The following is a 57,671-nucleotide window of genomic DNA, read 5'->3' on the forward strand; positions in this document are numbered from 1 at the left end:
AGCCCAGCGCGCCGAGGACGACCACCCACCAGCCGAGCGGGTCGTCGAGGAACGAGGCGGGCACCACGAACAGCGACAGCAGCGGCAGGCCGGCCAGCGCGGCCCGCCGGAGCCGGACCGCGAGGAAGTCGACGCAGATCGCGACCAGCCCGACGCCGCTGCAGGTGAGCAGGGTGATCCCGGAAGTGGAGGGGACCGGGACGGCGAACCGCTGGATGTCGGTGAACCCGTCGGCCGCCAGCTCCGCCAGCCGGAGGACCGAGTCCTTGGTGGGCACCACCAGGGCCCACGCCTGCGAGCCGGCGAACACCGCCGTCAGGTAGATCCAGACGGCCGTCAGCTGTGCCGGTGGGACCAGCCAGTACGGCAGCGTGTAGCGGGTGGCCAGCACGCCGATCCCGGTGACCACGAGGATGATCCCGAGGCTGGTCCAGAACCAGGCGCCCCCCTGGAAGAGGGAATGGAGCGCGATCGCCACCGCTCCGGTGGCCACGCCGGACATGACGGGAAGTCTCATGAGTCGCCTCCGGTGAGTGCGAACCGCCCGCGCTGCGCCGCGTCCGGCCAGACGTCCGCGAGCGGGACGCCCGCGGGCAGTCGTACGATGCGCCAGCCCGCTCCGGCGAGCACCGCCTGCGCGGCCCTGTACTCCCGGCCGTCGCCGAGCTCGGGCCGCTCCCAGCCCGCCACGTCCAGCAGCACGGCGACGCCGGTGACGTTGCCGTGCCTGAGCCGGGCCAGGGACTGCGCCTCCTCCAGGGTGACGCCGCCGAGCACGGCCACGATCAGCCCGTCTCCGCCGCCCTGCCGCAGCGCGGTGACGCCGTACTCCAGCGACCGCGCCGAGCTGGTCCGGGCCACGGCGAGGGTGTCCAGCAGCGACCAGCTCTGCCCCGCGCCGGTGAGGTGCCCAGTGCCCTGCGCCGTGTCCTGCGCGATGCCCTGGTCGGTGACCAGGCGCAGGCCCAGCCCTTCGTGGGCCAGGTGGACGCCGATGGAGGCCGCGGCCGAGACCGCCACCTCGAAGGAGGAGCGGGGTCCCTCGCCGCGGTGCGCGTGCCTGCGGGTGTCCAGCAGCAGCGCGCCCCGGCTCTGCCACTGCTGCTCCTCGCGCCGGACCATCAGCTCGCCGTACCGGGCGGTCGAGCGCCAGTGCACCCGCCGCAGGTCGTCGCCCTGCCGGTACTCGCGCGGCGCGATGTCGTCGTCGCCCGCCGCCGCGACGCTCCTGGTACGGCTGTCGCCCCCGCCCGTCCACTCGCCGGACAGGCGGACGTGGGAGAGGGCCACCACCTGGGGGGTCACCACCAGCGTGTCGCTGACGGTGAACGACCGGGTCAGTTCGACCAGGCCGAAGGGGTCGCTGATCCGGATCGAGAGGGGACCGATGGGGAAGCGGCCGCGCAGGTCGGAACGGACCCGGTACTCGATCTCCCGGACGCCCCGCGGTTCCACCCGGTCCAGGACGAACCTGGGCCGGGCGCCGAGCGCGTAGGGGACGGTGTCCTCGATCAGCAGCAGACCGGTGGGCAGCCGGGTGACGTTCTCCAGCCGGAGGGTCACGGAGGCCTCGCTGCCGACCTCGGCCCGGGGCGGGTCGAGGCGCCGCGCGCAGCTCAGCCGGTAGCGGGTGCGCGCCACCACCACGGCCGCGATCAGCGGGAGGGAGAGGACGAGCACCCCGACGCGGAGCAGGTCGTGCTCCCCGATGAAGAAGGCGCAGGCCAGCGCCGCGAGCCCGGAGGCCAGGAAGGACCGGCCACGCGTGGTGAGCGCCCTGAGCCCGGTCATCACGTCACCGTCCGGCACGGCGGGACGGCCGGAGGCGCCCAGCCGCGTCCGCCGCGCCGACCGCGGAGCTCGCCGCGGGAGTCGGCCCGCCCGTCCCGCGGGCTCATCGGGCCTGCGCCTCGGGTACGGGGACCCGGCGGACCAGGTCGGCTATCACCTGCTCGGGCAGGCGGCGCTGGCCCTGGGCCTCGACGCTGGGCAGCAGGCGGTGGGCCAGCACGGGCAGGCACAGCTCCTGCAGGTCGTCGGGGATGACGTAGTCGCGCCCGGCGAGCGCGGCGTGCGCCCGGGCCGCGCGGACCAGCTGCAGGGTGGAGCGCGGGGAGGCGCCGAGCCGCAGGTCGGGGGAGTGGCGGGTGGCGGTGACCAGGTCGATCGCGTACTTCTTGATCGGCTGGGAGACGTAGACCGCGCGCACCGCCTCGATCAGGGCGCGGACCTCGGCGGTGGTTGCCACCGGCTCCAGCTTGTCGATCGGGGAGGTGGCGCCGTGCACGTCGAGCATCTCCAGCTCGGCGGCGGGCTCCGGGTAGCCCATCGCGATCCGCGCGGTGAAGCGGTCGCGCTGCGCCTCGGGGAGGGGGTAGGTGCCCTCCATCTCGATCGGGTTCTGGGTCGCGATCACCATGAAGGGCGCGTCGAGCGCGTAGGTCGTGCCGTCGACGGTGACCTGGTGCTCCTCCATGCACTCCAGCAGGGCCGACTGCGTCTTGGGCGAGGCGCGGTTGATCTCGTCGCCGACCACGATGTTGGCGAACACCGGCCCCGGCTTGAACTCGAACTCCCGGGTCTGCTGGTTGTAGGCGCTGACCCCGGTGATGTCGCTGGGCAGCAGGTCGGGGGTGAACTGGACGCGGCGCACCGGGCAGTCGATGGACCGCGCCAGAGCCTTGGCGAGCATGGTCTTGCCGACGCCGGGCACATCCTCGATGAGCAGGTGGCCCTCTGCCAGCAGGACGGTCAAGGTCAGGCGGATGACGTCGCTCTTGCCCTCGATGACCGATTCGATCGCCTCGCGGATCCGGTGCGCGGTGGCCACCAGGTCGTCGAGCCGAGGTGAGACGTCATGGGTTACTGCCACCAGGCCTCCATGAGGGTGCGGCGGTTGCGCGCCGGGGGTACGTGTTGCGAGGGCCGGCGTGGCCCCTCTCCCATTGTGAGTGCCGACCCTATGTCTCCGCGGGTTCCTCAGCGACTTTATGCGGTCATTGAGGTCTATTTCGGGTGAATGGCCCACAGTGTGCGCGATGAATGTTCGATTCACGGGGATCCCGGGTGCGGATCCCGTGCCGATCCGCGACCTCTCCGGTACACGCTCCGCCCCTGCCCGCCCGCTGCTCCGTTCGGCGGGTGCGGGGGCGCCGCGGGCGCCCCCGCACCCGCCGACACGCCCGTGGCGATCGAGGGCCCGCCCGCCCGCTCCACTCGGCCCCACCCCGGCTGACCTGGGGAAATATCGACCAATTCGGGCACGATCCGGGTCGGAATCAGTTGACGGTGGGGAGAAGTGGAGTATGGTGGTGCGCAGTGGAGGGCTGAGCTGTGGAGTGAGTGCAGCGCTGAGCGTTCCGCTGGGCACGGGAGGTGAGGGCCGATGTTCCTCGGCACTCATCATCCGCGCCTCGACGACAAGGGACGGCTGTTCCTGCCGGCGAAGTACCGCGAAGAGCTGGCGGAGGGTCTGGTGATCACCAAAGGCCAGGAGCGCTGCCTCTACGTATTCCCCGTAGAGGAGTTCCAGCGCATCACCGAGGCTCTGCGAACCGCGCCGGTGACCGCGAAGGCGGTCCGTGACTACAGCCGCGTCCTCTTCGCCAGCGCGTCCGACGAGTTCGCTGACAAGCAAGGCCGTGTCACCATCCCGCAGGCTCTGCGTGAATACGCCCGCCTGCAGCGTGACTGCGTGGTCATCGGGGCCAACACCCGGTTGGAGATCTGGGACGCGCAGGCCTGGGACGCCTATCTGGCCGACCAAGAGCAGGCTTTCGCCGACCTGTCGGAGGAGGTGCTGCCAGGGATTCTGTGATTCCGCGGTCGACTCACGGTGAACACGTCGTTCGGCGAGGTCTCCACCCGCAACCAGTCGCGCACCAGCTGATGCACCTTCCCCGGTGTCAGGTGGTGCGGGGACACGCGGGTGCGGATGGGGACCTGGCCGGGCGGCCCCGGGGTGGGGGCCTGTCAGAGCCCGCTTCGTGAACCCCGTACTCTGCGGTGGCGGCGCCGGGACGGCGTCTCCCCGCGTTGCCACCTCGCTCCACCAGAAGCCTCGCCCGGTCCGCGCCCGTCGCGGGCCGGGCGAGGCTGGTCGGCGTCCGGACCGGGGCGCCTCGCCGCCGTGTGACGGGCCCGTCCGGGGACTCCGCCCGCGGCGGGGGAGGCCCGCGAAGCAGCTTCCACGACACCGATGAGCGTCCGCCGCGTATCCGCGAGCGAGGCGGCGAAGGGGGGGTGTGCCCGATGCACGCCGAGAACGACAGGAACGATCCTCAGGGGCCGGGCGGGCACGTGCCCGTGATGCTCGACCGCGTGCTGGAACTGCTGGCTCCCGCGCTGGACCGGCCCGAGCCCGTCGTCGTCGACGCGAATCTCGGCCTCGGGGGGCACGCCGAGGCCCTGCTCGCCGCGCACCCCTCGCTCCACCTCGTCGGGATCGACCGCGACCCCACCGCGATCGAGCGCTCCACGGTCAGGCTCGCGCCGTACGCCGGCCGGACCACGCTGGTCCGCGCGGTCTCGGACGAGCTCGCCGACGTGCTGGCCGGGATCGGCCGCCGGAGGATCGACGGTGCCCTGTTCGACCTGGGCGTCTCCTCGCCCCAGCTGGACGAGGCCGAGCGGGGCTTCGCCTACTCCTACGACGCGCCGCTGGACATGCGGATGGACCGGGAGGAGGAGCTGACGGCCGAGAGCGTCGTCAACACCTATCCCGTCGCCGACCTGATCCGGATCCTCCGTGATTACGGTGAGGAGAGATTCGCCCCGCGTGTCGCGCACCTAATTGCCAAGGAAAGGGCCAGGGAAGCCATAACGTCTACCAAGCGGCTTGCAGAGATCGTCCGCACGGCGATCCCCGCAGCCACGCGGAGAACCGGGGGAAACCCCGCAAAAAGGACGTTTCAGGCGTTGCGGATCGAGGTGAACGCGGAGTTGACGGCACTGGAGAGGGCGCTGCCCGCGGCACTCGACGCGCTGACGCTGGGCGGGCGCGTCGTCGTGCTCGCCTACCACTCTCTCGAGGATCGGCTGACCAAGCAGATCCTCACCGCGCGAACCCGGGACACCAGCCCTCCGGGGCTGCCCGTCCCGCTCCCGGCTCACCAGCCGAGGTTCGCCCTGCTGACGAAGGGGGCCGAGCTCCCGAGCGAAGAGGAGGTGGCCCGCAACCCGCGGGCGGCTTCTGCCCGGTGCCGGGCGGCAGAAAGGATCCGTGAGGCAGTTGACGAGAGCTGAGCCAGACGTCCGCCGCGCCGCGCCCGGCCGTGACAGGCGGGCCCCGCGCGCCCCTCGCGTGACGCCGTCCGGCCGCAGGCCCAGGCCCGCCAAGGCGGCGCCCGCCGTCGCGCCGGCGGCCCAGGGGGCTCCGGCTCAGGCGGCCGCGGTCCAGGCGGGATCCCCGTCGGGCCGCGCGCCGAGGGCTCCCTTCGTGCTGCTCGTGGTCGGGCTGCTCTGCGGAGGCCTGGTCACTCTGCTGCTGCTGAACACCGTCCTGGCCCAGAACGCCATCCGGGAGAGCGACCTGCGCAGGGAGCTCCATCAGCTCAGCCTCCAGAAGCAGAAGCAGAAGAGCGAGAACATGCAGCTGGAGATGCCCCGCCAGGTGGCCGACGCGGCCGACCGGCAGGGGATGGTCCCCGACGATTCCGCCCGCGTGATCGACTCCGACGGCCTCCCCGGCGGCCGGGTCGCCAGCGAGAGCCAGACGCCCGTCGGGCAGGAGCGAGTGCCGGGCACGGGTCGATGAACGACAGCGGTGGTCGCGGTCCCGGTGCCGGCCGCGGTGGCTCCGGCCGCCGCGGCCCTCGCCGTCCCGGCCGTCCTGAGGGTCCGGGCCGTCCTGAGGGTCCGGGCCGTCCTGAGGGTCCCGGCCGTCCTGAGGGGCAGGGCGGCGCGGAGGGTGTCGGCAGGCCCGGATCCCGGGGAGGGGCGGGCCGGCCCGTGCCCCCCGGCGGGCGCGGAGGGACGGACGGACGGGGAAGGCCGGCCCGCCCCGACGGCCCGGGGCGCTCCGACGGTCCTGGCAGGACGGGCAGGAGCGGCGGCTCCACGCGGTCCGGAGGAGCCGGGGAGGCGGACGCGACCGGCCGCCCGGCACGGGACCGGCGGCAGACCGGAGCCGACGGACGGAACAGGTCGGAAGGGCGGAGCGGAGCCGCAGGGCGCGGGTCCGGGGCGCAGGGCCGGGCCGCAGGGCGCGGGTCCGGGGCGCAGGGCGCAGCCGGAGGGCGCGGATCCGAGGGACCGGCCGGAGGCGGCAGGCAGAGCCGGACGGGCAAGCCGGACGGGCCGGGCAGGCCGCCGCGCCCCGCGGCGCCCGGCAGGCCCGCCCGCCCGGAGGGGGCCCGCCCCGCGCCCGGACGGCCGGGTCCGCGTCCTGTGCGCGGGCGTGACGACGGGCCGGCCGATCCCGGGCGTACCACCCGCAAGCGGCCCGCGGGGCCCGCCGGGCCCCGCGGGCCCGTGCGGCGGACGGGGGAGGGCGCACCGCCCCGCCCGCCGGCGCGCGCGCCGATGGTGCTGCACCTCGGCAACCCCGGCAGGCGGATCAGCATCGGCCTGATCGCGATGACCTTCGTGCTCTCCGTCTTCGCCGGCCGCCTGGTCCAGCTGCAGGGCCTGGACTCCAAGGTGTACATGGCCGAGGCGGCCAGGCAGCGCGTCCAGGAGGAGCGGATCCCCGCCCGGCGCGGTTCGATCACCGACGTCAACGGGCACGAGCTCGCGCTGACGGTCGAGGTGCGCGAGATCTTCGTGGACCCGCTGGAGGTGACGCCCGCCAAGCGCGCCCAGGTGGCGGCGATGCTGGCCGCGGAGCTCGGCAAGCCGAAGGAGTGGATCGCGGCGGAGATCGCCGACACCGGCAAGCGCTACGTCCCCATCGGGACCGTCGACCCGATCCACGCCCAGAAGGTGCTCGCGCACGGCTTCAAGGGGGTCGGGAGCAGGCACGAGTACCGCCGGGACTACCCCGGCGGCGACCTGGCGGGCACCCTGATCGGCTTCGTCGGGGACGACGGCGGCGGGCTCAGCGGTCTGGAGCTCGTGCACGACAAGCTGCTGGCCGGGCGTGACGGCCAGCAGAGCATCGAGACCGGCCGCGACGGGCAGCGGATCCCGATGACCCGCAGCACCCGGCGGCAGCCGGTGGAGGGCCGGGACGTGCGGCTCACCATCGACCGGGACGTCCAGTGGGCCGCGCAGCAGGCGATCGCCGAGCAGGTCGCGGACACCGGGGCCCGCACCGGCAGCGTCATCGTGATGGACGTGCAGACCGGCCAGGTGGTGGCGATCGCGAACGCCCCCGAGCTGAACCTGAAGGACTGGGCGAAGACCTCCGCGGAGAGCTGGGTAAACCGCGCCGTGGCCGACGTGTTCGAACCGGGCAGCACGAACAAGGTGATCACCGCGGCGGCCGCGCTGGAGTCGGGGGCCGTGCGCCCCGAGACCGTGTTCACCGTCGCGGACGACATCAGGTGCGCCGACAAGGTGCTGCGCGACTCCCACCCGCACCCCACCGAGCGCCTGACCTTCTCCGGGGTGGTCGCCACCTCCAGCAACGTGGGCACGATCCTCGCCGCGCAGAAGGTGGGGGACGAGAAGCTCCACGAGATGCTGCGGCGCTTCGGGTTCGGCGCCAAGCCCGGTGCGGGCCTCTACCGGGAGGAGGCCGGCCTGCTGCCCCCGTGGAAGGAGTGGTCGGGCAGCCAGCGCTGCACGATCGCCTACGGCCAGGGCGTCTCGGTCACCGCGCTGCAGACCGCCAGCGTCTACCAGACCATCGCCAACGGCGGCGTGCGGATCGCCCCGTCGGTCGTGGCCGGCACCACCGGCGCCGACGGCTCGCTCGTGCCGGCCGCCCCGGCGAAGCGCACCCGGGTGGTCGGCGAGCGCACGGCCCGCGAGGTCTCGCTGATGCTGGAGGCCGCCGTGAGCGCGGAGGGCACCGGCAACCTGGCCTCGATCGAGGGCTACCGGGTGGCGGGCAAGACCGGCACCGCGATGCGTTACGACGCCGCCTGCCAGGGCTACTGCGGCTACACCGCGACCTTCGCGGGTTTCGCCCCCGCCGACAAGCCGCGGCTGGTCGTCCTGGCGGTCATCCAGGACCCCAGGAAAGGCCACTACGGAGGCGAGATCGCGGCCCCGGTCTTCAAGAAGGTGATGACGTTCGCGCTGAAGAGCAGGAAGATCCCGCCCACCGGTACCGAGCCGCCGACGGTGCGGATCCGCGCCGGGGAATGAGCGAGGACGGTACGCTCTCGCCGTGCGTCCCCCGTCGTCCATGCGACCTTCAACCAGTTCACCCCGGCCGCTCTCCGGGCTGGCGAGCCTGCTCGGCGCCCCCTCGGGCACGTCGCGCGCGCCGCTGGCCGCGGTCTCCGGGGTCACGATCGACTCCCGCCAGGTCCGGCGCGGCGACCTCTACGTCGCGCTGCCCGGAGCCGTCTCCCACGGTGCGGACTTCGCCGCGCAGGCGCTGGCCGCGGGAGCGGCCGCGATCCTGACCGATCCGGCGGGCCGCCGGGCCGCCGTCGCGACCGGCCTGCCGGTCCTCGTCGTCCCGGACCCGCGGGCCGTGCTGGGGCAGGCCGCCGCCTGGGTGTACGGCCGGCCCGCGGACGGCATGACGGTCGTCGGAGTCACCGGCACCAGCGGCAAGACCACCACCACCTTCATGCTGGAGGCCGGGCTGCGCGCCGCGGGCCACACGGCCGGCCTGGTCGGCGGGGTGGAGATCCGGGCCGGGGAGCTGCGCTTCACGCCCAGGCTGACCACCCCCGAGGCGAGCGAGCTGCAGGGACTGTTCGCCCTCATGCGCGAGCAGGGCGTCACCGCCGCCGCCATGGAGGTCTCCAGCCACGCCCTGGCCCTGGGCCGGGTCGACGCGGTCTTCTACGACGTCGCGCTGTTCACCAACCTCTCCCAGGACCACCTGGACTTCCACCGCGACCTCGACGACTACTTCTCGGCCAAGGCCCGGCTGTTCACCCCCGAGATGAGCCGGGTGGGCGTCGTCAACCTCGACGACGCCCACGGCCGCGAGCTCCTGGGCCGGGCGAAGATCCCGACGGTCTCCTTCTCCGCCCTGGGCGCCCCGCAGGCCGAGTGGAGGGCCCTGGACGTGCGGCTGGGCTCCGACGGGAGCGCCTTCCGCGTCGTCGGCCCGGGCGGGGTCGAGGAGGACGCCGCGGTGGCCCTGCCCGGCCCCTTCAACGTGGCCAACGCGCTGGGCGCGATCGTGGCCCTGGTCGAGGCGGGGGTGCCGCTGCGCGCCGCGGTGACGGGCGTGGGCACGCTGGCCGGGGTGCCCGGCCGGATGGAGCGCGTCCCCGGCGCCGACGGCTTCGAGGCGATCGTCGACTACTCGCACAAGCCGGGCGCGGTGGAGTCGGTGCTGCGCTCGCTGCGCGAGGTGACCTCCGGCGCGCTGACCGTGGTGCTCGGCTGCGGGGGCGACCGGGACCGGGGCAAACGCCCGATGATGGGGGAAGCCGCCGCACGCCTGGCGGATGTGGCTATTCTCACCAGCGACAACCCTCGCTCGGAGGACCCCCTGCGGATCCTGGCCGAGATGATGGACGGAGTCCTCGGCGTGCCCGAGGAGGAGCGCGCGCATGTGATCATTGAGCCGGACCGGGCCGCGGCCATCGGGCTGGCGATCGGCCGGGCGGGCTCCGGCGACGTCGTCGTCGTGGCGGGCAAAGGCCACGAGCAGGGTCAGTACGTCGGAGACCGGGTCCTCCCGTTCGACGACAGGCAGGTGGTGGCCGACGCGATCGCCGGACGGCGGAGCCGTACCGGGCGCCGAAGCACGGACGAGAGTAGGGAAGACGCATCATGATCCCGTTGCCGCTGGCGAGGATCGCCGAGATCACCTCGGGCGCCCTCGCGGGCATGGCCGATCCCCGCGCGGTGGTGCGCGGCCCGGTCGTCATCGACTCCCGGGCGGCCGAACCGGGGTCGCTGTTCGTCGCCATCAAGGGCGACCGGGCCGACGGCCACGACTTCGCGGCGCAGGCCGCGGCGGCCGGGGCGGCCGCGGTGCTCGCGGAGCGGCCCGTCGAGGCCCCCGCGGTGATCGTCGACGACGTCTTGGCCGCGCTGGCCGCCCTCGCCACCGCCGCCTGCGCGGAGCTGCCCGACTGCACGGTCGTCGGCGTCACCGGCTCGGCGGGCAAGACCAGCACCAAGGACCTGCTGGCCCGCCTCGCCGCCAGGATCGGCCCGACGGTCGCCCCGCCCGGATCCTTCAACAACGAGATCGGCCACCCGTTGACCGTGCTGCGGGCGGACGAGACCACCCGCTGCCTGGTGCTGGAGCTCAGCGCCAGGAACGTCGGGCACATCGACTACCTGGCGCGCATCGCCCCGCCGAAGATCGGCGTGGTCCTCAACGTCGGCACCGCGCACCTCGGCGTCTTCGGCAGCCGCGAGGCCATCGCCCAGGCCAAGGGAGAGCTGGTGGAGGCGCTGCCGGCCGACGGCGTGGCCGTGCTGAACGCCGACGACCCGCTGGTCGCCGCGATGGCCGCCCGCACCCGCGCCCGCGTCACCTGGTACGGCCGCGCCGAGAGCGCCGACGTGCGGGCCGAGGACGTGACCGTGGACGAGCGGGGCCGCGCGTCCTTCACGCTGCGCACCCCGTCGGGCTCCGCGCCGGTCGGGCTCCGCCTGTACGGCGAGCACGCGGTGGAGAACGCCCTGGCCGCGGCGGCGGCCGCCTACGAGCTCGGCCTGCCGGTCGCCGTCATCGCCCAGGAGCTGTCGGAGGCCGAGCCCCGCAGCCGCTGGCGGATGGAGGTCACCGACCGGGCGGACGGCGTCACCGTGATCAACGACGCCTACAACGCCAACCCCGACTCCATGCGCGCCGCCTTCCGGGCCCTGGACGCGCTCGCGGGCCCGCGCCGCCGCTTCGCCGTCGTCGCCTCCCTGGCCGAGCTGGGCGAGCACAGCGACGCGCTGAACGAGGGCGTCGGCCGGATGGCCGGCGAGGCGGGACTGGCCGGCCTGGTCGTCGTCGGCCGGGACGCCGAGCCGATCCTGGCCGGCGCGCGCACGGCGGTGGAGGAGGCCGCGTCCGGCGCGCCGCCGGGGCCGCAGCCGCGTCCGGCCACCCGCGTGGTGCACGCGGCCGACACGGTGGAGGCCGCGGCCCTCCTGGAGGGCATGCTCGCCCCCGGCGACGTGGTGCTGGTCAAGGGCTCGCGCGCCGCCGGGCTGGAGCGCGTGGCCCACGCCCTGGTCGGGGGTGACGGCCAGTGAGGGACATCCTCATCGCGGCGGCCGTGTCCCTGCTGCTGTCGATGTTCGGCACGCCCCTGGCGATCCGGCTGTTCTCCCGCCGCGGTTACGGCCAGAGCATCCGCGAGGAGGGCCCCTCCGGCCACCACGACAAGCGCGGCACCCCCACCATGGGCGGCACGGTGATCGTGATCGCCGCGCTGATCGGGTACGCCTGCGCCCACCTGATGTCGTGGACCACGCCCACGGTCTCCGCGGTGCTGGTGCTGTTCCTGATGACGGGCCTGGGCGCGGTCGGCTTCCTCGACGACTTCATCAAGATCTACAAGCAGCGCAGCCTCGGCCTGCGCAGCGGCGCCAAGGCGCTGGGCCAGCTCATCGTCGGCGCGGTCTTCGCCGTGCTGGTGGTGCGCTTTCCCAACGCCTACGACATCACCCCGGCCGAGACCCGGCTGTCGTTCCTGCGGGACTTCGGCCCGTCGATCACCATCGTCGGGTTCACGGTCTGGGTGCTCATCATGATCGTGGGCTTCTCCAACGCGGTGAACCTCACCGACGGCCTCGACGGCCTGGCCAGCGGCGCCACCGGCGCGGTGCTGGCCTCCTACATCCTGATCGGCAACTGGCAGCTCCGCAACAGCTGCACCACCCAGCTCGGCCCCAACTGCTACTGGGTGCGCGACCCGCTGGACCTGGCCGTGGTCGCGGCCGCCGTGCTCGGCGCGCTGATCGGCTTCCTGTGGTGGAACGCCCCGCCCGCGAAGATCTTCATGGGCGACACCGGCTCGCTCGCCCTGGGCGGCGTCATCGCCGGACTGGCCATCACCACCCGCACCCAGCTGCTGCTGATCATCCTGGCGGGACTGTGCGTGATCATCACGCTCTCGGTCATCATCCAGGTCGGGTCCTTCAAGCTGACGGGCAAACGGGTGTTCCGGATGGCGCCGCTGCAGCACCACTTCGAGCTGGCGGGCTGGGCCGAGACCACCATCGTGGTCCGGTTCTGGATCATCGCGGGCCTGTGCGCCGCGGCCGGTCTCGGGCTGTTCTACATCGAGTGGATGCCCAAGTCCTGAGCAGGACTCCGCGCCACTCCGCCGTCCCTGGAAGGACTCGCTGGTTCCAATGATCTGTGTGCTGGGCGCCGGGCTCTCCGGCGCCGCCGCCGCCCGCCTGCTGGCCGCTCGCGGCGAGAGGGCGGTCGTCCTGGAGGGCCGCGACGGCGAGCGCCAGCGCGCCGTCGCCGCCGAGCTGGCCGGGGCGGGCGTGGAGGTGCGCTTCGGCGAGCCCGCCGGGCTGCCCGAGGGCACGACCCAGGTCGTCGCCACCGGCTGGCCGCCGCACCACCCGCTGCTCGCCGCGGCGGAGCGGGCCGGGATCGAGGTGATCGGCGAGGTCGAGCTGGCCTGGCGGCTGCGTCCCGAGGGCGCGGCGCCGTGGCTGGCGCTGACCGGGACGAACGGCAAGACCACCGCGGTGCGGATGCTCACCTCGATGCTGCTCGCCGCCGGGCACCGGGCGCTGGCGGTCGGCAACGTGGGCGTCCCGGTGGCGGAGGCGGTCGCGGAGCCGTACGACGTGCTGGCGGTGGAGCTGTCCAGCTTCCAGCTGCACCGGGCGCCGAGCATCGCCCCGCTCGCGGCGGCCGTGCTCAACGTCGCGCCGGACCACCTCGACTGGCACGGCTCCATGGAGGAGTACGCGCGCGCCAAGGGGGAGATCTTCGCCCGGGCCGGGACGGTCGTCTACAACGCCGACGACGAGTGGTCCGCCCGGCTGGCCGCGCCGTACGGCGGCGCGGTCGGCTTCACGCTGCAGGTGCCCCGGCCGGGGCAGGTCGGCGTGGTCGAGGACCTGCTGGTGGACCGGGCGTTCACCGCCGACCCCGTCCGGGAGGCCGCCGAGCTGGCCTCGCTCGGCGACGTCCGGCCCCTCGCGCCGCACAACGTGGCCAACGCGCTCGCCGCCGCCGCGCTCGCCCGGGCCTACGGGGTGCCGGAGGAGGCCGTACGGCAGGGACTGCGGGACTTCGTCCCCGACCCGCACCGGATCGCGCACGTCGCCCGGGTGGGCGGGGTCGACTACGTCGACGACTCCAAGGCCACCAACCCGCACGCCGCCGCCGCCTCGCTCGCCGCCTACCCCTCGATCGTCTGGGTGGCCGGCGGGCAGCTGAAGGGCGCCGACGTCGACGACCTGGTACGGCAGGCGGCCCCCAGGCTGCGCGGCGCGGTGCTCCTGGGCGCCGACCGCGAGCGGATCCGGCAGGCTCTGGCGCGACACGCCGCGAATGTCCCGGTGGTCGAGGTCGCGGAGCAGGACACTGGGGCCATGGACCGTGTCGTCGCCGAAGCCGCCAGGCTCGCCGCCCCCGGAGACACCGTGCTGCTGGCTCCGGCGGGGGCGTCGCTGGACATGTTCACCGGATACCCGGCCCGGGGGGAGGCGTTCGCGCGGGCCGTGCACCGCCTGGGAGCCCCCGGGGACGGGAGCGGGACGTGAGCCCGCGGCCCGGCGCCGAGGTCCGGGCCGGGGCCCGTGCGGAGGCCGGGTCAGGCGGGCGGGGAAGTGTCCGGGGCGGCCCGCGGACCGGAGCCCGTGCGGAGGTCCGGCCGGGCGGGCGGAGAACCGCCCGGGGCGGGGCGCGGACCGGTCCGCGGGGCGGCCGGTGACCGCCACCGAACCGCCGGTGGGCCCCGTCCCGCTGGGCGGAGGGCTCTCCCGCCTGCGCGAGCTGCTGGAACGGCCCCTCCTCTCCTACCACCTGCTGCTGGGCGTCAGCGGGCTGTTGATGGCGCTGGGGCTGATGATGGTGCTGTCGGCGTCCAGCATCTCGGCGCTGGAGACGAGGGACTCGGCGTTCGCGCTCTTCGGACGGCAGTTCCTGTCGATGGCGTTGGGCCTGGTCCTCATGTGGGTCTGCTCCCGGCTGCCGCTGCGCTTCTTCCGGCTGGCCGGCTACCCGCTGATGGTCCTGGCGGCCCTGGGACTGGTCCTGGTGATCTTCATCGGTCAGTCGGAGCTGGGCGCGCAGCGCTGGATCTACATCGGGGAGCTGACCATCCAGCCGTCGGAGCCGGCCAAGCTCGCGCTGGTGGTGTGGGGGGCCGACCTGCTGGCGCGCCGGGCGCGGGGCGGGATGATCGAGTGGCGCCACCTGCTCGTCCCGCTCATGCCGGGCACCGCGATCCTGGCGCTGCTGGTCATGGCCGGCAGCGACCTGGGCACCACCATCGTGCTCATGGTGATCTTCCTGGCGCTGCTGTGGGTGGTGGGGGCCCCGCTCCGGCTGTTCGGCGGGATCCTCGCGGTGGCGGTCCTCGCCACCATCGTGATGATCAGCACCGAGGGCTACCGCGCGGACCGGATCGAGGGCTGGCTCAACCCGTGGGGCAACGCCCAGACCTCGGGCTTCCAGGCGGTGCAGGGGCAGATCGCGATGGGCAGCGGCGGCTGGTTCGGGCTCGGCCTGGGCTCCAGCCGGGCGAAGTGGAACTGGCTGCCGCACGCCGAGAGCGACTTCATCTTCTCCATCATCGGGGAGGAGCTCGGCCTGATGGGCACGCTGGTGGTGATCACCCTGTTCGGCCTGCTCGGCTACGCGGGGCTGCGGGTGGCCACCCGGGTCAGGGACCCGTTCGTCCGGCTGGCCTCGGCCGCCGCCGTCGCCTGGATCGCCGGGCAGGCGATCGTCAACATCGGCGCGGTCATCGGCGTGCTGCCGATCACCGGCATCCCGCTCCCGCTGGTCTCCTACGGCGGCTCGGCGCTGCTGCCGACCCTGGCCGCGCTCGGCATGCTGCTCTCCTTCGCCAAACTGGAGCCCGGTGCGCGCGAGGCTCTCCTCGACCGTGGCCCCGGACCGGCGGCGCGGGCTCTAAGCTGGCTTGGCCTGGGCGGCCCGGAACGGGGAAGACGACCGGGCCGCGGAAGACGTTGAGCGGACGAGAGCGAAAGGACCCGGCATGAGAGTGGTCCTCGCCGGCGGCGGGACAGCCGGTCACATCGAACCGGCGCTTGCCCTGGCCGACGCGCTGCGCAGGCTGGACCCGGGGATCGGGATCACCTGCCTCGGCACGGAGCGCGGCCTCGAGACGCGGCTGGTGCCCGCCAGGGGCTACGAGCTGCAGCTCGTGCCCGCGGTGCCGCTGCCCCGGGCCATCACGCCCCAGCTGCTGACCGTGCCCGGCCGGCTGGCGGGCGCGATCAACGCGGCGGCCGGCGTCATGGACCGGGTCCAGGCGGACGTCCTGGTGGGCTTCGGCGGATACGTGGCCACCCCCGCCTACCTCGCGGCCCGGCGGCGCGGCGTGCCCATCGTGGTGCACGAGGCCAACCCGCGCCCCGGCCTGGCCAACCGGCTGGGCGCGCGGCTGACCGACCACGTGTTCACCGGCCACCCGGACACGTCCCTGCCCAGGGGCGAGTACGCCGGGATCCCGCTCCGGCGCGAGATCGCCCAGCTGGACCGGCTGTCCATGGGCGACAAGGCGCGCTCCTGGTTCGGGCTGGAGGCCGACCTGCCCACCCTGCTGGTCACCGGCGGCTCCCAGGGCGCGCGCTCGCTCAACCGGGCGGCCCTCGGCGCCGCCGCGGCGCTGCGCCGGGCCGGGGTGCAGGTGCTGCACGTCATCGGGCCGAAGAACACGCTGGAGGAGGAGCCCCCTCCGGGCGACCCGCAGTACGTCGTGCTGCAGTACGTCGACCGGATGGACCTGGCCTACGCGGCCGCCGACTTCGCGCTCTGCCGGGCCGGGGCCATCACCTGCGCCGAGCTCACCGCGGTGGGCCTGCCGGCGGCCTACGTCCCGCTCCCGCACGGCAACGGCGAGCAGCGGCTCAACGCCGCGCCGATCGTGCAGGCGGGCGGCGGGCTCATGGCGGAGGACGCCGAGCTGACGCCCGAGTGGATCCTGCGCAACGTGCTGCCGATCCTGTCCGACCCCGAGCGGGTGGTCGCCATGTCGGAGGCCGCCGCCAGGATGGGCCGCAAGGACGCGGACACGGCGCTCGCGCGCCGGGTGGTGCAGGTCGCGGCGCAGGGACGGGCGTGACGGCGGGCGGCGGATACGACGGGCGCCCGGACGGCGGGCGGACAGCGGTGGAACGACCGATGACCGGGGAGCGGACCCGGCGCGGTGAGCGGAGCGGCCGGTCGGCGACCGGGACCGCCCGTACGGTCAACGAGGAGTGGTGAGCGACCGGTGAGTCTGGTCAAGTTGGTGGAGCCGGTCGCGGCGGAAGAACTGGGACGGGTCCACTTCATCGGGATCGGCGGTGCCGGCATGTCCGGCATCGCCCGCATCCTGCTCAAGAGGGGCGTCGCGGTCTCCGGCAGCGACGCGCGCGGGTCCGACATGGTGACCGCCCTGCGGGAGCTGGGCGGTGTGATCCACATCGGCCACGCCGCCTCGCACATAAAGAACGTGGACACCGTGGTGGTCTCCACCGCGATCCGCGACTCCAACCCCGAGCTGGGCGAGGCGCTCCGGCAGGGGCTGAGGGTGATCCCCAGGGCCGCGGCGCTCGCCTCGGTCATGGCGGGCCGGAACGCGGTGGCCGTCGCGGGCACGCACGGCAAGACGACCACCACCTCGATGCTCACGGTGGCGCTGCAGAAGTGCGGGGTCGACCCGTCCTACTGCGTCGGCGGGCAGCTGGTCACCACCGGCCTGGGCGCTGACGAGGGCGCGGGGGAGGTGTTCGTCGCCGAGGCGGACGAGAGCGACGGCTCCTTCCTCATGCTGGCCCCGGACATCGCCGTGGTGACCAACGTCGAGCCGGACCACCTGGACAACTACGGCGACCCCCGGGCCGTCTACGACAGCTTCACCAGGTTCGTCGAGCGGGTCGGCCGGACCCTGGTGGTCTGCGCCGACGACCCGGGCTCGGCGGCGCTGGTGCCGATCGCCCGCGCACGCGGTCTGCGGGTGGTCACGTACGGCGAGGCCGAGGAGGCCGACTTCAGGGTCGGCGAGATCACCCCCGACGGCATGGGCGTCTCCTTTGCGATCCACGGCCACGGCGGGGTACGGCTGGCCGTCCCCGGCCGGCACAACGCGCTCAACGCGGCGGCCGTCATCGCGGTGGCCGCGGAGCTGGGCGTCCCGTTCGCGGCCATCCGCGACGGTCTGGCCGCCTTCACCGGGGCCAAGCGGCGCTTCGAGGCCAAGGGCGAGGCCGGAGGGGTGGCGGTCTTCGACAGCTACGCCCACCACCCGACCGAGCTGGCCGCCGACCTGCGCGCCGCCCGGGACGTGGTGACCTCCTTCTCCGGAACCGGCCGGGTCATCGCGGTCTTCCAGCCGCACCTGTACTCGCGCACCCGGTTCTTCGCCGACGAGTTCGGCGCGGCCCTGGGCCTGGCCGACGAGGCCGTCGTCCTGGACGTCTACGGAGCCCGCGAGGACCCCGAGCCCGGGGTGTCGGGGGCGCTGGTGGCGGAGAAGGTGCCGCTCCCGCCCGGGCAGGTCGAGTACGCGCCCCTGCGTGAGGCCGTGCCCGCCCTGGTGGCGGACCGCGCCAGGCCCGGCGACATCGTCCTCACCATGGGCGCGGGCGATGTGACGGAGCTGGGCCCCCGGATCGTCGCGGAGCTGGCCGCCCGGTGAGCGCGGCGCGCGGCGTCGCCGCGGACCCTGCGAGGGGGCTCCGGTGCCTGGACTGAGGAGCGCGCGCGGCGTCGCCGCGAACAGAGCCTGGCGGACCGCCTTCCTGGCGCTGCTCACCGCCGGAGTGGTGGGCAGCGCGGTCTGGCTGGTGTTCCTCTCCCCGGTGCTGGGGGTGCGCGACGTCCGGGTGACGGGCAACTTCGACGTCTCCGCCGCGCAGATCCGGGGGGCGGCCGGGGTCGCCGACGGCACTCCGCTGGCCACCGTGGACGTCGCGGCGGTGGAGGGCCGGATCCGGGGGATCCGGCGGATCGAGTCGGCCGAGGTCAGCCGCAACTGGCCCGGGACCCTGGTGATCGAGGTCGTCGAGCGCGAGCCGTTGGCGGCGGTGCCGGTGGGCGGTAAGTCGGCGCTGATGGACCGCCACGGTGTGGTCGTCGAGGTACGGGAGACGGCGCCGCCGACCCTGCCGGTGCTGCGCTTGGACCGCCCGGGGCCGGGCGATCCGGCGACCGCGGCCGCACTGGCGGTGATCGGCGCGCTGCCGGAGGAACTGGCTCTGCGGGTGGCGGAGGTGCACGCCCCGTCGGCCGAGACCGTGACGCTGCGGCTCAAGGACGGCCGGACGGTGGTGTGGGGCGGCCGCGACCGTCCCGCCGACAAGGCGAGGATCCTGGTCACCCTGCTGCAGAGCTCGGCGGACACCTATGATGTGAGCTCGCCGGACGTCGTGACGGTGGATTGAACGGGATTGAACGGGATCACGCGCGATCGCCCGCCCGCGTGCTCCGGAGCGCCTCCTGAGGCGTCTCACGAAAAGGACAGGCCGCGACACGCCGGGCACGCTTGCGGCGCGGTTAGTTGACCCACCTGGAGCGTAGCTCCTACTGTCCGTATCAATCCTCAGGTTGACATAAACCTAAATCTCAACTTGAGGGTGAGAGTTAAAGAAACGACGGCACGGGCCCCGTGCCGCATGAAATTGCAAGTCAACGAGCGGAAAGGCCCCTCGTCGTGGCAGCACCGCAGAACTACCTCGCGGTCATCAAGGTTGTAGGAATCGGCGGAGGCGGAGTCAACGCCGTCAACCGGATGATCGAGGAGGGACTCAAGGGCGTCGAGTTCATCGCCATCAACACCGACGCCCAGGCGCTGCTCATGAGTGACGCCGACGTCAAGCTGGATGTCGGGCGGGAGCTCACCCGGGGCCTCGGCGCGGGGGCCAACCCCGAAGTCGGGCGCAAGGCGGCCGAGGACCACCGCGAGGAGATCGAGGAGGTCATCAAGGGCGCCGACATGGTGTTCGTCACCGCGGGAGAGGGCGGTGGCACGGGCACCGGAGGCGCCCCGGTGGTCGCGAACATCGCGCGCTCCCTGGGAGCGCTCACCATCGGCGTGGTGACCCGTCCCTTCAGCTTCGAGGGCCGTCGCAGGGCGATGCAGGCCGAGGCGGGCATCGAGACGCTGCGCGAGGAGGTCGACACCCTCATCGTGATCCCGAACGACCGGCTGCTGTCGATCTCCGACCGCCAGGTGAGCGTGCTGGACGCCTTCAAGGCGGCCGACCAGGTGCTGCTCTCGGGTGTCCAGGGCATCACCGACCTCATCACCACACCGGGTCTGATCAACCTGGACTTCGCCGATGTGAAGTCGGTCATGTCGGGTGCGGGCTCGGCCCTGATGGGGATCGGCCACGCGCGCGGCGACGACCGGTCGGTCGCCGCGGCTGAGATGGCCGTCTCCAGCCCCCTGCTGGAGGCCAGCATCGACGGCGCGCACGGCGTGCTGCTCTCGATCGCGGGCGGTTCCGACCTGGGCCTCTTCGAGATCAACGAGGCGGCGCAGCTCGTCTCGAACGCCGCGGCCCCGGACGCCAACATCATCTTCGGTACGGTCATCGACGACGCGCTCGGCGATGAGGTGCGGGTCACGGTGATCGCCGCGGGTTTCGACGAGCCCATCGCGGGGGACAAGGCCGCGGCCCCGCAGCCGGCCGCCCGTCCGCAGCCGGCCCGCCAGGCCCCCGCTCCTCCGGCGAGCACACCGCTCCGGCCGGCGGCGCCCCCGCCCGCCAGGAGTGAGCAGCGGCCGGAACCCAGACCGGAGCCCCGGGCGGTGCAGACGCCGCCTCCTCCGCCGGTACGCCCGGTCTCGGCGCCGCCGCTGCCCGCCCCGACCGTGGCGGAGACCCCGGCGCCCGCGCCGCAGCCGGTCCAGTCCGCGCCGCAGCCGGTCGCGCAGCCCGAACCGGTGCGGGCGGAGGAGCCGCCGCCGCTGTCGATCCCGCGGCCCACGCCCGAGCCGGCGCAGCCGACTCCGATCTCCGCGAAGGTCCCCGATCCCGCCCGTCGGCGGCCGGTGGTCTTCGAGGAGCAGGAGGAGGAGCTGGACGTACCCGACTTCCTGAAGTGACATTCATCACCCGAGGGCGGGTGACGGCCCGCCCCGCGGGGACCGTCAGAATGGATTCCACCAGTTTGTCGGAATTCGAGCGGCGGGAACGTGACAAACAGAACACGGCGGGAAGAGATCGCGGCCGGTCTGGCCGAGGTCGAGGAGCGGATCACGCAGGCCTGCCGGGCGGCCGGACGCACCCGTGAGGAAGTGACCCTCGTCGCGGTGACCAAGACCTACCCGGCCTCGGACGTGCGGCTCCTGGCCGAGCTGGGCGTGCGCGACGTCGGGGAGAACCGCGACCAGGAGGCCTCGGCCAAGGCGCGCGAATGCGCGGACCTCGAACTCGCCTGGCACTTCATCGGCCAGCTGCAGACCAACAAGGTCCGCTCCGTGGTCCGCTACGCCGACGTCGTGCACTCGGTGGACCGGCTCCGCCTGGTCGCCGCGCTCGGTGGCGAGGCGGTCAGGGCGGGCCGGGAGGTCACGTGTCTGGTCCAGGTCGCGCTGGACGACGATCCGGCCCGGGGCGGCGCCCGGCCGCGGGACGTGCCCGCCCTGGCCGACGCCGTGGCCGCCACGGAGGGGCTCCGGCTGGGCGGGGTGATGGCGGTGGCCCCGCTGGGGGAGGAGCCCGGCCGGGCGTTCGCCGGGCTCCGGGAGATCGCGCGGGCCGTACGGGAGGCCCACCCGGGCGCGGACGTCGTCTCCGCGGGCATGAGCGGCGACCTGTCCGAGGCCGTGGCGAACGGTGCGACACACCTGCGTGTCGGTACGGCGTTGCTCGGTCGCCGGAAGCCCTTCGTCAGGTAATGTCCCTCCAAGTGGGCCTTGGCGCCCACGTATCCGGTGAGTGGTCGATCGGCGGTGAGCGTCAAGGGGGGATGGCTCCACCCCGAGTCAATCGAAGTAAGACGGAGGAAGAAGAGCGATGGCCGGCGCGATGCGCAAGATGGCGGTCTACCTCGGTCTTGTGGAGGATGACCGCTACGAGAGGTACGACGTCTACCCCGACGACGAGTACGACGAGTTCGACGAGTCGCGGCGGACCGGTGACGAGCGCCCCGGCGCACCCGGAGACCCCCAGGACGAGACGGAGGCCGGTGTGCCGGCCCCGAGACCCACGACGGCCGTCCTGGAGCGCCGTACGACCGATCTGGCGCGCATCACCACGCTCCACCCCCGTACCTACAACGAGGCCAGGACCATCGGTGAGCACTTCCGCGAGGGCACGCCGGTCATCATGAACCTGACGGAAATGGTTGACAGCGACGCGAAGCGGCTTGTCGATTTCGCGGCAGGTCTCGTCTTTGGCCTACACGGAAGCATCGAACGTGTTACCAACAAGGTGTTCCTGTTGTCCCCAGTCAATGTCGAGGTGACCGCCGAGGACAAGGCCCGAATCGCGGAGCGCGGGTTCTTCAACCAGAGCTAGAGTTCCACTATGCACACCGAGTCGAAGCCCACCCCGTCCTTCCGGGGGTCGTGGACCAGGACGGAGGCAGGACAACGCCGTGGGGATCGTTAGCGACATCGTGGTCGTCGTCCTGTGGATCTACCTCCTCCTGCTGATCGGCAGAATGATCTTTGAGACGGTCCAGGCGTTCGCCCGCCAGTGGCGCCCCACGGGGGTGGTCCTGGTCCTGGCGGAGGCCATATACACGGTCACCGACCCACCTCTCAAGTTCCTCCGCCGTTTCATTCCGCCACTCCGGTTGGGTACGGTGGCCTTTGACCTAAGCTTCACAGTCCTGTTCATTGTGGTCTGGGTCTTGATCCAACTCGTGTCCGCGCTTCGTTGATCGGGTACCGTCCCTCCGGACAGACTCCAAGCGCGCCAAGGAGACCGAAATGCCGCTGACACCCGCAGATGTGCGGAACAAGCAGTTCAGTACGACCCGGCTCAGGCCGGGTTACGACGAGGAAGAGGTAGACGCCTTCCTCGACGAGGTGGAGTCCGAGCTGGACCGCCTCATCCAGGAGAACGAGGAGCTCCGCGCCAAGCTGTCGGAGTGCATGCGGGGCAAGGTGCCCGGCGGGATGGGCATGGCCATGGCGCCGGCCCCCGTCGCCGAGCCCAAGCCCGAGATGATGATGCCGCCGCAGCCGGAGCCGATGCGGGCTCCCGAGCCGGTGCAGCAGCAGCCGGTCCCCGTCGGCATGGGCATGCCTCCGGCCGAGGACAACATGGACACCGCCGCGCGCGTGCTCGCCCTGGCCCAGCAGACCGCCGACCAGGCGATCGCCGACGCCCGCCGGGAGGCGGACGAGACGGTGACCCGGGCGCGGCGCGAGGCCGACGACATCCTCGGCAAGGCCCGTCGCCAGGCGGAGCAGGTCATCGGTGACGCCCGGGCGCGCGCCGAGACGCTGGAGCGCGACGCGCAGGAGCGCCACCGGCAGGCCATGGGCTCGCTGGTGCAGACCCGTGACGAGCTCGAGCGCAAGGTCGAGGAGCTGCGCAGCTTCGAGCGCGAGTACCGCAGCCGCCTCAAGCTCTATCTGGAGAACCAGCTCGCGGAGCTCAACGTCGCCGCCGAGGGCAGCGGGGGCTTCCCGATCGTGGGCGGTCCCGTGGGCGGCCCGCCGGTCATGTCCCACGCCGCGGCCCAGGGCGGGCAGCAGCCCCTCCAGAGCGGTCCCGGGGCCTTCGGCGGTGAGCCGTCGCAGCACTCCGGAGCCTTCCAGGGCGCCGACGGCCCGCACAACGACCGCCGCTAAGGTGTCGGGTCATTCCCTCTGACCCGTAACCGGGAGTCCCTTCGTGATCCTTATCAGCGCTGGCCTGGTGTTGACGGCCGTCGTCCTGCTCATCGCAGGGGTCGTGATCGCCAAGCCCTTTCTGGTCATGTGGTCGATCGCGGTCAGTGTGCTGTCCGCGGTCTTCCTGGTGATCGGGGCGTTGCTGCGACGCCATGAGCTCTTCCCCGGCGGTGGACGCGCCGGGGTGGCTCCGCCGTCCCCCTTCAAGGGACCGGCTCCGGCCGGTCCGATGCCCGTGCCCCCGATGACGTCTCATCGGCAGCCCGCCCCCGGCATCCCCGGGGTGCCCGCCGGCCCGCCCGAGGCGGCGCCGCAGGGCGCGCGGCAGACGGTCGCCGCCGCGACCCGGCCCCGGCCCGTTCCAGCGGCCGGATCGGCCTCCGCGCGGCAGGGAGTGCCGGACGCCGAGGCGATCGTGCTGGTGATCCCCGGACGCAGGCGCTACCACGTCGCCGGGTGCCGTCAGCTGGCCGACAGGGAACACGAGGAACTCACTCACGAGGAGGCTCGGGAGGAGGGCTTCACGCCCTGCACCACCTGCCTCTCCGAGCTCAGCGGCGGGATCGCGCCGCAGGACGCCCCCGAGGGGTATGAGGCCGCCCCGGCCCCGGCCCCGCCGTCCCAGGCCTCCCGGCCGACTCAGGCCCTCCGGGAGCCCGGTCCCTCCGGCACGACCGGCCCGGACAGCGGTGAGACCGTACGGTTCACCCCTCCGTACCGCCCCGCCGGAACTTCGGGGAACCAGGCCGACCGGCCCCGCACACCGCCCGGGGAGCCGGAGGCCCCGCTCCGGGAGTCCCGTGAGCAGCCGGCTTCCGCACCCCGTTCCGAGAAGGCCGCGGCCCCCTTCGCCGCCCCCTCGTTCCCCCTCCAGATGCCGTCGCCCGCCCCGGCGGGGGAGGACTCCTCGGCCACCAGCTGGTTCAGCCGGGATCCCGCCTCCCCGCCGGCCTCCAGGCCGGGGCCCGGGACGGACGCCCGGCCGTCCGAGCCCGGGGAGCAGGACGCCCTCGCGCGGGGAGCGGCCGAGCAGGAGGCTCCGGAGCCGACGCCCGGAGGAGAGACGTCCGGGAGGCGGACGGCGGCAGAGCAGGACGCCCCCGTGCGGGGAACTGCCGAGCAGGACGCGCCGGAGTCCGGCGAGCGGGTGGAGGCGGAGCCCCCTCCGGCGGGATCCGGACCCCTCGCGGAGTCCGCCGAGCCGGTGGAGCCGGTCGAGGAGACCACCGCGGAGCCCTCTCCGGCCGGACCGGAGCCCACTGCGGGATCCGCCGTACGATCGGAACCCGCGGAACCCACCGAGCGGGCGGAGCCCGCTTCGGCCGGATCCGCTGAACCCGGACGGCCTGCCGGGACCGGGCCTGCGGGCGAGACCGCCGGACCGGAGAACGGCGGACCCGAGACCACCGGATCGGAGACCACCGGATCAGGGTCGGAGACCGACGGGCGGCCCGAAACGGAGCCCGCTCCGGCCGGGTCCGGACCCCTCGCGGAGTCCGCCGCGCCGGTCGATACGGCGCGCACCGCGGAGCCCGCCGAGCCGGTGGAGCCGGCCGGGACCGAGCAGCCCGGGCGCGCCGGGCGGCCGGCGCCGGCCGGCTCCACCTCGGCCGGGCCGGGGGAGCCGGTGCCGCCCGCTCCGGCGGAGAGCGCCGTCCCGGACGTCACCCAGGACGACGACACCTCGCCCCACGGAATCCCCGCCGTGAAGGCCGGCGCCGCCGGTTCCGGCACGGTCAAGGTCATTTCGGGCACCCGCCGTTTCCACGGCGTGGCCTGCCCGCTCGTCAGGGGAGTCGACGACGACGGCATAGAGACCATGTCCAGGGCCGAGGCCGAGGAGGCGGGCCTGAGCGGCTGCGCCGTCTGCCAGGGGGACGTGCCGGACCGCGGCTGACCCGCACGCCTGCGGAAGGCGGAGACGAAGCGCATGCGGAAAGGGCTCCGGGGAGGCATCCCCGGAGCCCTTCGTCTTTCACCGCCCGGTCGTCTTTCACCGCCCGGCGGACTGACCGGATCCGACCGGCCCGCCGAGGTGAGGCCGGACCGCGGTCCGGCCCCGGTCCGGCCCGGTCAGGCCGTGGTGGTGCGGCGGAGCTGGAAGGAGAGCCCGAGGTCGGTGTCCTCGTGGACCGGGAGCCCTTCCTCGGTGAGACCCTCGGTGAGGGAGAGGGCGAGGACCTCGTCGGCCACCGTACGGCCCTGGGCCCGCAGCGCCTCCGCCAGTTCGGCGTCGGCGGCGGACCACCACAGGTCGATCCGGTCGGTGATGGACAGTCCCGAGGACTTGCGGGCGTCCTGGACCAGCCGGACGACGTCGCGGATCAGACCGGCCCGGCGCAGTTCGTCGGTGATGGCCAGGTCGAGGGCGACGGTCTCGCCCGTGCCGGTGTCGACGGCCCCCGTCTCCACCGCCCAGCCGGACTTCGGCTGCTCGGTGACGATCACGTCCTCGGCCGTGACCTCCACCGTGCCCAGCTCGCCGGCGTCCAGCGAGACGGGCGATCCGGCGCGCAGGGTACGGGCCAGCTCACCGGCGTCCGCGGCGGACACGGCCGCGGCGACCAGCTTGGTCTGCGAGCCGAACCGCTTGCCCAGGGCCCGGAAGTTGGGCTTGACGGTGAAGGAGACCAGGTCGGCGGAGAACCCTGACATGTCCTCCAGGGCCTGCACGTTGAGCTCGTCGGCGATCAGCTCGCGCAGCTCGGGCGAGAGCGCGGCCCAGCCGGGGGCGCCCACCAGGGCCCGGCCCAGCGGCTGACGGGTCTTCACGCCGCTGGAGGCGCGGGCCGAGCGGCCCAGTTCCACCAGGCGGCGGACCAGCGCCATCTGCTCCGACAGGGCCGGGTCGAGCAGCGCGGAGTCCACGGCGGGCCAGGAGGCCAGGTGGACCGAGGCGGGGGCGCCCTCCTCCCGCAGCACGTCCCAGACGTAGTCGGTGATGAACGGCACCACCGGCGCCATCAGGCGGGTCACGGTCTCCAGGCACTCGTACAGGGTGGCGAAGGCGGAGGCGTCGCCCGACCAGAACCTGCGGCGGGAGCGCCGCACGTACCAGTTGGACAGGTCGTCGAGGAACTCGGCCAGCCGCCGTCCGACCCGGGCGGTGTCGAACTCGTCCATCGACGCGGTGACCTCGGCCACCGTCCGGTGCAGCTCGGCCAGCGCCCACCGGTCGATCAGCGGGCGCTCGCCCGGAGCCGGGGCCTCGGACACCGCCGCCGGGCTCCAGGATTCGGCGCCCGCGTAGAGAGTGAAGAAGGAGACGGTGTTCCAGTAGGTGAGCAGGACCTTGCGGACGATCTCCTCCAGGGCGGCGTGCCCGACCCGCCGGGCCGCCCACGGGGAACCGGAGCAGGCCATGTACCAGCGCAGGGCGTCGGCCCCGTGCCGGTCCATCAGGGAGATCGGCTCCAGCACGTTGCCCAGGTGCTTGCTCATCTTGCGGCCGTCCTCGGCGAGGATCAGCCCCAGGCAGAGCACGTTCTCGTAGGAGGTGCGGCCGAAGACCAGGGTGCCGACCGCCATCAGCGAGTAGAACCAGCCGCGGGTCTGGTCGGTGGCCTCGCAGATGAACTGCGCGGGGTAGGCCGCCTCGAAGACCTCCTGGTTCTGGTAGGGCGCGCCCCACTGGGCGAACGGCATCGAGCCCGAGTCGTACCAGGCGTCGATCACGTCCGGGACCCGCCGGGCCTCGGCCCCGCAGGAGGGGCAGGGCAGCGTGACGTCGTCGACGTAGGGGCGGTGCGGGTCGAGGGCGGAGACGTCCTGGCCGGACAGCTCGCCGAGCTCGGCCAGCGAGCCGACGCAGGTGATGTGGGACTCGTCGGCCGAGCAGACCCAGAGCGGCAGGGGGGTGCCCCAGTAGCGGGACCGCGACAGCGACCAGTCGACGTTGTTGCGCAGCCACTCGCCGAAGCGGCCCCACTTGATCGTCTCGGGGTACCAGCCGACCTTCTCGTTCTCGGCGAGGAGCTGGTCCTTGATCGCGGTCGTGCGGATGTACCAGGCGGGCAGCGCGTAGTAGAGCAGCGCGGTGTGGCAGCGCCAGCAGTGCGGGTAGCTGTGCTCGAAGTGGCCGCCCCGGAACAGCAGCCCTCGGTCGCGCAGGTCCGCGGTCAGGGACTCGTCGGCGTGCTTGAAGAACTGCCCGCCGACCAGCGGCACGCTCTCGGCGAACCGGCCGTCGGGGCCGATCGGGTTGACCACGGGCAGGCCGTACCGCTTGCAGGTCGCCATGTCGTCGGCGCCGAAGGCGGGCGCCTGGTGGACCAGGCCGGTGCCGTCCTCGGTGGTGACGTAGTCGCCCAGCACCACGTAGTGCGCGCCGGGGATGTCGACCAGGTCGAACGGCCTGCGGTAGGAGGTGCGCTCCAGCTCCGCGCCGGTGAAGGAGGCCAGCACCTCGGCGTCCTCGCCCAGGACCGCGGTCAGCAGCGGCTCGGCGACGACCAGCACCTCCTCGGAGCCGGCGGGGCGGGCCGCGACGTAGGTCACCTCGGGGTGCACGGCGACCGCGGTGTTGGACACCAGCGTCCACGGCGTGGTGGTCCAGATCAGCAGCGAGGCGCCGAGCTCGGCCAGCGGGCCGGAGACGGCGGGCATGCGGACGTAGACCGACGGGCTGGAGACGGTCTCGTAACCGCCGGGCTGGCCCAGCTCGTGGTCGGACAGGCCGGTGCCGCAGCGCGGGCAGTACGGCGTGATGCGGAAGTCGCGGAAGAGCAGGCCCTTGTCGAAGACGACCTTCAGCGACCACCAGACGGACTCGACGTAGGCCGGGTCCATCGTGCGGTAGGCCGCCGACAGGTCGATCCAGTAGCCCATGCGCTCGGTCATCTCTTCGAAGGCGTCCACGTGCCGCAGCACCGACTCGCGGCACTTGGCGTTGAACTCCGCGATGCCGTACGCCTCGATGTCCTTCTTGCCGGTCAGCCCGAGTTCCTTCTCGATCCCGACCTCGACGGGCAGGCCGTGGCAGTCCCAGCCGGCCTTGCGGGGCACGCTGTAGCCGCGCATGGACTTGTAGCGGGGGAAGACGTCCTTGAAGACGCGCGCCTCGACGTGGTGGACGCCGGGCATGCCGTTGGCGGTGGGCGGGCCCTCGTAGAAGACCCAGGCGGGCCCGCCGGCGTTCTGCTCGACCGAGCGCTCGAAGACCTTGCCGTCCCTCCAGCGGTCGAGCACCTCGTGTTCGAGCGCGGGCAGGTCGACCTGCGCGGGAAGAGGACGGAAATGGGCGGACATGACGGGCGGAACCTCCACGCTGGTGCTGGCTGGCAGTGGCGCGGAGGGACGAGACCTGGCGGCCCCGCGGTACCACCCTCCTTGACCTCCCGGGTGAGGAGGCCCTCTTCTTTTCGGTTCGCGGCCGGGTCTACTGGGTATCCGCTGCACGCGGAGGACCGTTCTTCCGGCGGCTCAGGGGTGATCTTCTCTCCGGGCCTCGCCCCGGGCTCGCACCGTCCCCGGGTCGCTCCTGCGAGGGGGCCGGAGATACTCGTCCCCGTCAACGCCTTGCGGACTCAAACGATAACGCACGGGGTGCGCCGGAGGCTTCCCGATATCCCCGGCTCCCGATATCGGTGAGCCCGGAGATCGAGAGGTGAAGGGCGGAATGGTACGGGATGGGCAAAGACTCCGGCGGGTCGTTTGCCGTTCTGTTATGAGCGACCTAAGCTGCCCGCACCGTCTTACCGCATCGGTAGGGGTCCGACCGAGTGAGGAGGCCGACATGGCCACGACCATTCGCGCAGACGAGAGCGCGGTAGCGCCGTCCCGGAACGGCCTTGCCGCGCCGTGGACCGAGGAGGAGCTCGCGGAGGTCCGCGGGCGGCTGGCCGCCGAGATCGAGGAGCTGACCCTGGAGATCGCCCGGGCGGAGTCGGAGATCGCGTCGAGCGACGTCACGGACGGCGCGGGCGACGACCAGGCCGACGCCGGAGCCAGGACGTATGCACGGGAACGCGAGATCGCCCTTACCCTGAATTCGCGCGACCTGGTCGCGCAGAACGAGCGAGCGATCGCCCGGATCGACGCGGGGACCTACGGAGTGTGCGAATCGTGCCACCAGCCGATCGGAAAGGAGCGCCTGCAGGCGTTTCCGAGGGCGACGCTGTGCGTGGCCTGCAAGCAGCGGGAGGAGCGCCGCTGACCGAGGGCGGCGCCCCGGGCGGCTCCGGCGGCGGCACCGACGGCACCGGTGACACCGGCGCCGCGGGCGGCAGGACGGAAGGGGCCGCCGGCGGCACGGCGGACGGTGAGACGGAAGGGGCCGCCGGCGCGGACGGGCCGGTCCCCCCTCCCGGACGGCGGCGCATCGCCGTGCTCGCGACGATCGCACCGATCGTCTACCTCCTCGACCTGGTCACCAAGACGGTCGTGCTGAAGACCCTGGAGGGCCGGGATCCGCTCGTGCTGGTCCCGGACCTCCTCCAGTTCCGGGTGATCTTCAACTCCGGCGCCGCCTTCAGCATCGGGACCGGCATGACGATCGTCTTCACGTTCGTCGCGGCCGCGGTGGTGATCGCCATCCTGCGCACCGCGCGGCACCTGCGCAGCCTGCCCTGGGCGGTCACGCTCGGCCTGCTGCTCGGCGGGGCGCTCGGCAACCTGACCGACCGCGTCTTCCGCTGGCCGTCGGGCTTCGGCAGGGAGGCCCCGTTCCAGGGATACGTCGTCGACTTCGTCGAGACCTTCCCCGGGCACTTCCCCGTCTGGAACATCGCCGACGCGGGGATCGTCTGCGGCGGCATCCTCGCGGTCTTCCTCGCCTGGCGGGGCTACCAGATCGACGGAACGCGCGACACCGGTCAGAAGGAGCAGAACGACAATGGCTGACCAGCGGAGTCTCCCGATCCCCAACGGCCTGGAGGGCGAGCGCCTCGACGCGGCCCTGTCCCGGCTGTTCGGCCTCTCCCGCACCCGTGCGGCGGAGCTGATCGCCTCCGGCGACGTGCTGGTGGACGGCTCCACCGCCGCCAAGTCCGACCGGGTCCAGGGCGGGGAGTGGCTGGACGTGACGCTGCCGCCGCCGCCCGCCGCGCCGATGCCGGTCGCCGAGCCCATCCCCGGCATGGCGATCCTCCACGAGGACGACGACATCATCGTCGTCAACAAGCCCGTCGGCGTGGCCGCCCATCCGACCACGGGCTGGACCGGGCCGACCGTCATCGGCGGCCTGCTGGGCAGCGGGCACCAGGTGGCCACCAGCGGCGCCGCCGAGCGCCAGGGCATCGTGCACCGCCTGGACGCCAACACCACCGGCGCGATGGTCGTGGCCAAGAGCGAGCACGCCTACTCCCACCTGAAGCGGGCCTTCAAGGAGCGCACCGTCGACAAGCTCTACCACGCGCTGGTCCAGGGGCACCTCGACCCGCTGCGGGGCACCGTCGACGCGCCGATCGACCGCCACCCCTTCGGGGACGGCCGGTTCGCGGTCGTGGCGGGCGGCAAGGAGTCGGTCACGCACTACGACACGGTCGAGGCCTTCCGCGCCGCGTCGCTGCTGAGCATCAAGCTGGAGACCGGCCGGACGCACCAGATCCGGGTCCACATGTCGGCGCTGCGCCACCCGTGCGTCGGCGACATGCTGTACGGCGCGGACCCCACGCTGGCCGCGAGGCTGGGCGTGACCCGCCAGTGGCTGCACGCGGTCTCGCTGAGCTTCGAGCACCCGTCGACGGGCGAGTGGGTCGGTTTCACCGCGGAGTACCCCGCCGACCTGGCGCACTCGCTCAAGGTCGTCAGCGGCGACTCCTAGGCTTCCCGGCCTTCCTGGCCTTGACGGCCCTGCCCGGGGCGTTGGCGCTCATGGCGTTCGGCCCGTTCCCGGGGTCGACCTGGCCGGGCGGGTCCGCGCCGCCGTCCCGCCCGTCGCCGTTCTCCCGGCCCTCGCCGTCGTCCCGGCCGGGCGGGTCCGCGCCGCGGTCCTGCCCGTTGCCGTTGCCGTTGCCGTTGCCGTTGTTCCGGCCGTTCCCGTCGTCCCGGCCCTTCTCGGACGGCTTCTCCGCCGTACCCTGCCCGTTCCCGGAGTCCCCCGAGGGCTTCTGCGAGGGCTTCTGCGACGGCTTCTGGGACGACTCCTCCCGCGGTGCTCCGCGCTCCTGGGCGGGGGCGCCCGTCGGGCGGGCGGCGGGCCGCGAACCGCCGGACCCGGTCGGGCGGGAGTCGGTCCCCACCGTGTCGGTGGCGGGCGGCGCGGTACGCCCCTTCGCCGGGACGCTGGCCTGCACGGTCGGGTTCGCCGGACCCGCCGGGCGCGCCCCTCCCGCCGAGCCCTGAGCGGTGACCCACGCCATCCCCCCGGCGGACAGGGCGACCGCGAGCACGGACGCGGCGACCCCGGCCATGACCGGACGGCGCCGGGAGGCGGGGGCGGCCGCGGGGGGCGGTGCCTGCCCGGTGGGCGATCCGGCCTGCGGCGGGGCGGGCGGCGTCTCCGCCGGCCCGGCCCCCACCGGCAGGGGTTCCGCGGCGGGCCCGGCGTACGCTGCCGAGCCCGCGAGCAGTGCCGCCGGAACCGCGGCGGGGGCCGCCGGGCCGGGACCGGTCTCCGGCTCTCCGGCCGCGGGACCGCGGCCGCGGGCCGTCAGGTCGATCGGCATGGTGGGGTCGGGCGCGGTCCCGTCCACGATCCCCCGGAGGGAGGCGCACGCCTCCTGGGCGGACATGCGCAGCCGCGGGTCCTTCCGGAGCAGGCCGGAGATCACCGGTCCCAGCGCCCCGGCGTACCGGAGCGGCGGCGGCGGCTCGTGCATGACCGCCGCGAGCGTGGCCAGGGGATGGGCGCGCTGGAAGGGGGAGCGCCCCTCGACCGCCATGTACAGCGTCACGCCGAGCGACCACAGGTCGGAGGCGAACTCGGCGGGGCCGCCGCCCGCCCGCTCCGGCGCGATGAAGGCCGGGGTGCCGATGAGCGCCCCGGTCCTGGTCACGGAGGAGTCGCCCTCCAGCATCGCGATGCCGAAGTCGGTCAGCACCGCCCGGCCGTCGGCGGCGAGCAGCACGTTGTCCGGTTTGACGTCGCGGTGCAGCACGCCCACCCGGTGCGCGGCGACCAGCGCGCCGAGCACCTCCAGCCCGATCCTCGCCACCCGGGCGGGCGGCAGCGGCCCGTCCTCCCTGATCACGGCGCCGAGCGTGCGGGAGTCCACCAGCTGCATCACGATCCAGGGACGGCCCCGCTCCTCGACCACGTCGTAGACCGTCGCGACGCACGGATGGCCGATCCGGCCGGCCGCACGCGCCTCCCGGAGCGTGCGGACGGTGAAGACCTCACGCTCGGGCCCCGTCAGGTCGGGCGAGGGGATGACTTCCTTGACGGCCACGTTCCGGCCGAGCACCTCGTCCCGGGCGCGCCAGACCGTGCCCATGCCCCCCCGGCCGATGTGTTCCAGCAGCCGATACCGGTCAGCGATGAGCTCCTGAGAATCGGACATGGGGCTCGGACTACCCCGGATCGAAGGGGGTAATCGGGACGTTTCGCGTGGTCCGATGCGAAGGACCCCCTCCGGAGGAGGTCATGGCCCCGTTCACGGGCCGTGCGGCGCATCCGCCCGAAGCGGTGAGGGCTCCACCCGCAGCAGCCGGGCGGCCCAGCCGGGCAGCCACCAGTTCCAGGGACCCATCATCGCGACCGCGGCAGGGACGAGGACGCCCCGGATGAGGGTCGCGTCCAGCAGGACGCCCAGGGCCAGGCCGCTGGCGAACACCTTCACGTCCAGCTCGGGCGTCATGGCCAGGGCGGCGAAGGAGACGAACAGGATCAGCGCGGCCGAGGTGACCAGGCGGCCGGTCCTGCCGACGCCCTCGACCACCGCGTGGGCGGTGTCTCCCGACCTGTCGTACTCCTCCCGCATCCTGGCCAGGATGAACACCTCGTAGTCCATGCTGAGGCCGTACAGGAAGGCGAAGATCGTCAGGGGGACGAACTCGCCGATGGAGCCGGTCGGCTGGATGCCGAGCAGTTCGCGCGTGCCCCAGCCGGACTGCCAGAGCAGGACCATCGCGCCGATCACCGCGCCCAGTGAGAGCAGGTTGAGCACGATCGCCTTGAGCGGCAGCAGCAGGGAGCGGAACGCCCGGGCCAGCATCACGAACGTGGCCAGCGCGATCAGGGCGAGCATCCACGGGAAGGCCCCGTAGGCGTGCTCCCGGAAGTCCATGCTCTGCGCCGCGCCGCCGCCCACCCGGACGGTCCCCGGTACGGCCCGGCGGACCCGGGCGACGGTCTCCTGACCCGCGTCGCTCCCGCTTTCCGCGACCGGGAGCACGGTGACGACCGCCGTACCGCCCCGCCGCCAGGACGGGTTCCGGGGGGCGAGCACGGCGGAGACGCCCTCGACGGCCCTGATCCGCTCGACCGCCCGCGCGGGGTCGCCGGTGACCAGCACATCGAACGGGGTGAGGGAACCGGCGGGGACGCCGGCCCGCCGGAGCGCGGCCAGCCCCTCGTGACCGGGTCCCGAGGTGCGCAGGTCGGCGCTCTCGGGCAGGCCGAGGTCGACGCCGAACGCGGTCACGGTCAGCGCGACCAGCAGGCCGCCGGAGACCAGGGCGGCCGGCACGCGCAGCCGCACCACCCCGCGCGCCCAGGCCGACCAGGCGCGCCCGGCCCGCGCCTCCCGGTGGTACGGCGTGCCCGCCGTACCGGATCCACCCGTCGTGCCGGGTGCGCCCGTCGTGCCGGGCGGGGCCGCCGGGAGGGCGTCACCGGGCCGGGCGGGCCCGTGCTCCGGCCGCCGCCCGGCCAGGGCGAGCAGGACCGGGAGCACGGTCAGCGTGACGGCCACGCTGACCGCCGCGATGACCATCCCGGCCAGCCCGAGGCTGCGCAGGAACGGCACCGGCAGGACGACCATGGTCACCAGGCCGATCGCGACCGCCGCGCCGCTGAACAGCACCGCGCGCCCGGCGCCGCGCATCGCCCGGTGCACGGCCTCGTCGCCGCGGTGGCCGCGCGCCTGCTCCTCCCGCCACCGGGCCACCAGCAGCAGCGAGTAGTCGATCGCGATGCCCAGGCCCAGCAGCGGCATGGTGGTGAGCGCCACGTCGTGCACCGTCGTCACCAGCGTCAGCAGCAGGATCACGATGAACGAGACGGAGACCGCCAGCACCGAGATCAGCAGCGGTACGAGCGCCAGGGCGGAGCGGAAGACGGCGAACAGCACGACCACGGCGGCGACCGCACCGATGCCGATCTTGGCGGGGACGTCCACGCCGCCGGCGTCCACGCTCGGCGCGAGGGCGTCCAGCCCGGTGACGTGGACGGTGCTGCCCTCCGGCAGGACCGGGGCCATGGCCGCGATGATCACCGGGCTCTCGTCGGGCGTCTCGCCCAGGCCGCCGCCCGGCGGGCTGCCGTCGGAGTAGGTGCCGGGGAAGACCAGCCCGAAGGTGGTGCGGCCGTCCGCGCCGACGAGCCGGGCGTCGCCGGTGTCGGCGTAGGAGACCACGCGGGCCTCGGGCAGTTCCGCCGCGACGGCCGCGAACGCCCTGCCGATCACCTCCCTGTGCTCCTCCGCCCGCATGCCGCCGGGCAGGACCACGACCGGGACGAACGGCCGCTGGTAACCGCCGTTGCCGTAGAGGCGGACGATCTCCTGGTTGGCGTCGAAGGCGGACATCCCGGGGTGGGCGTACTCCTCGGACAGGCGCTGGATCGCGAAGGGGGTGGCGGCCAGGCCCGCCAGGAACGCGCACACGGCCAGCAGCGTCACCAGCCGCCTGCGCCGCAGGACGAATGCCGAGAGTCTCTCCATGGCCCCAGTGCAGCAGGATGATCTTCAACGGCCGTGCGGCCGTTCTGGGAGGGTTCTGCGAATCCGGTCTCACAGAGTTCTCGCAGAACTTCTGAAGATCGATCGGGGAGACTGGCGGGGTGAGCCGGATACTGGTCGTGGACGATGAGCCCTATCTCGCCGATCTCGTGGCGACCGCCCTGCGCTACGAGGGGTTCGAGACGGAGACGGCGGGGACGGGCGCGGCGGCGGTGTCGCTGGCGGAGTCCTTCCGCCCCGACCTGGTCGTGCTGGACGTGATGCTGCCCGACGTGCCCGGCACCGAGGTGTGCCGGCGGATCCGGGCGGCCGGGTCGGAGGTCCCCGTGGTGTTCCTCACCGCGCGCGACGCCACCGAGGACAAGATCGGCGGGCTGGCCGCGGGCGGGGACGACTACGTCACCAAGCCGTTCAGCCTGGAGGAGCTGATCGCCCGGATCCGGGCGGTGCTGCGGCGGACGCATCGCGCCGGGCCGGAGACCGGCCGCCTGGCCTTCGCCGGCCTGGTCATCGACGAGGACGCCTACGAGGTCCGGCGGGACGACCGGCGCATCGACCTCACCCCCACCGAGTTCAAGCTGCTGCGCTTCCTGACCGCGAACGCGGGCCGGCTGGTGTCCAAGCGGCAGATCCTCGACCACGTGTGGGAGTACGACTTCGGCGGCAACGACGGCGTCGTGCAGACGTACATCAGCTACCTGCGCCGCAAGGTCGACTCCTGCGGGCCGCCCCTCATCCACACCGTGCCCCGCGTGGGTTACGTCCTGCGGCTGCCCCGGGAGGACTGATGCCCTCCCGCCCCGACTGTGCCGGGCGTGCAGGCCGCCCCGACCGCGCCGATCGCCCCGACCGTGCCGGACGTGCAGGCCCGCGTTCCCGTCCGGCGGCGTCCCGGTCGGTGCCCGTGTCCCTGCCCGTGTCCCTGCCTGTGTCCCTGCGAGCCCGGCTGGTCGTGACGGTCGCCGGCCTGGTCGCCCTGGCCCTCGGCCTGGTCGCAGGGGCCGTCTTCGGGGCGCTGCAGGACTGGCGCGGGCACCACGGCGCCCGGCTGCTCGCCCTGGACACCCCGGAGGCGCTGCTCGCGGCCTCCGACGAGCTGACCGAGCGCGTCGCCCGCGTCCTGGCCGTCTCGTCGGCGGTGGCCCTGGCCGGCCTGACCCTGCTCGCCGCGCACCTGGTCCGACGGGGCCTGCGCCCGCTGGACCGGATCGTGGAGGCGGCGGCGGACGTCGGCGCGGGCGACCTCGACCGCCGGATCGAGACGGGCCCGGCGGGGAGCGAGGTGGGCCGTCTCGGCCACGCGCTCAACGCGATGCTCGGGCAGCTCGAACGGGCGTTCCGGCAGCGCGAGGAGTCGCAGGAACGGCTGCGCCGCTTCGTCGCGGACGCCTCCCACGAACTGCGCACGCCCGTCGCCACCATCCGGGGGTACGCCGAGCTGTTCCGGCGCGGCGCCGCCTCCCGGCCGGAGGACCTGGCCAAGGCGATGAGCAGGATCGAGGCGGAGGCGACCCGGATGGGCGCGCTGGTGGACGAGATGCTGCTGCTCGCGCGCCTGGACCAGGCGCGGCCGCTGGAGCGCGCCCCGGTCGAGCTGACCTCCCTGGTGGCCGACGCGGTGGCCGACACCCTCGCCATCGAGCCGGACCGGCCGCTGCGGGCCGAGCATCCCGGGCCGGTCGAGGTGCCCGGCGACGCCGCCAGGATCCGCCAGGCGGTGGGCAACCTGCTGGCCAACGTGCTCGCCCACACCCCGCCGGGCACCCCGGCCGTCGTCCGGGTGCGCCGGGACGGCGGCGAGGCGGTCATCGAGGTCGCCGATGAGGGGCCGGGACTGACCGAGGAGCAGCGGGCGCTCGTCTTCGAGCGCTTCTACCGCGTCGAACACACTCGCGGCGCCGACCACGTCCGCGGCGGGGACCGACGCCGGGGCGGGGCCGGGCTCGGGCTGGCGATCGTGGCCGCGGTCGCCGCCGCCCACGGCGGCCGCGCCGAGGCGGACTCCGGCCCCGGCAAGGGCGCGGTCTTCCGGATGGCGCTGCCCTCCGGCTGATCCGTCCGCCGCCTCCGAGCCGCCGTACGGTCCCGGCCGCCGGCCTGCCGGGAGGCGGACCGGAGCGGTGACCGGGACCGGCCGTCACAGCCCCGCGTGGCGGAGGAGGGCCGTGACGGCCGCCGCCGCGACCAGCACCACCAGGAACGGCGCGCGCAGCAGCAGCGCGACCACGGCCGCACCCAGCCCGGCCGTGCGCGGCCAGTCGAGGTCCAGCGCCCGGCCGGCGGTGAAGGTCTGCACCGCGATGAGCGCGGACAGCAGCGCCACCGGGACCAGCGCGGCGAAGCGCTGCACGCCGGGGTGGTCGAGCACCCGGCGCGGCGCCGAGAGCCCGGCCAGCTTCAGCGCGTAGCAGCCCAGGCAGACGGCCGCCACCGCCTGCCACACGCTCATCGGGGCCTCCCGCCACCGGACCGCGGGGAACCCTCTCCGCCGGGACGGCGGGACGGGGGGACGGGGATCATCTCGGCCTCCTCAGCAGTACGGCGAGCACGGCCGCGGCGGCCAGCAGCACGGGCACGCCGGCGGGGGTGAACGGGGTGGCGGCCAGCGCGACGGCCGCGCCGCCCGCCGCGATCATCCGGAGCTCGCGGGCCTCGGGGCCGGAACCGGTCAGCCGGGGCCAGAGGATCGCCAGGAACGTCGCCGGGCCCACCACGTCCAGCCCGAACACCGCCGGGTCGGCCACCCGCGAGGTGCCCAGCGCGCCGAGCAGGGTGGTGGCGTTCCAGGTCAGGTAGAGGCTGCCGAACGTGACGAGGAACCCGGTCCGGGCCGACTCCGCGTCCGGCTGGGCCAGGGCCACCGCGGTCGTCTCGTCGATCACTCCGTGGGCCAGCGGGAGACGGCGCCAGCCGCGGGCGCCGAGCAGGCCGGACAGGCGCAGGCCGTACAGGCCGTTGCGGACGCCGAGCAGCAGCGCGCCCACCGCGCCCGCGGCCAGGCTCCCGCCGCCCGCGACGACTCCGGCCAGGGCGAACTGCGAGGCGCCGGTGAAGGCGAACAGGCTCAGCACGCACGCCTGGGCCACGCTCAGCCCGGCGGTGACGGCGGCGGCGCCGAACGCCACCCCGGAGAGCCCGACCGCGATTCCCACGCCCAGCCCGTCCCGGATCACCGGGGAACGAGTGGTTGTCTCCATGCACGTGAGGTTATGTGCGGCTCAGCGATGGTTCTTGTACGTTCCTGCACGCTGGTAGGCGCCCGGCGGCACGCCCACGATCCGCTTGAAGTGCCGGTTCAGGTGGGCCTGGTCGGTGAACCCGACCTCGGCGGCGACCCGCGCGGCGGGTGCGCCGGAGTCGAGCAGGGCGCGCGCCCGCCGTACCCGGAGCGTGTTCAGGTACGTGTGCGGGGGCAGGCCGGTGGCCGCCTTGAAGGCCCGGAGCAGCGCGAACGGCCGCGCCTCCACGGCCCGGGCCAGGTCCTCCAGGGTCGGCGGGTCGACGAGGCGCTCGTGCAGGATCTCCCGGGCCAGCCGTACCGCGCGGTCGCCCGCGGGCAGGGGAGGCCGCGGCGGACGGCGGGCGGCGTGGTCGCGGACCAGCGCGCCGAAGGCGGTGCGGGCCAGGGTGGAGGAGGCCAGGTCGTCGCCGAGCTCGGCGGCCCGGTGGGCGGCGCGCAGCAGGGCGGCGGCGTGCGCGCCGGGGGTCCCCGGCGCGCCGGGGACGACGGCCTCGGGGAAGTACGGCGTGCCCCGCCCGGCCAGCAGCTCCGCCGCGACGGCGGCGATCACCTCCACCGACGGGTAGAGCATCCGGTAGGTCCAGCCGCCCGGCACGCCCGCGTGGCCGTCGTGCACCTGCTCCGGATCGACCAGGACCAGGGAACCGGCCCCGGCGCGGTGCCGGGCGCCCCGGTAGTCGAACTCCTCGACCCCGGACAGGATCACGCCGATCGCGTACTGCTCGTGCACGTGCCGGGTGAACCGGTGCGTGACGTAGCGGGCCTTGAGCAGGTCCACCCCGGGCAGCGCCGGGCTCCGCCAGAAGCGCGCCGCCTCCGCGGGGGCCGTTCCGGGAACGGCTTCCGCCGGACCCGCGGAGGCCGCCGGTTCCGCCGGAACGGGACCGACCGGATTCGCGGAGGCGGGCACCGCCGGGTCCGCCGGGGTCACGGCTGGAACGTCTCGGTGAACCGGTCGAAGTACGTCCGGTCCCACCGCGCCTCCGGGCTCTCCCAGTAGATCGCGTACGGCGTGCCGTCCACGGTGCGGAACCCCCGGTCCACGACCCGGGTCGGCACGCCCTTGCTGGTGTAGGTGAACTCCCAGTCGGCGGCGGCCATGCCCCGGTAGTTGAGCGGGCTGATGGCGATCCGCCGGTAGCCCGGCCGGATCTTCCTGATGACCTTCTCGACCTTCTCCCAGTGCCTGACCGGATCGAGCTCGGGGTCGTCGGTCGACTCGATCCACAGGAAGCTCGCCGCCCCCGGCGCCCGGAACTCCACCCGGTCGCGGTCGGTGGCGCGGACGGCGGTCCAGTGCTTGGGGATCGCGATGCTGAAGCCCATCTCCGGGTCCTCGTACAGCCGCCAGCCCTTCGGCAGCCGCGCGGAGGGGGTGGGAGTCGCCGTGGGCCGGTCGGTCGGCTCGTCGGGCGGTGCGGTGGCCGGTGCGGTGGCCCCGCCGGACTCCGCGGGGCGGCCCGTGGGCCGGGTCGCCGCCGCCGGGGCCCGGCCGTCCTGGAAGACCAGCCAGCCGCCCACGCCGAGGACCACCGCGAGCACCGGCACGCCCACCAGGAGCGCGATCCGCCCGGCCGCGGGCCGCACGGGGGGTACGGGGGGCACGAGGTCCTCATCGAGTCCCCGGCGTCCCCGGCGGCCGGGTCCGCCGGAACGCGTGGGCTGGGCCCGGTAGGCGGGCCCGCCGGGGTGCCCGGGATGGGGGCGGTCCACCGGACCGCCCGGATAGCCCGGATGCCCGGCCTCCGCCGGGTCGCCGGGATGGACCGGCAGGCGTCCGGGGTGCACCGGTCCGTCCCCGTACGGCGCGGGCCCGTGGTGGACCGCCGGTCCGCCGGGGTGCGGCTGCTGCCCCGGACCGGCCGGGTGAGCGGACGCGGGCGTGCCGTACACGGTGTCCGGCGGCGAACCGTACGCCGTGCGGCCGCGGGGGTCCGGGACCGCGCCGTACGCCGCATGGCCGTGGGCGGCCTCCGGCGGAGCGCCGCCGTACGCGGGCGCGGGCGGCGCGCCGTACGGTGCCGCCGTCTCGGCGCGCGTGGGCCGGGCCGAGCCGGAAGGACGCCCGGCGGCCGCACCGGACCGCGACGGGCGCTTGCCGCGCGGCGGGCGCGCCTGCGGCGCGGGAGCGGGCGGAGCCGCCAGGGAGGCGGGGTAGGGCGGCTCCACGGAGGGCGGTGGAGGCGGGGGCGCGCCGTCGGGCACGGTGCGGCCGGCGGCGGCGAGGGTGAGCAGGGCCTCGACCTCGTCGGCGCCCATGCGGGCGGCCGGTTCCTTGGCCAGCAGTCCCAGGACGGCCGAGGCCAGGGGGCCGGTGCAGGTCAGGGGCGGCGGCTCGCCGGCCAGGACGGCCATCATGGTCGCGGCGGGCGTGTCCTTGTGGAAGGGCGGGCGGCCCTCCAGTGCCGCGTACAGCGTGGCGCCGAGCGACCACAGGTCCGACTCCGGCGTGGCGGGCAGGCCGTGCAGCCGCTCCGGCGGCAGGAAGGCGGGGGTGCCGACCATCCCTCCGGTCCGGGTGATCCCCGGCTCGTGGGAGGTCGAGGCGATGCCGAAGTCGGTCAGCACCACCCGGCCGTCGTGGGCCAGCAGGACGTTCTCCGGCTTGACGTCGCGGTGCAGCACGCCGGCGGCGTGCGCGGCCCGCAGCGCGCCCAGCACGCTCAGCCCGACGGCGGCCACCCGGTCCGGGGGGAGCGGCCCCCGCTCGCGGACGGTCTCACCCAGCGAGCGCGAGCGCACCAGCTGCATGACGATCCAGGGCCGCCCGCCCTCCTCGACCACGTCGTGCACGATGATCACGGACGGGTGGTCGAGCCGGCCGGCGGTCTTGGCCTCCCGGACGGTCCGCTGGTTCAGGTCGGCCCGCGCCTTCTCGTCGACTCCGCGGTAGCGGACCTCCTTGACCGCGACGACCCGGTCGAGAAGCTCGTCGTGGGCGCGCCAGACGACGCCCATCCCGCCTTCACCGATGGGTTCGAGCAGGTGGTACCGGCCCGCGACCCTCCGTTCGGTCATGTCCTCGACTCCCTCCCCGGCTCACGAATCGTAGCCGGTCGGGCGGGACTTCACTTTTTCGACGAGAAGGTCGCGGCGAAGCCCTCGAACAGCTTCAGGTTCTTCTTCCACTTGGAGGCGGGGGTGTGCCAGTAGATCGCGTACCCCCGGCCGCCCTTGGTGATGAACCCCCGGTTGAGCACCCGGACCTTGCCGTAGCCCGGTTCCCAGGTGAACTCCCAGTCGGCGGCGTCCTCCATGTAGTCGACCTTCTCGATCCGGATGCGCTTGTAGCCGGGGAAGCCGCCGCGGGCCTGGGGCTCGTAGACGTCCCAGTCCCTCTTGGAGTCGGGGCCCGGGCTGTCGGTGTAGTCGATCATGAGGTAGCTCCTCCGGTCGTCGGGGCCGCGGAACCGCACCTGGGTCCCCTGCCGCCGCTCGACCTTCCAGCCCTTGGGCAGGCCGATCGAGAACCCGAAGGGGTCCTTGTGCGTGCGCCAGCCGGAGGGGAGCTTCGACTTGTCCTTCTTGTCCTTGTCCTCGGTCTTCTTCTTCTCACTCTCCGACGGGGAGGGCGTGGGAGAGGACGGGTCCGGCGAGGAGCCCCCGCCGCCGGGTTCTCCGGACTCGCCGGATCCGCCGGGCTCCGTGGGGCTCCCGGCGGGCGCGGACGCGCTCGGCCGGCTCTGCCCGGCCGTGCCGGCCTCGCCGCCGTCGCCGCTGTTCATGCCGATCCAGACGCCCACGCCGCCCACGAGGACCAGGGCGCCCACCACGATGGGCAGGGCGCGCCGGACCCCGGGCGGGGCGGTGAGACCGGCGCCCCCGGCGAACACGGCGGTTCCCAGCCGGGTCCGCTCCTGGTCGGCGGGGCCCGGCACGGGCCCGCCCCGCCGTACCGGTGCGGGCTGGGTCCTCGGCGCGGGCGCGGGAGCGGGTACGGCCGGCGGCTCGGCGGGCTCTTCGGGGACCAGGCTCCTGACGTACTTCCTGATGTCCGGGGACGGGGACGGGGCGGAGGACGAGGAGGGGGAGGCGGCGGACGGGATGCCGGAGGCCGCCGGATCCTCCTCGGCGGCACCGCCGGACGGGGGCACGCCGCCGGAGGAGGCCGCGGAGGTCCCGCTCACGGACGGGGAGGCGTCACCGGCGGGCGGCGCGGCCTCTCCGCCGGAGGGCGCGGCCCCGTCGGCGGACGGCGGCGGCGAGACCTGCCCGGTCTGCGGGATCACGGCCGCGCCGCTCTCCGGCGCGGCGGCCGCCTCCCGGCGCGCGACCGGCGCGCCGTGCTCGGCGGAGGCGCTCCTGCCGTCGTTCCGGGACGCCTCCCCCCGCGGGGAGGGGGCGTCCGGCCGGTCCCCGCCGGACGGCGGGACGACGGGCCTCTCCCGCTCGGGCGGGGTCACGGGCTTCTCGCGGGCGGGCGGCACGGCCGGGCCCCCGGCGGACCGGGCGGGCGGGGGCGGCGTCGCGGGCTTGCGGGGCGCCGGGGCCCCGTAGGGCTTGCGGCGCTCGGCGGCCGCGGGCGGGCCGTCCCCGGCGGGCGCGGCGCCGGCCGGGGCGGACGGGGAGGAGCCCGGGCGGATCATCCACGAGGGCTGCGTGGGGGAACGGCCCTCGGTGACCTTCCGCAGCATGGCGGAGGCCTCGGCGTAGGTGAGCCGCTGGACGGGCTCCTTGCGGAGCAGCCCCTCCAGCACCGGCAGCAGCGGACCGGCGTTGCGCGCCGGGTCGGGCGGGTCGGTCATGACCGAGTGCATGGTGGCCAGCGGCATCTTGCGGTCGTGCGGGGACCTGCCCTCCACCGCCGCGTACAGCGTCGCGCCGAGCGACCACAGGTCGGACTCCCGGCGGGCCGGCAGGCCGCGCAGCCGCTCCGGCGCGATGAACGCGGGAGTGCCCGCCACGCCGGTCATGGTCAGCGTGCTCTCCGAGTCCAGCTTGGCGATGCCGAAGTCGGTGAGCACGACCCTGCCGTTCTGGGCGAGCAGGACGTTCTCCGGCTTGACGTCGCGGTGCAGCACCCCGGCGTCGTGCGCGCTCTGCAGCGCCCCCAGCAGGGCCAGCCCGATCTCGGCGACCTGCCGGGGAGGCAGCGGCCCGTCCTCGCGGAGCACCTGGCCCAGCGAACGCGACTGCACGAGCTGCATGACGATCCAGGGCTGCTCGTTCTCCTCGATCACGTCGTAGACCACCACGACGTTCGGATGGGTCAGCCGGGCCGCCGCGCGGGCCTCCCGCAGCAGGCGCTGGTTGAGCGTCTGGACGTCCTCACCGAGGGCGGCGGAGTAGCGGACCTCCTTGATGGCGACGGTCCGGTCGAGGAGCTCGTCGTGAGCCTTCCAGACCGTGCCCATCCCGCCCCGCCCGATGGGCTCCAGGAGATGGTAGCGGCCGGCGACGCGTCGCCCTTCCTGATTCCCCTCCGACTGCATCACCCGCGTTGACCTCCCTCACAGTGGAGAAGATCCTCCCATAAACAGGGATCCGCCCCGACCCTCCGAGCGGCTGTAGTGCCCTACCTGCCGGGAGTGCCCGGCCGCCCTGCGACTTGTCCACCATCTGAGACCGTCGTCCCGTCCCGTGGCGAATCGGGTGCAGGTGGCCTAGACTCGGCGGTATGAACCGCTGTTCCGCGTTTATCAGGCCGGCTCCGGAGAGCCGGTCGCCCGACGCGTGACCCAGCGACCCTCCTGAGCCGGCGCAGGCAGAGACGACCCGTCTCTGCCTTTTTTGTTTCTTGCACCTCGCCGGTTCGCGGGACGCGCGCCGGCTTGAGCATCTGGGAGCCGAGATGTCGTTGACCGTACAGCCGACCGAGCGGGCGGAGCGCGGAGCCGTGCGCCTGGGGAGCCTCACGCTGGGCGCCGGCCCGGCCGTGGTGATCGGCGGGCCCGGCGCGGACGCGCGCTGGATCGACCTGCGCGAGCGCCGGGGGAGGCCTGCCGGCGGCACCGCCGCCGACGCCCTGGCCGAGGTCCGCGCCTGCTGGGCCGGGCCGGTCCTGGTGGAGCCGTCCTCCGCCGACGACCTGGCGCGGATCGCCGCCGAGGCCGACGGCGTCGTGGTCGGGGCGGCCTGGACGCGTGACCTCCGGCTGGTCAGGGCGGTCTCCCGGCTCGGCCTGCCGGTGGTCGTCCAGCGCGGCCCGGCCACCTCCCTGGAGGAGTGGCTGGCCGTCGCCGACTACTGCGCCGCCGACGCCGGCGACCGGGTCGTGCTCTGCGAGGGCGGCGGGCGCGGGCGGGCGGGCTCGCCGGCGGCCCCGCCCGACCTGGCCCTGATGCGGGGGGCCCGGGAGCGGTCCGGCCGCCCGGTCCTGGCGGGACTGGGCGACGACCCGGCGCTGGCCGCCGCCGCGGTCGCGGCCGGGGCCGACGGGCTGCTGCTCTCCCCCGACCCGTCGCGGCGGACCACCGCCGCCGCCCAGGAGGCGGTGCGGATCGTCGGCGCGCTGACCCGCAGGGAGGAGCCGGGCTCCGTGCCGGCCGCCCGCGGCGCCATCGACCGCGTCGACGCGGCCCTGGCGGTGCTGCTGGAGCGCCGCGCCGAACTCGCCGGGACGGTCCAGCGGCTCAAGCCGGTCGGCGGGTTCGCCGGGCGCGACCTGGAGCGTGAGCGCCGCCTGGTCGCGGAGATGGCCCGGCGGGCCCCCTCCCTGGGCGAGGCGCGCCTGGCACCCATCATGAACGCCGTCATCGAGGCGGGGCTGCACCTGGCCGAGGAGCGCCGCGCCGGGGAGTCCCGCGGCGGGGCGGTCCCGCCGGCGGGAGAGCGGGTCGCGGACGGCCTCCGGGGGCGGGCGCCGGGTGCCGGCGAGGGGCGCGCGGGGAGCGCCCCGGGGCCGGGCGAACGCGCGTAAGCTTCCCTTCGCCGACGCGGGACAAGGGGAGAGGCGGGGCCGCATGTCAGACTCGTTCGTGCACCTGCATGTTCACACGGAGTACTCCATGCTCGATGGAGCCGCCCGTCTGAAGCAGATGTTCAAGCAGGTGGGCGACCTGGGCATGCCCGCCATCGCGATCACCGACCACGGCAACATGCACGGCGCGTACGACTTCTACAAGCAGGCCACCGGGGCCGGGATCAAGCCGATCATCGGCATCGAGGCCTACGTCGCCCCCGCGTCCCGGCACCAGAAGAAGCCGGTGCTGTGGGGCGAGCCGCACCAGAAGAAGGACGACGTGTCGGCGGGTGGCTACTACACCCACATGACGATCTGGGCGCGCAACGAGCGCGGCCTGAAGAACCTCATGAAGCTCAGCTCCCGCGCCTACACCGAGGGCTTCGTCCGCAAGTGGGCCCGGATGGACGCGGAGATCCTCGCCGAGCACGCCGAGGGCCTGATGGCCACGACCGGCTGCCCGTCGGGCGAGGTGCAGACCCGCCTGCGCCTGGGCCAGTACGACGAGGCCGTGGCGGCCGCCGCGAAGTACCAGGAGCTCTTCGGCAGGGAGAACTACTTCCTGGAGATCATGGACCACGGCCTCGAGATCGAGCGCCGGGTCCGCGACGGGCTCACCCGCATCTCCAAGGAACTGGGCATCCCGCCGCTGGTCACCAACGACTCGCACTACACCTACGAGTCGGACGCGGCCTCCCACGACGCGCTGCTGTGCATCCAGACCGGCAAGCAGCTGTCCGACCCCGACCGGTTCCGCTTCGACGGCAGCGGCTACTACATCAAGACCGCCGACGAGATGCGCGCCGTCGACTCCTCCGACCTGTGGGCCGAGGGCTGCCGCAACACGCTGCTGGTGGCCGAGAAGGTCGAGCCGGAGGGCATGTTCGGGTTCAAGAACCTGATGCCGACCTTCCCGATCCCGGACGGCATGACGGAGGAGGAGTTCTTCCGCCAGGAGGTCTGGGAGGGCATGAAGCGCCGCTTCCCCGGCGGCGTGGACGAGGAGCACCGGGCCTGGGTCGAGAAGGAGCTCGCCGTCATCGTCCAGATGGGGTTCCCGTCCTACTTCCTCGTGGTCGCCGACTTCATCATGTGGGCCAAGCGCAACGGCATCCGGGTGGGGCCGGGCCGAGGCTCGGCGGCGGGCTCCCTGGTCGCCTACGCCCTGGGCATCACCGACCTCGACCCGATCCCGCACGGCCTGATCTTCGAGCGCTTCCTCAACCCCGAGCGCGTCTCCATGCCCGACGTCGACATCGACTTCGACGAGCGCCGCCGCGGCGACGTGATCCGCTACGTGACGGAGAAGTGGGGCGCCGACAAGGTCGCCATGATCGCCACCTTCGGCACCATCAAGGCGAAGGCGGCCATCAAGGACGCGGCCCGCGTCCTGGGATACCCGTACGCGCTGGGCGACAAGGTCTCCAAGGCGTTCCCGCCGGCGGTGATGGGCAAGGACATCCCGCTCTCGGGCATCTTCGACAAGGACCACCCCCGCTTCAACGAGGCCGGCGAGCTGCGCAAGCTGTACGACGAGGACGTCGACGTCAAGGCGGCCATCGACCTCGGCAAGGGCCTGGAGGGCCTGATCCGGCAGACCGGCGTGCACGCCGCCGGCGTCATCATGTCGTCGGAGGTGCTGACCGACTACATCCCGATCATGCGCCGCGACTCCGACGGCGCGATCATCACGCAGTTCGACTACCCGACCTGCGAGACGCTCGGCCTGCTGAAGATGGACTTCCTGGGCCTGCGCAACCTGACGATCATCGACGACTGCCTGAAGGCCATCGAGGCCAACACCGGCACCATGATCGAGCTGCTGGACCTGCCCCTGGACGACGTCAAGACCTACGAGCTGCTGTCGCGGGGCGACACGCTCGGCATCTTCCAGCTGGACGGCGGCGGCATGCGCTCGCTGCTGCGCCTGATGCGCCCCGACAACTTCGAGGACATCTCCGCGGCGCTCGCGCTCTACCGGCCCGGCCCGATGGGAGCCAACTCCCACACCAACTACGCGATGCGCAAGAACGGCCAGCAGGAGATCACCCCGATCCATCCCGAGCTGGAGGAGCCGCTCAGGGAGATCCTCGACACGACCCACGGCCTGATCGTCTATCAGGAGCAGGTCATGGCGATCGCGCAGAAGGTCGCCAACTACTCCCTCGGCGGCGCCGACCTGCTCCGCCGCGCGATGGGCAAGAAGAAGAAGTCCGAACTGGACAAGCAGTTCGAGTTCTTCGAGAAGGGCATGAAGGACAACGGCTTCTCCGCCGCGGCCATCAAGGCCCTGTGGGACATCCTGCTGCCGTTCTCCGACTACGCCTTCAACAAGGCCCACACCGCCGGCTACGGCCTGGTCTCCTACTGGACCGCCTACCTCAAGGCCAACTACCCGGCCGAGTACATGGCCGCGCTGCTGACCTCGGTCAAGGACGACAAGGACAAGTCGGCGCTCTACCTCAACGAGTGCCGCCGCATGGGCATCAAGGTGCTCCCGCCGGACGTCAACGACTCCGACTTCGACTTCACCCCGCGCGGCACCGACGTCCGCTTCGGCCTGTCGGCGATCCGCAACGTCGGCGGCAACGTGGTGGACGGGATCATCTCCGCGCGCAGGGAGAAGGGGCGCTTCACCGACTTCAAGGACTTCCTACGCAAGGTCCCGGCGATCGTCTGCAACAAGCGGGTGATCGAGTCGCTGATCAAGGCCGGTGCGTTCGACTCCTTCGGCCACGTCCGCAAGGGCCTGGTGATGGTCCACGAGCAGGCCGTGGACGCGATCATCGACATCAAGAAGAACGAGGCGATCGGCCAGGACTCGCTGTTCGGCGCGGTCGACGGGGCCGAGGACCAGACCTTCGACGTGCAGATCCCGCCGGGGGAGTGGGACAAGACCACCCTGCTGGCGTTCGAGCGGGAGATGCTCGGCCTGTACGTCTCCGACCACCCGCTCTTCGGCGTCGAGCACATCCTCTCCGCCGGAGCCGACTGCTCGGTCGCCGCGCTCCAGGACGACGGCCGCCCCGACGGCCAGATCGTGACGGTCGGCGGCATCCTCTCCGGCGTCCAGCGCAAGGTCACCAAGAAGGGCGACACCTGGGTCCTGACCATGCTGGAGGACCTGGAGGGCGCCATCGAGGTGATGATCTTCCCGTCGGCCTACCAGCTCTGCTCGACGATCCTGGCCGAGGACGCCATCGTCTTCGTCAAGGGCCGCCTGGACAAGCGCGAGGACGTCGGGAAGATCATCGCGATGGAGGTGACCGCGCCCGACCTGACCACCGAGGCGGGCGGGCCGCTGCTGGTGAGCATGCCGCTGAACCGCTGCACGCCCCCGGTGGTCGGCCGCCTCAAGGAGGTCCTGACCACCCACCCCGGCACCACCGAGGTCCGCCTGCAGATCCACAACGGCCCGCGGACCACCGTGATGCGCCTGGACGACCGCCTGCGCGTCTCGCCGTCCCCGGCCCTGATGGGCGACCTCAAGCAGCTGCTGGGCCCGGCCTGCCTGGGAGCGTGAGCCCCCCGCTCAGGGGCCCGTACGGCGGAAGCCCGCGCGGTAGGCGGTCGGGGTGAGCCCCACCCGGCCGACCAGGTGCTTGCGCAGGGAGTCGGCGCTGCCCAGCCCGCTCTCCCAGGCGACCCGGTCCATCGGCAGGCTGGTGGTCTCCAGCAGTTCGCGGGCCCGGTCGATCCGCTGGTGCAGCAGCCACTGCAGCGGGCTGAGCCCGGTCTCGGCGTGGAAGCGGCGGGTCAGGGTCCGCACGCTGGTGCCGGCGTGCCCGGCCAGGTCCTTCAGGGTCAGCGGGCGGTCCAGCCGGGCCAGCGCCCACGCCCTCGTCGAGGCCAGCGAGACCCCGCGCTCCGGGGGCAGCGGCGTCTCGATGAACTGGGCCTGGCCGCCGGGCCGTACCGGAGAGACGACCGCGGCCCTGGCCGCGGCGTTGGCGGCGGCCGCGCCGTAGTCGAGCCGGACGAGGTGCAGGCACAGGTCGATGGCGGCGGCCGCGCCGGCCGAGGTCAGCACCCGGCCGTCGTCGACGTAGAGCACGTCGGGCCGGACGTCGACCGCCGGATGGCGGGCGGCCAGTTCGGCGGCCAGACCCCAGTGGGTGGTGGCGCGGCGGCCGTCGAGCAGGCCCGCCTGCGCCAGCACGAAGGCGCCGGTGCACAGCGAGGCGATCCGCGTCCCGGCGGCGGCCGCCTCCCGGAGCGCCTCCAGCACCCGGGGGCGCGCCGGTTCGCCCCCGCTGCCGACCGCCATCACGGTGTCGGCCTCGCGCACCGCCTCCAGGCCGTCGGGGACGAACAGGTCGGGGCCGCCGACCGTGGCCGTCCTGCCCGGTTCGGCCGCGCACGCCCGGACCGCGTAGCCGGGGGAGCCGCCGGACTCGACGCCGTCGAAGACCATGTACGGGATGGAGACGTCGAAGCTCATGACGGGCGGGACGACGACGAGCACGACACGATGCATTGGCCGGATCCTCCGGATCATTGGCATTCGGGCCACTGCCCGGATCTTAGCCCCGGCGGCACGCTGTGACCATGACCTTTCACGTGATCACCGGAGCCGGCGCCACCGCCGCCCGCACCGCCCTCCTGCTCGCCGCCGAGGGCGAGCGCGTCCGGATCGTCAGCCGGAGCGGCGGCGGCCCCGACCATCCGCTGGTCGAGAAGGCGGCCGCCGACGCCGCCGACGCCGACCGGCTCACCGGCCTGCTGGAGGGAGCGGCCACCCTGTTCAACTGCGCCGCTCCGCCGTACCACCGCTGGACGCAGGAGTTCCCGGCGCTGGCGGCCGGGCTGCTGACCGCCGCGGTGCGCACCGGCGTGCCCTACGTCATGCTGGGCAACCTGTACGGCTACGGCCCGGTGGAGGGCCCCGTCCACCCGGGGCTCCCGCTGCGGGCGACCGGCCCCAAGGGGCGCCTGCGGGCGCGGATCTGGGAGGAGGCCGCAGCTTCGGGGGCCCGGGTGACGGAGGTGCGGGCCGCGCAGTTCTACGGCGCCGGCGCGGTCTCGCCCTTCAGCCTCATGGTGCAGCCGCGGGTGCTGGCGGGCGCGCTCGCCCTCGTGGCGCAGGAACCGGACCTGCCGCACAGCTACTCCTCCATCGGGGACACCGCTCGCACCCTGGTCGCCGCGAGCCGCGACGAACGGGCCTGGGGGCGGGCCTGGCACGTGCCGGTCGCCACACCGTCGCTCCGCGAGCTGGCCGCCTGGCTGGCCCGGCTGGCGGGCGCGCCCGCCCCCCGGATCGAGGAGCTGACCGAGCGGGACCTGGCGCTGCTCGCGCTGACCGACCCGCTCTGGGCGGAGTTCACCGAGGTGCTGGAGACGCCGGGCCTGCCGTTCGTCTCGGACTTCACCGAGACCGAGAAGATCCTCGGGGTCACGGCCGCGCCGGTCGACGAAGTCCTCGCCGAGCTGCTCTGAGGCCCCCGGCCCCCGTCGTCCTCGCGCCGTGCGCCCGCCCCGGGCGGGCGCACGGCGCGGGGACGCCCCGGGCGCCGTCACGCCGGGGCGGGGACGCCCAGGCGGCGGGTGAGCCAGTCGACGACGGTCCTGACGAAGGCGACCCGGTTGGCGGGCCGCCGGATCTCGTGCCCCTCGTCCTCGAACAGCAGCAGGTCGCAGGGGACCCTCCGGGCCCGGGCCGCCTCGACGACCTGCTCGGCCTCCTGCAGCGGGACGTTGGTGTCCCGGGTGCCGTGCACCACCAGCAGCGGCGCGGTCAGCCGGTCGAAGGAGTGCAGGGGCGACAGGGCGCGCAGCAGGTCGCGGTCGGCGACCGGGTGGCCGTACTCGCTGACGGCCGCCGCGGCGATCCACGGCTCGGTGCGCGCGTAGAAGGTCGCGAAGTCGGCCATCCCGCAGACGTCGACCCCGGCCCGGAATACTCCGGGATGGGTGACCAGGGCGGCCAGCGTCAGATACCCGCCGTAGGAGCGCCCCATGCAGGCGATGCGGGACGGTTCGGCGGCGCCGAGCCGTACCAGTTCGGCGGCGCAGTCGGCCACGTCGTCGATCGCGCGGAAGCGGAGCGCGTGGTTGTCGGCGTCGCGGAAGGCCCGCCCGAAACCGGCCGAGCCACGGACGTTCGGGGCGAACACCCCGATCCCGGCGGCCACCAGGTTCTGGAACAGCGGCTTGAAGGTGGGCCGTTCCTGGCTCTCGGGGCCGCCGTGCAGGTAGACGACGAAGGGCGAGGGGCCGGCGGCGCCGGGGACGCGGTAGAGCCAGCCGGTCAGCTCCAGGCCGTCCCGGGCGGTCAGGCGCACCGGCTCGGCCCCGGCCGCCCCGGCGAGCGGGCCGGAGCCCGCGACCTGCCGGTAGGCGCCGGTGGCCAGGTCGCACAGGAGCACGTGGGAGGGGTGGCCGGGCCCTTCGGCCGCCAGTACGGCGGACCCGCCGTCCAGGGACACCCGGATCGAGGTGACCACCTCCGCCGGGGGAGGGGGGAGCGGCAGGACCGCACCGGTGTCCGGTTCGACCACCTCCAGCTCCGACCGGCCGCCGGCGTTCCACAGCAGGACGGCGCGGCGGCCGTCGGCGCTCAGCGCGAACCGGTCCGGCTCGGCGTCGGGGCGCTCGGCCAGCACGACCGGCCTGCCCTCCCCGGTCGCCGGCATCGCGACCAGCGCGGCCCGGTCGCGGCCGGCGTCGGTGATCAGGTAGGCGGTCCGCCCGTCGGGGGAGAGCACGCCGTGGTCGGTGGAGCCGGGCAGGCCCGCCAGCAGCGGCCGCTCCCCGGCGGCCGGGCGCGGGCCCGCGGGGCCGGAGGGCAGGCCGGAGCCGGAGGACGGGGGAGGGCCCGCGGCGGGGCCCGCGGACAGGTCCACCACGTGCATCCGGCGGACGCTGCGCGGGCCGCGCCGCAGCAGCAGCCGCGCGTGGTCGCGGCTGATCGCGGCCGGGTGCGTCAGCGGCCCCGACGCGACGACCTCCCGCTCACCGGTGGCGGCGTCCACCAGCACCGCGTCGGCCCGGCCCGTCGCGGAGATCTCGGTGACGAGGAGGATCTCGCCCCGCCCGGTCCAGCGCACGAACGACGCGGAGCCGCCCTCGGGCGCGGCCAGTGGGCGCAGGTCGCCGCCGTCGGGCCGGACCGTCCAGACCTGCGTGTGCTCCCCGCCGCCCGGGACGACGAGAACGGCCAGCCGCCCGCCGGTCGGGGACCAGCTCACGTCGGCGACGGGCTCGGGCCCGGTGTCGACCGGTCGCGCGTCCGGGCCTGGCCGGTCCGCCGGGGTCCCCGGCGGCGAGGGCGACGCCGTCTCCGGCCGGAGGGGCCGGATCCAGACGCGCGGCGAGCCGCCGGCGTCACCGACGAAGGCGACGGCGCTCCCGTCCGGGGCCAGGGCGGGCGTCCGGCAGTGCGGGACGGTCAGACTCGTGTCCGCGGGCGGCCGTGCCCGGACGCCGAGGATCTCCGTCATCGGACTCCTTGGGTCTGCAGCCACATCTCCAGGAGCCCGACCTGCCACAACGCGCTGGCGCCCAGCGTGGTGCGGTGCTCGTCGGGCGCGGCCAGCAGCCGGTCGACGTAGGCCCGCTCGAACAGGCCGCGCGAGCGTGCCGCCTGCCCGGTCAGCGCGTCGCGGACCAGTTCCAGCAGCGGCCCCTGCACGTGCCGGACGGCCGGGACCGGGAAGTAGCCCTTGGGCCGGTCGATGACCGCGGCGGGCAGCAGCGTGCGGGCGGCGTCCTTGAGCACGCCCTTGCCGCCCGAGGCGAGCTTGAGCTCGGGCGGGCAGGCCGCGGCCAGCTCGACCAGCTCGTGGTCGAGGAACGGCGTGCGGGCCTCCAGTCCGTAGGCCATCGTCATGTTGTCCACCCGCTTGACCGGGTCGTCGACGAGCATGACGGAGGTGTCCAGGCGCAGCACCGCGTCGAGCGCGGTCTCGGCGCCCGGCCGCGCGAGGTGGTCGCGGACGAACGCGGTGCTGACGTCGGCGTCCGTCCGGTAGTCGGGGGTCAGGATCCGGGCCAGCGCGTCGTGCGGGCGGTCGAAGAACTCCCGGGCGTACACCTCGGCCGCCCGCTCGCGCGGCAGGCCGGCCAGCGGCGGATACCAGCTGTAGCCGGCGAAGACCTCATCGGCGCCCTGCCCGGACTGCACCACGGTGACGTGCCGGGCGACCTCCTGCGACAGCAGGTGGAAGGCCACGCAGTCGTGGCTGACCATCGGCTCGCTCATCGCGGCCACGGCCCGCTCCAGGCCGGGCAGCAGCCGGGCGTCGTCGATGAGGATGCGGTGGTGGTCGGTGCCGAACTCGCGCGCCACCAGGTCGGAGTAGGCGAACTCGTCGCCGGGCTCGCCGCCCGCGGAGTGGAAGCCGATGCTGAAGGTCGACAGGCCGCTCTGACCCTGCTCGGCCAGCAGGGCGACGATCAGGCTGGAGTCCAGGCCGCCGGAGAGCAGCACGCCGACCGGCACGTCGGCGACCATGCGCCGGCGCACGGCCGTGCGCAGCCGTTCCAGCACGGCCTCGCGCCACTCGCCGGCCGGCCATTGCGCGGTTCCGGGCAGGGCCGCGCGGGTGTGCGGCGGGTCCCAGTAGCGGCGGTCGGTCATGGTGCCGTCGGGTTCGACGGTGCGCACGGTGGCGGCGGGCAGTTTGCGCACGCCGGCCAGGATCGTGCGCTCGGCCGGCACCACCGAGTGGAAGGTCAGGTAGTGGTGCAGGGCGACGCGGTCGATCTCGGTGTCGAGGCCGCCGGCGGCCAGCAGCGCGGGCAGGGTGGAGGCGAAGCGCAGGCGGGCGCCGTCGTGGGTCAGGTAGAGGGGTTTGATGCCGAGCCGGTCGCGGGCCAGGGTGAGCCGTCCGGTGTCGCGTTCGGCGACGGCGAAGGCGAACATGCCCGCGAAGCGCTCGACGCAGGCTGCGCCCCAGTGGTGGAAGGCCTTGACCAGGACCTCGGTGTCGGAGGTGGAGAAGAAGCGGTAGCCGGCGGCGATGAGCTCGGCGCGCAGTTCCCGGTAGTTGTACAGGCAGCCGTTGAAGACCGCGGCCAGGCCGAGGTCGCCGTCGACCATGGGCTGGGCGGCCTTGTCGGACAGGTCGATGATCTTCAGGCGCCGGTGGCCGAGCGCGATGGGTCCCAGCGACCACAGGCCGGAGCCGTCGGGGCCGCGGTCGTGCATCGTGCCGGTCATCCGGTCCACGGCGCCGATGTCGGCGGTCCGCCCGTCGAAGCGGATCTCACCGCTCAGTCCGCACATCGTTCCCCCTCGGAAGCCACGTGTCCTTGGTACCCCCGCCCTGCGAGGAATTGACGATCATGCTGTCGGCCGGGGCGACGCGGGTCAGCGCCGCCGGGGGCACCTGCGCCGTCTCGCCGAGGCAGACGAAGGCCCGCAGGTCGACCACGCGCGGGCTCAGCCGCTCCCCGTCGAAGACCGGGTGGGTCGAGAGCCGGACCGTCTCCTGGGCGACCCACCGGTCGGGGTCGGCGAGGATCCGCTCGCGGACCCCGCGCAGCTCCGCCGGGGAGGCGTCGGGGCCGATCACCACGCCCTGCCCGCCGAACCCGTCGACCGGCTTGACGACCAGCTCGGCCAGCCGGTCCAGCACCTCCTGCCGATCCTCGGGATCCCGGCACAGGTAGGTGGTGACGTTGCCGATGAGCGGCTGCTCGCCCAGGTAGTACTCGATGAGCCGGGGCACGTACCGGTACAGGGACTTGTCGTCGGCGACCCCGTTGCCCGGCGCGTTGGCCAGGACCAGCGCCGAGCGCTGCACCGCGTCCAGGATCGCCTCCCCGGCCGGGCCGGCCAGCAGCTCGTCGGAGTCGATGCGGCGGTAGAGCACGTCGATCGGGCGCCCGGCCGCCTCGACGCGGCCGCGGCGGACCTCCAGGTCGCCCGGGCCGACCAGGACCGCCCCCAGCTCCTCGGCGAGCATCCGGTGCTCGTAGAAGGCGGAGTCGCCCGGTCCGGCGGAGACCACGGCGAGGGACGGCGAACCGCCCCCGCCCGCCGCCGCCAGCGTCTCCCGCAGCAGGCGCAGCGCGCCGGCCGGGTCGGCGAACTCCCCGCCGGGGACGAGCTCGGGCAGGACCTCGTCCATCAGCCGCCGGTTGGCGACGGCGTAGCCGAGGCCGGAGGGCACCCGCAGGTTGTCCTCCAGCACCATCCACCGGCCGACGTCGTCGCGGACCAGGTCCAGTCCGGCCACGGAGCAGCGCACGGCGTCGCGCGGCACCCGCCGCCCGGCCTGCCGGTGGCCGGGGGACTCGTCGACCACCCAGGCGGGGAGCACGCCGTCGGCGATGACGCGGCGCTCGCCGTACACGTCGTGCAGGAAGGCCTCCAGCGCGCGCACCCGCTGCGGCAGGGCCCGCTGCAGCTCAGCCCACTCGCCGGGCGGGACCAGCCGCGGGACCAGGTCGAAGGGGAAGATCCGGCGCGAGCCCTCCCCCTCCACCTGGAAGGTCATGCCGTGCTCCCGCTGGTGGCGGTCGCGCCGCTGCTCCCGCTCGCGCAGGCCGCCGGGGCCCAGCCGGTCCAGGACCCGCAGGACCGGCTGGTACGGCTCGCGCACCGTGCCCTCGATGACGACCTCGTCACCGGGGGCCTCGTAGCCGTCGAGCAGGCTGGTGCGCATTCGGGGCGACGGCCCGCCGAAGGCGGTCTCCCACTCCTGCGAGCGGGTCTCGGCGAGCACGAGGTCGACCACGTCGGACAGCCGGCCGTTCCGGGCGAACGCCGCGCGCTGGCGGGCCGCGGAGCTGCCCCGGGCCAGCGCCTCCTCGGCCAGGGAGGTGACGAGCTCCCAGTCGCCGGTCTGCTCCAGCTGCGGCCGCAGCCCGGCGACCATGCTCCGGACCACCTCGGCGGCCGGCCGGGGCAGGCCGCCGACCGGGTCGACGAGCTCGCCCTCCAGACCCGAGCGCGCCGCCCGCCACGTCGCGGCGCGCACCATCTCCAGCCGGACCCGGCCGCCCGTCCCGTCCGCGGCCGCCTCCAGTTCCCGGGCCACCAGCGCCCGGAACAGCCCCGCGATCAGCACGATGTCGCTCACCAGGGGACAGGCGTCGCAGAGCCGGAGCTCGACCGTGGGCACGTGCGCCGAGGGCCGGACGTCGAAGTAGACCATGCCGGGATCGGTGATCACCCCCGACCGCACGAGCTCCTCGATCACCCGGTCGTACTCCGCGGCGGAGGAGAAGGCGGCCACCGGCCCGGCGGTGGGCCAGCGCTGCCAGACCAGCGGGCGGTAGCCGGCGTAGCCGGTGTCGGACCCCAGCCAGTACGGGGAGCTGGTGCTCAGCGCCAGCAGCGGCGGCAGCCAGGGGGCCAGCCGGTGGGCCACGGCGACCGCCAGGTCCCGGTCGGCGACCTCGGCGTGCACCTGGGTCCCGCAGATCAGCTGCTCGCGGGTGAGCAGCTGGTAGTCGGCGAGCATCTGCTCGTAACGCGGGTCCGGGGAGATCTTCAGCGCCTCCAGGTCCACCAGCGGCACGGTCCCGGCCGCCGCGATCCCCAGACCCACCCCGTCGGCGGCGCGGATGACCTTGCGGCGCAGCGCGGTCAGGTCGTGGCCGAGGTCCTCCAGCCGGACGAAGGGCCTGCTGTTGGCCTCCACCACCGAGCGTTGCAGCTCGTGGGTGAAGCGGTCCTCGGGTAACTGCTCCAGCAGCAGGCCCGCCCGGGGGACCAGGCGCCGGGTCCCGGCATCGACGACGTGGAATTCCTCTTCGACGCCGACCGCGATCGGCTCCGCGAGACCCGCCATGGTGACCACTCCTGAAGTGCACAGGTTTGCCAAAGATTGACCGGCCTTTGCCCAGAAAACGGGCTTCTGCACTTCAGGGGTGGGCGCGACGGAGGTCAGCGGTCGGGATCGCGCCATCCCCGGCCGCGCTTCCACGGCCGCTCCGGGAACTGCCACCTGCGGCCGGGCCGCTGCCAGCCGCGGTCGCGCTTGCGCACCCGGTCGGGGCGGTGCCAGCCGCGGTCGCGCTTCCAGGCGCGGCCCGGCGGCTGCCAGGTCCCGGTGCGGCCCCGCCCGCGCCCCGCGCCCCGCTCCCGGGGGCCGTCGGCCGACGGCGGGACGTAGCCGGGGATGCTCCCGCCGCCGAAGCGCTTCAGGTCCGGGGCGCGGAAGGGGAGGGCCGGCCGGCCGCGCAGGGCGGCGGACATGGAGGCCGTCCAGATCGGGCCGGGCAGGGAGGCGCCCTGGACGCTGCCGTAGTACCGGCCGCCGATCTCCACGTTCCGCAGCGGGTGGCGGTAGGAACCCCGGATGTCGCCCACGCTGACCGCCGCGGCCAGCTGGGGGGTGTAACCCGCGAACCAGGCCGAGGTGTAGCCGTTGTTCGTCCCGGTCTTGCCCGCCGCCGGCCGGCCGATGCCCTGGCCCCGCATGGTGCCCCGGCTGAACACCCCGCTCAGCACGCGGTTCACCGCGTCGGCCACCCCGCGGTCGATCGCCTGGTGGCAGGCGGGCGGGACGGGCACGCGCCCGCCGTCCCGGTCGGTGATCGCGGTGATCGCCGCCGGACGGCAGTACCGGCCCCGCGCGGCGAACGCGGCGTACGCCGCGGCGACCGTCAGCGGGTCCATCTCGTTGATCCCGAGGGTGAACGTCGGGACCTCCCGGAGCGGGGTGCCGTCCGCCCGGACGACGCCCAGCGCCCTGGCGGTCCGCACCACCGGGCAGAGGCCGACCCGCCGCTCCAGCATCATGAAGAAGACGTTCACCGACTTCCACGTG

General features: G+C 74.1%; 42 protein-coding genes (2 of these 42 running past the window's edge). 26 read left to right on the forward strand and 16 right to left on the reverse strand.

The window, feature by feature from the left end:
* From IEZ07_RS02090 to IEZ07_RS02100, 3 genes are all read right to left on the reverse strand, one after another.
* On the reverse strand, positions 1 to 517 hold the 5' portion of the coding sequence (locus IEZ07_RS02090; RefSeq protein WP_191893199.1) for a transglutaminase TgpA family protein. The gene continues 1,913 nt to the left of window position 1, outside the view; the window shows 517 of its 2,430 coding nt (coding positions 1-517); its start codon is at positions 515 to 517; the stop codon falls past the left edge of the window.
* A complete protein-coding gene (locus tag IEZ07_RS02095) occupies positions 514 to 1,791 on the reverse strand; it encodes a DUF58 domain-containing protein (protein ID WP_239319311.1) in 1,278 nt (425 codons plus the stop codon). The genes IEZ07_RS02090 and IEZ07_RS02095 overlap by 4 nt, the downstream gene beginning before the upstream one ends.
* Positions 1,792 to 1,894: 103 nt before the next feature.
* Entirely contained in the window at positions 1,895 to 2,872 is a 978-nt protein-coding gene (locus tag IEZ07_RS02100; RefSeq protein WP_191893200.1) for an AAA family ATPase, read from the reverse strand.
* 513 nt (positions 2,873 to 3,385) lie between these two features.
* Between IEZ07_RS02100 and mraZ the strand changes: the two genes are divergently transcribed.
* The 18 genes from mraZ (at position 3,386) to IEZ07_RS02190 (ending at position 24,921) form a co-directional block, all read left to right on the forward strand.
* On the forward strand, positions 3,386 to 3,817 hold the full coding sequence (gene mraZ / locus IEZ07_RS02105) for a division/cell wall cluster transcriptional repressor MraZ (protein WP_068894165.1): 432 nt from the start codon (positions 3,386 to 3,388) through the stop codon (positions 3,815 to 3,817).
* A gap of 434 nt (positions 3,818 to 4,251) precedes the next feature.
* Positions 4,252 to 5,244, forward strand: coding sequence for a 16S rRNA (cytosine(1402)-N(4))-methyltransferase RsmH (rsmH, locus tag IEZ07_RS02110; RefSeq protein WP_191893201.1), 993 nt, complete (start codon positions 4,252 to 4,254; stop codon positions 5,242 to 5,244).
* A 193-nt stretch (positions 5,245 to 5,437) separates the two neighbouring features.
* Positions 5,438 to 5,755 carry a cell division protein FtsL gene (ftsL, locus tag IEZ07_RS02115; protein ID WP_068894163.1) on the forward strand — a complete coding sequence of 106 codons (318 nt, stop codon included), beginning with the start codon at positions 5,438 to 5,440 and terminating at the stop codon, positions 5,753 to 5,755.
* Between the two features lie 770 nt (positions 5,756 to 6,525).
* A complete protein-coding gene (locus tag IEZ07_RS02120; protein WP_465264380.1) occupies positions 6,526 to 8,253 on the forward strand; it encodes a peptidoglycan D,D-transpeptidase FtsI family protein in 1,728 nt (575 codons plus the stop codon).
* Between the two features lie 40 nt (positions 8,254 to 8,293).
* Positions 8,294 to 9,853, forward strand: a complete 1,560-nt coding sequence (locus IEZ07_RS02125; RefSeq protein WP_191893203.1) for a UDP-N-acetylmuramoyl-L-alanyl-D-glutamate--2,6-diaminopimelate ligase — start codon at positions 8,294 to 8,296, stop codon at positions 9,851 to 9,853.
* Positions 9,850 to 11,277 (forward strand): UDP-N-acetylmuramoyl-tripeptide--D-alanyl-D-alanine ligase, encoded by a 1,428-nt coding sequence (locus IEZ07_RS02130; RefSeq protein WP_191893204.1) that lies wholly within the window; start codon positions 9,850 to 9,852, stop codon positions 11,275 to 11,277. The genes IEZ07_RS02125 and IEZ07_RS02130 overlap by 4 nt, the downstream gene beginning before the upstream one ends.
* A complete protein-coding gene (gene mraY / locus IEZ07_RS02135) occupies positions 11,274 to 12,332 on the forward strand; it encodes a phospho-N-acetylmuramoyl-pentapeptide-transferase (protein WP_068894159.1) in 1,059 nt (352 codons plus the stop codon). The genes IEZ07_RS02130 and mraY overlap by 4 nt, the downstream gene beginning before the upstream one ends.
* Positions 12,333 to 12,381: 49 nt before the next feature.
* Positions 12,382 to 13,758, forward strand: coding sequence for a UDP-N-acetylmuramoyl-L-alanine--D-glutamate ligase (gene murD / locus IEZ07_RS02140; protein ID WP_191893205.1), 1,377 nt, complete (start codon positions 12,382 to 12,384; stop codon positions 13,756 to 13,758).
* Positions 13,759 to 13,924: 166 nt separating this feature from the next.
* Entirely contained in the window at positions 13,925 to 15,196 is a 1,272-nt protein-coding gene (gene ftsW / locus IEZ07_RS02145) for a putative lipid II flippase FtsW (protein ID WP_191893206.1), read from the forward strand.
* 25 nt (positions 15,197 to 15,221) lie between these two features.
* Positions 15,222 to 16,310, forward strand: a complete 1,089-nt coding sequence (gene murG, locus IEZ07_RS02150; protein WP_191893207.1) for an undecaprenyldiphospho-muramoylpentapeptide beta-N-acetylglucosaminyltransferase — start codon at positions 15,222 to 15,224, stop codon at positions 16,308 to 16,310.
* 150 nt (positions 16,311 to 16,460) lie between these two features.
* Entirely contained in the window at positions 16,461 to 17,867 is a 1,407-nt protein-coding gene (gene murC, locus IEZ07_RS02155; RefSeq protein ID WP_191893208.1) for a UDP-N-acetylmuramate--L-alanine ligase, read from the forward strand.
* 43 nt (positions 17,868 to 17,910) lie between these two features.
* Complete coding sequence (locus IEZ07_RS02160) at positions 17,911 to 18,612, forward strand: cell division protein FtsQ/DivIB (protein WP_239319313.1); 702 nt, start codon at positions 17,911 to 17,913, stop codon at positions 18,610 to 18,612.
* Positions 18,613 to 18,881: 269 nt separating this feature from the next.
* On the forward strand, positions 18,882 to 20,279 hold the full coding sequence (ftsZ, locus tag IEZ07_RS02165; protein ID WP_191893209.1) for a cell division protein FtsZ: 1,398 nt from the start codon (positions 18,882 to 18,884) through the stop codon (positions 20,277 to 20,279).
* 90 nt (positions 20,280 to 20,369) lie between these two features.
* On the forward strand, positions 20,370 to 21,074 hold the full coding sequence (locus tag IEZ07_RS02170) for a YggS family pyridoxal phosphate-dependent enzyme (protein ID WP_191893210.1): 705 nt from the start codon (positions 20,370 to 20,372) through the stop codon (positions 21,072 to 21,074).
* A gap of 118 nt (positions 21,075 to 21,192) precedes the next feature.
* On the forward strand, positions 21,193 to 21,696 hold the full coding sequence (locus tag IEZ07_RS02175) for a cell division protein SepF (RefSeq protein WP_068894151.1): 504 nt from the start codon (positions 21,193 to 21,195) through the stop codon (positions 21,694 to 21,696).
* A 79-nt stretch (positions 21,697 to 21,775) separates the two neighbouring features.
* Complete coding sequence (locus tag IEZ07_RS02180) at positions 21,776 to 22,063, forward strand: YggT family protein (protein WP_068894150.1); 288 nt, start codon at positions 21,776 to 21,778, stop codon at positions 22,061 to 22,063.
* Positions 22,064 to 22,112: 49 nt separating this feature from the next.
* Positions 22,113 to 22,982, forward strand: coding sequence for a DivIVA domain-containing protein (locus IEZ07_RS02185; RefSeq protein ID WP_068894149.1), 870 nt, complete (start codon positions 22,113 to 22,115; stop codon positions 22,980 to 22,982).
* A gap of 43 nt (positions 22,983 to 23,025) precedes the next feature.
* Positions 23,026 to 24,921, forward strand: a complete 1,896-nt coding sequence (locus IEZ07_RS02190) for a hypothetical protein (protein ID WP_191893211.1) — start codon at positions 23,026 to 23,028, stop codon at positions 24,919 to 24,921.
* Positions 24,922 to 25,097: 176 nt separating this feature from the next.
* On the opposite strand, the gene ileS is transcribed toward IEZ07_RS02190, so the two are convergent.
* On the reverse strand, positions 25,098 to 28,271 hold the full coding sequence (gene ileS, locus IEZ07_RS02195; RefSeq protein ID WP_191893212.1) for an isoleucine--tRNA ligase: 3,174 nt from the start codon (positions 28,269 to 28,271) through the stop codon (positions 25,098 to 25,100).
* A gap of 499 nt (positions 28,272 to 28,770) precedes the next feature.
* Between ileS and IEZ07_RS02200 the strand changes: the two genes are divergently transcribed.
* From IEZ07_RS02200 to IEZ07_RS02210, 3 genes are read left to right on the forward strand one after another with little or no spacing between them, the layout of a single operon-like run.
* Positions 28,771 to 29,178, forward strand: a complete 408-nt coding sequence (locus IEZ07_RS02200) for a TraR/DksA family transcriptional regulator (RefSeq protein ID WP_068894446.1) — start codon at positions 28,771 to 28,773, stop codon at positions 29,176 to 29,178.
* A complete protein-coding gene (locus IEZ07_RS02205) occupies positions 29,142 to 29,864 on the forward strand; it encodes a signal peptidase II (protein ID WP_239319315.1) in 723 nt (240 codons plus the stop codon). Before IEZ07_RS02200 ends, IEZ07_RS02205 begins: the two co-directional genes overlap by 37 nt.
* Positions 29,857 to 30,786, forward strand: a complete 930-nt coding sequence (locus IEZ07_RS02210) for an RluA family pseudouridine synthase (RefSeq protein ID WP_068894146.1) — start codon at positions 29,857 to 29,859, stop codon at positions 30,784 to 30,786. Before IEZ07_RS02205 ends, IEZ07_RS02210 begins: the two co-directional genes overlap by 8 nt.
* On the opposite strand, the gene IEZ07_RS02215 is transcribed toward IEZ07_RS02210, so the two are convergent.
* Together IEZ07_RS02215 and IEZ07_RS02220 are read right to left on the reverse strand one after the other, a co-directional pair.
* Positions 30,770 to 32,464 carry a serine/threonine-protein kinase gene (locus IEZ07_RS02215; RefSeq protein WP_191893213.1) on the reverse strand — a complete coding sequence of 565 codons (1,695 nt, stop codon included), beginning with the start codon at positions 32,462 to 32,464 and terminating at the stop codon, positions 30,770 to 30,772. The two genes, IEZ07_RS02210 and IEZ07_RS02215, sit on opposite strands and share 17 nt — an antisense overlap.
* 93 nt (positions 32,465 to 32,557) lie before the next feature.
* Complete coding sequence (locus IEZ07_RS02220; protein ID WP_191893214.1) at positions 32,558 to 34,786, reverse strand: MMPL family transporter; 2,229 nt, start codon at positions 34,784 to 34,786, stop codon at positions 32,558 to 32,560.
* 119 nt (positions 34,787 to 34,905) lie between these two features.
* Between IEZ07_RS02220 and IEZ07_RS02225 the strand changes: the two genes are divergently transcribed.
* Both IEZ07_RS02225 and IEZ07_RS02230 read left to right on the forward strand, forming a co-directional pair.
* Positions 34,906 to 35,592, forward strand: a complete 687-nt coding sequence (locus IEZ07_RS02225) for a response regulator transcription factor (protein WP_191893215.1) — start codon at positions 34,906 to 34,908, stop codon at positions 35,590 to 35,592.
* Between the two features lie 128 nt (positions 35,593 to 35,720).
* Positions 35,721 to 36,857, forward strand: a complete 1,137-nt coding sequence (locus IEZ07_RS02230; protein WP_191893216.1) for a sensor histidine kinase — start codon at positions 35,721 to 35,723, stop codon at positions 36,855 to 36,857.
* 84 nt (positions 36,858 to 36,941) lie between these two features.
* Here the strand turns inward: IEZ07_RS02230 and IEZ07_RS02235 are convergent, their stop codons facing one another.
* The 5 genes from IEZ07_RS02235 to IEZ07_RS02255 all read right to left on the reverse strand — a co-directional run bounded on the left by IEZ07_RS02235 (position 36,942) and on the right by IEZ07_RS02255 (position 43,477).
* Entirely contained in the window at positions 36,942 to 37,253 is a 312-nt protein-coding gene (locus tag IEZ07_RS02235) for an AzlD domain-containing protein (RefSeq protein ID WP_068894141.1), read from the reverse strand.
* A gap of 67 nt (positions 37,254 to 37,320) precedes the next feature.
* On the reverse strand, positions 37,321 to 38,001 hold the full coding sequence (locus IEZ07_RS02240; protein ID WP_191893217.1) for an AzlC family ABC transporter permease: 681 nt from the start codon (positions 37,999 to 38,001) through the stop codon (positions 37,321 to 37,323).
* A 21-nt stretch (positions 38,002 to 38,022) separates the two neighbouring features.
* A complete protein-coding gene (locus tag IEZ07_RS02245) occupies positions 38,023 to 38,823 on the reverse strand; it encodes an AraC family transcriptional regulator (RefSeq protein WP_084007977.1) in 801 nt (266 codons plus the stop codon).
* Between the two features lie 149 nt (positions 38,824 to 38,972).
* On the reverse strand, positions 38,973 to 41,063 hold the full coding sequence (locus IEZ07_RS02250) for a serine/threonine-protein kinase (protein ID WP_191893218.1): 2,091 nt from the start codon (positions 41,061 to 41,063) through the stop codon (positions 38,973 to 38,975).
* A 50-nt stretch (positions 41,064 to 41,113) separates the two neighbouring features.
* Complete coding sequence (locus IEZ07_RS02255; protein ID WP_204054219.1) at positions 41,114 to 43,477, reverse strand: serine/threonine-protein kinase; 2,364 nt, start codon at positions 43,475 to 43,477, stop codon at positions 41,114 to 41,116.
* Between the two features lie 359 nt (positions 43,478 to 43,836).
* Between IEZ07_RS02255 and IEZ07_RS36240 the strand changes: the two genes are divergently transcribed.
* Entirely contained in the window at positions 43,837 to 44,904 is a 1,068-nt protein-coding gene (locus IEZ07_RS36240) for a chorismate mutase (RefSeq protein ID WP_191893220.1), read from the forward strand.
* Between the two features lie 43 nt (positions 44,905 to 44,947).
* Positions 44,948 to 48,469, forward strand: a complete 3,522-nt coding sequence (gene dnaE / locus IEZ07_RS02265) for a DNA polymerase III subunit alpha (protein ID WP_191893221.1) — start codon at positions 44,948 to 44,950, stop codon at positions 48,467 to 48,469.
* Positions 48,470 to 48,478: 9 nt separating this feature from the next.
* Here the strand turns inward: dnaE and IEZ07_RS02270 are convergent, their stop codons facing one another.
* The gene (locus IEZ07_RS02270) at positions 48,479 to 49,423 is read right to left on the reverse strand and encodes a GlxA family transcriptional regulator (RefSeq protein WP_191893222.1); all 945 of its coding nucleotides are present in this window, start codon (positions 49,421 to 49,423) and stop codon (positions 48,479 to 48,481) included.
* 71 nt (positions 49,424 to 49,494) lie between these two features.
* Here IEZ07_RS02270 and IEZ07_RS02275 point away from each other — a divergent pair, with 71 nt between their 5' ends.
* The gene (locus IEZ07_RS02275) at positions 49,495 to 50,385 is read left to right on the forward strand and encodes a Rossmann-fold NAD(P)-binding domain-containing protein (RefSeq protein WP_204054220.1); all 891 of its coding nucleotides are present in this window, start codon (positions 49,495 to 49,497) and stop codon (positions 50,383 to 50,385) included.
* A 77-nt stretch (positions 50,386 to 50,462) separates the two neighbouring features.
* On the opposite strand, the gene IEZ07_RS02280 is transcribed toward IEZ07_RS02275, so the two are convergent.
* From IEZ07_RS02280 to IEZ07_RS02295, 4 genes are all read right to left on the reverse strand, one after another.
* Positions 50,463 to 52,388, reverse strand: coding sequence for a S9 family peptidase (locus tag IEZ07_RS02280; RefSeq protein WP_191893223.1), 1,926 nt, complete (start codon positions 52,386 to 52,388; stop codon positions 50,463 to 50,465).
* On the reverse strand, positions 52,385 to 54,175 hold the full coding sequence (locus IEZ07_RS02285) for an N-acetylglutaminylglutamine amidotransferase (RefSeq protein WP_191893224.1): 1,791 nt from the start codon (positions 54,173 to 54,175) through the stop codon (positions 52,385 to 52,387). Before IEZ07_RS02285 ends, IEZ07_RS02280 begins: the two co-directional genes overlap by 4 nt.
* The gene (locus IEZ07_RS02290) at positions 54,156 to 56,690 is read right to left on the reverse strand and encodes a carboxylate--amine ligase/circularly permuted type 2 ATP-grasp protein (protein ID WP_191893225.1); all 2,535 of its coding nucleotides are present in this window, start codon (positions 56,688 to 56,690) and stop codon (positions 54,156 to 54,158) included. Before IEZ07_RS02290 ends, IEZ07_RS02285 begins: the two co-directional genes overlap by 20 nt.
* Before the next feature lie 95 nt (positions 56,691 to 56,785).
* A protein-coding gene (locus IEZ07_RS02295; RefSeq protein WP_204054221.1) for a transglycosylase domain-containing protein crosses the window boundary here: on the reverse strand, positions 56,786 to 57,671 show its final stretch. The gene runs 1,451 nt beyond the window's last position; the window shows 886 of its 2,337 coding nt (coding positions 1,452-2,337); its start codon lies off the right edge, out of view — the gene reads right to left on this strand; it ends in the stop codon at positions 56,786 to 56,788.

This window comes from Planomonospora parontospora, from assembly GCA_014647935.1.
GTDB lineage: Bacteria > Actinomycetota > Actinomycetes > Streptosporangiales > Streptosporangiaceae > Planomonospora > Planomonospora parontospora.

Excerpts from the sequence above, each read along its gene's own strand:
- IEZ07_RS02095 (WP_239319311.1), bottom strand. The coding sequence starts at position 1,791 with ATGACCGGGCTCAGGGCGCTCACCACGCGTGGCCGGTCCTTCCTGGCC.
- mraZ (WP_068894165.1), top strand. The coding sequence starts at position 3,386 with ATGTTCCTCGGCACTCATCATCCGCGCCTCGACGACAAGGGACGGCTG.
- rsmH (WP_191893201.1), top strand. The coding sequence starts at position 4,252 with ATGCACGCCGAGAACGACAGGAACGATCCTCAGGGGCCGGGCGGGCAC.
- IEZ07_RS02125 (WP_191893203.1), top strand. The coding sequence starts at position 8,294 with ATGCGACCTTCAACCAGTTCACCCCGGCCGCTCTCCGGGCTGGCGAGC.
- IEZ07_RS02130 (WP_191893204.1), top strand. The coding sequence starts at position 9,850 with ATGATCCCGTTGCCGCTGGCGAGGATCGCCGAGATCACCTCGGGCGCC.
- murD (WP_191893205.1), top strand. The coding sequence starts at position 12,382 with ATGATCTGTGTGCTGGGCGCCGGGCTCTCCGGCGCCGCCGCCGCCCGC.
- murG (WP_191893207.1), top strand. The coding sequence starts at position 15,222 with ATGAGAGTGGTCCTCGCCGGCGGCGGGACAGCCGGTCACATCGAACCG.
- IEZ07_RS02175 (WP_068894151.1), top strand. The coding sequence starts at position 21,193 with ATGGCCGGCGCGATGCGCAAGATGGCGGTCTACCTCGGTCTTGTGGAG.
- IEZ07_RS02185 (WP_068894149.1), top strand. The coding sequence starts at position 22,113 with ATGCCGCTGACACCCGCAGATGTGCGGAACAAGCAGTTCAGTACGACC.
- ileS (WP_191893212.1), bottom strand. The coding sequence starts at position 28,271 with ATGTCCGCCCATTTCCGTCCTCTTCCCGCGCAGGTCGACCTGCCCGCG.
- IEZ07_RS02210 (WP_068894146.1), top strand. The coding sequence starts at position 29,857 with ATGGCTGACCAGCGGAGTCTCCCGATCCCCAACGGCCTGGAGGGCGAG.
- IEZ07_RS02215 (WP_191893213.1), bottom strand. The coding sequence starts at position 32,464 with ATGTCCGATTCTCAGGAGCTCATCGCTGACCGGTATCGGCTGCTGGAA.
- IEZ07_RS02220 (WP_191893214.1), bottom strand. The coding sequence starts at position 34,786 with ATGGAGAGACTCTCGGCATTCGTCCTGCGGCGCAGGCGGCTGGTGACG.
- IEZ07_RS02235 (WP_068894141.1), bottom strand. The coding sequence starts at position 37,253 with ATGAGCGTGTGGCAGGCGGTGGCGGCCGTCTGCCTGGGCTGCTACGCG.
- IEZ07_RS02240 (WP_191893217.1), bottom strand. The coding sequence starts at position 38,001 with ATGGAGACAACCACTCGTTCCCCGGTGATCCGGGACGGGCTGGGCGTG.
- IEZ07_RS02250 (WP_191893218.1), bottom strand. The coding sequence starts at position 41,063 with ATGACCGAACGGAGGGTCGCGGGCCGGTACCACCTGCTCGAACCCATC.
- IEZ07_RS02255 (WP_204054219.1), bottom strand. The coding sequence starts at position 43,477 with ATGCAGTCGGAGGGGAATCAGGAAGGGCGACGCGTCGCCGGCCGCTAC.
- IEZ07_RS36240 (WP_191893220.1), top strand. The coding sequence starts at position 43,837 with ATGTCGTTGACCGTACAGCCGACCGAGCGGGCGGAGCGCGGAGCCGTG.
- dnaE (WP_191893221.1), top strand. The coding sequence starts at position 44,948 with ATGTCAGACTCGTTCGTGCACCTGCATGTTCACACGGAGTACTCCATG.
- IEZ07_RS02270 (WP_191893222.1), bottom strand. The coding sequence starts at position 49,423 with ATGCATCGTGTCGTGCTCGTCGTCGTCCCGCCCGTCATGAGCTTCGAC.
- IEZ07_RS02275 (WP_204054220.1), top strand. The coding sequence starts at position 49,495 with ATGACCTTTCACGTGATCACCGGAGCCGGCGCCACCGCCGCCCGCACC.
- IEZ07_RS02280 (WP_191893223.1), bottom strand. The coding sequence starts at position 52,388 with ATGACGGAGATCCTCGGCGTCCGGGCACGGCCGCCCGCGGACACGAGT.
- IEZ07_RS02285 (WP_191893224.1), bottom strand. The coding sequence starts at position 54,175 with ATGTGCGGACTGAGCGGTGAGATCCGCTTCGACGGGCGGACCGCCGAC.
- IEZ07_RS02290 (WP_191893225.1), bottom strand. The coding sequence starts at position 56,690 with ATGGCGGGTCTCGCGGAGCCGATCGCGGTCGGCGTCGAAGAGGAATTC.